This window comes from Candidatus Mycalebacterium sp., assembly GCF_977828045.1.
In genome coordinates, this window is record NZ_CDWCUL010000006.1 from 55,938 (window position 1) to 113,608 (window position 57,671).

The 57,671-nt window shown below is 56.4% G+C and carries 37 protein-coding genes and 5 pseudogenes (2 of these 42 cut by a window edge); 16 read left to right on the plus strand and 26 right to left on the minus strand.

Annotation, left to right across the window (positions count from 1 at the left end; genetic code table 11):
• Positions 1-1,208, plus strand: the 3' portion of a protein-coding gene (locus tag ACY430_RS01080; RefSeq protein ID WP_462137062.1) for an ArnT family glycosyltransferase. The gene continues 583 nt to the left of window position 1, outside the view; 1,208 of the gene's 1,791 nt are visible here — the last part of the coding sequence; its start codon lies beyond the left edge, outside the window; the stop codon is at positions 1,206-1,208.
• Here ACY430_RS01080 and ACY430_RS01085 read toward each other — a convergent pair.
• Positions 1,205-2,188: a polyprenyl synthetase family protein gene (locus tag ACY430_RS01085; RefSeq protein ID WP_462137063.1), complete on the minus strand. Its 984-nt coding sequence runs from the start codon at positions 2,186-2,188 to the stop codon at positions 1,205-1,207. The two genes, ACY430_RS01080 and ACY430_RS01085, sit on opposite strands and share 4 nt — an antisense overlap.
• Before the next feature lie 107 nt (positions 2,189-2,295).
• On the opposite strand from ACY430_RS01085, the gene ACY430_RS01090 reads away from it, so the two are divergent.
• The 6 genes from ACY430_RS01090 to ACY430_RS01115 are packed head-to-tail and all read left to right on the plus strand — an operon-like array spanning position 2,296 to position 7,948.
• Positions 2,296-2,751 (plus strand): hypothetical protein, encoded by a 456-nt coding sequence (locus tag ACY430_RS01090; RefSeq protein ID WP_462137064.1) that lies wholly within the window; start codon positions 2,296-2,298, stop codon positions 2,749-2,751.
• Positions 2,748-3,764, plus strand: a complete 1,017-nt coding sequence (gene fbp / locus ACY430_RS01095) for a class 1 fructose-bisphosphatase (RefSeq protein WP_462137065.1) — start codon at positions 2,748-2,750, stop codon at positions 3,762-3,764. Before ACY430_RS01090 ends, fbp begins: the two co-directional genes overlap by 4 nt.
• A complete protein-coding gene (locus ACY430_RS01100; protein WP_462137066.1) occupies positions 3,761-6,076 on the plus strand; it encodes a glycosyltransferase in 2,316 nt (771 codons plus the stop codon). Before fbp ends, ACY430_RS01100 begins: the two co-directional genes overlap by 4 nt.
• On the plus strand, positions 6,063-6,962 hold the full coding sequence (locus tag ACY430_RS01105) for a phosphoribosylaminoimidazolesuccinocarboxamide synthase (protein WP_462137067.1): 900 nt from the start codon (positions 6,063-6,065) through the stop codon (positions 6,960-6,962). The genes ACY430_RS01100 and ACY430_RS01105 overlap by 14 nt, the downstream gene beginning before the upstream one ends.
• Positions 6,946-7,149: a DUF1289 domain-containing protein gene (locus tag ACY430_RS01110; RefSeq protein ID WP_462137068.1), complete on the plus strand. Its 204-nt coding sequence runs from the start codon at positions 6,946-6,948 to the stop codon at positions 7,147-7,149. Before ACY430_RS01105 ends, ACY430_RS01110 begins: the two co-directional genes overlap by 17 nt.
• The gene (locus ACY430_RS01115) at positions 7,136-7,948 is read left to right on the plus strand and encodes an NAD(P)H-binding protein (protein ID WP_462137069.1); all 813 of its coding nucleotides are present in this window, start codon (positions 7,136-7,138) and stop codon (positions 7,946-7,948) included. The genes ACY430_RS01110 and ACY430_RS01115 overlap by 14 nt, the downstream gene beginning before the upstream one ends.
• 9 nt (positions 7,949-7,957) lie before the next feature.
• Here ACY430_RS01115 and ACY430_RS01120 read toward each other — a convergent pair whose 3' ends face one another.
• From ACY430_RS01120 to serA, 4 genes are read right to left on the minus strand one after another with little or no spacing between them, the layout of a single operon-like run.
• Positions 7,958-8,923, minus strand: a complete 966-nt coding sequence (locus ACY430_RS01120) for a PhoH family protein (protein WP_462137070.1) — start codon at positions 8,921-8,923, stop codon at positions 7,958-7,960.
• A gap of 9 nt (positions 8,924-8,932) precedes the next feature.
• A complete protein-coding gene (locus ACY430_RS01125; protein WP_462137071.1) occupies positions 8,933-10,237 on the minus strand; it encodes an adenylosuccinate synthase in 1,305 nt (434 codons plus the stop codon).
• The gene (locus ACY430_RS01130) at positions 10,237-11,478 is read right to left on the minus strand and encodes an ATP phosphoribosyltransferase regulatory subunit (RefSeq protein WP_462137072.1); all 1,242 of its coding nucleotides are present in this window, start codon (positions 11,476-11,478) and stop codon (positions 10,237-10,239) included. The genes ACY430_RS01125 and ACY430_RS01130 overlap by 1 nt, the downstream gene beginning before the upstream one ends.
• A complete protein-coding gene (gene serA, locus ACY430_RS01135; RefSeq protein ID WP_462137073.1) occupies positions 11,475-13,061 on the minus strand; it encodes a phosphoglycerate dehydrogenase in 1,587 nt (528 codons plus the stop codon). Before serA ends, ACY430_RS01130 begins: the two co-directional genes overlap by 4 nt.
• Positions 13,062-13,193: 132 nt before the next feature.
• Between serA and tatC the strand changes: the two genes are divergently transcribed.
• On the plus strand, positions 13,194-13,922 hold the full coding sequence (tatC, locus tag ACY430_RS01140) for a twin-arginine translocase subunit TatC (RefSeq protein WP_462137074.1): 729 nt from the start codon (positions 13,194-13,196) through the stop codon (positions 13,920-13,922).
• Positions 13,923-13,987: 65 nt separating this feature from the next.
• Here tatC and ACY430_RS01145 read toward each other — a convergent pair whose 3' ends face one another.
• From ACY430_RS01145 to ACY430_RS01185, 9 genes and pseudogenes are all read right to left on the minus strand, one after another.
• Entirely contained in the window at positions 13,988-24,022 is a 10,035-nt protein-coding gene (locus ACY430_RS01145) for a hypothetical protein (protein WP_462137075.1), read from the minus strand.
• A gap of 34 nt (positions 24,023-24,056) precedes the next feature.
• The gene (locus ACY430_RS01150; RefSeq protein WP_462137076.1) at positions 24,057-24,164 is read right to left on the minus strand and encodes a hypothetical protein; all 108 of its coding nucleotides are present in this window, start codon (positions 24,162-24,164) and stop codon (positions 24,057-24,059) included.
• Between the two features lie 67 nt (positions 24,165-24,231).
• Positions 24,232-24,372 (minus strand): annotated as a pseudogene (locus ACY430_RS01155) (hypothetical protein); the annotation flags it as partial.
• A pseudogene (locus ACY430_RS01160) lies at positions 24,355-24,489 on the minus strand (hypothetical protein); the annotation flags it as partial. The pseudogenes ACY430_RS01160 and ACY430_RS01155, both read right to left, overlap by 18 nt.
• Positions 24,481-24,537, minus strand: a pseudogene (locus tag ACY430_RS01165) (hypothetical protein); the annotation flags it as partial. The pseudogenes ACY430_RS01165 and ACY430_RS01160, both read right to left, overlap by 9 nt.
• Before the next feature lie 27 nt (positions 24,538-24,564).
• A pseudogene (locus ACY430_RS01170) lies at positions 24,565-24,621 on the minus strand (hypothetical protein); the annotation flags it as partial.
• 72 nt (positions 24,622-24,693) lie between these two features.
• A pseudogene (locus ACY430_RS01175) lies at positions 24,694-24,900 on the minus strand (hypothetical protein); the annotation flags it as partial.
• Positions 24,809-25,723 carry a hypothetical protein gene (locus tag ACY430_RS01180; protein WP_462137077.1) on the minus strand — a complete coding sequence of 305 codons (915 nt, stop codon included), beginning with the start codon at positions 25,721-25,723 and terminating at the stop codon, positions 24,809-24,811. The pseudogene ACY430_RS01175 and the gene ACY430_RS01180, both read right to left, overlap by 92 nt.
• Positions 25,671-38,246 carry a hypothetical protein gene (locus ACY430_RS01185; protein WP_462137143.1) on the minus strand — a complete coding sequence of 4,192 codons (12,576 nt, stop codon included), beginning with the start codon at positions 38,244-38,246 and terminating at the stop codon, positions 25,671-25,673. The genes ACY430_RS01180 and ACY430_RS01185 overlap by 53 nt, the downstream gene beginning before the upstream one ends.
• A gap of 256 nt (positions 38,247-38,502) precedes the next feature.
• Between ACY430_RS01185 and ACY430_RS01190 the strand changes: the two genes are divergently transcribed.
• Entirely contained in the window at positions 38,503-40,215 is a 1,713-nt protein-coding gene (locus tag ACY430_RS01190) for an AMP-binding protein (RefSeq protein WP_462137078.1), read from the plus strand.
• Positions 40,216-40,228: 13 nt separating this feature from the next.
• On the opposite strand, the gene ACY430_RS01195 is transcribed toward ACY430_RS01190, so the two are convergent.
• From ACY430_RS01195 to ACY430_RS01205, 3 genes are read right to left on the minus strand one after another with little or no spacing between them, the layout of a single operon-like run.
• On the minus strand, positions 40,229-41,698 hold the full coding sequence (locus tag ACY430_RS01195) for an FAD-dependent thymidylate synthase (RefSeq protein ID WP_462137079.1): 1,470 nt from the start codon (positions 41,696-41,698) through the stop codon (positions 40,229-40,231).
• On the minus strand, positions 41,695-42,843 hold the full coding sequence (locus ACY430_RS01200) for a hotdog family protein (RefSeq protein ID WP_462137080.1): 1,149 nt from the start codon (positions 42,841-42,843) through the stop codon (positions 41,695-41,697). The genes ACY430_RS01195 and ACY430_RS01200 overlap by 4 nt, the downstream gene beginning before the upstream one ends.
• Positions 42,844-42,860: 17 nt before the next feature.
• Positions 42,861-43,208, minus strand: coding sequence for a gamma-butyrobetaine hydroxylase-like domain-containing protein (locus ACY430_RS01205; RefSeq protein WP_462137081.1), 348 nt, complete (start codon positions 43,206-43,208; stop codon positions 42,861-42,863).
• A gap of 58 nt (positions 43,209-43,266) precedes the next feature.
• On the opposite strand from ACY430_RS01205, the gene ACY430_RS01210 reads away from it, so the two are divergent.
• Positions 43,267-43,749, plus strand: a complete 483-nt coding sequence (locus ACY430_RS01210) for a Sir2 family NAD-dependent protein deacetylase (RefSeq protein ID WP_462137082.1) — start codon at positions 43,267-43,269, stop codon at positions 43,747-43,749.
• Positions 43,739-44,503 carry an SIR2 family NAD-dependent protein deacylase gene (locus ACY430_RS01215; RefSeq protein ID WP_462137083.1) on the plus strand — a complete coding sequence of 255 codons (765 nt, stop codon included), beginning with the start codon at positions 43,739-43,741 and terminating at the stop codon, positions 44,501-44,503. Before ACY430_RS01210 ends, ACY430_RS01215 begins: the two co-directional genes overlap by 11 nt.
• 171 nt (positions 44,504-44,674) lie before the next feature.
• Here ACY430_RS01215 and xseA read toward each other — a convergent pair whose 3' ends face one another.
• From xseA to ACY430_RS01235, 4 genes are all read right to left on the minus strand, one after another.
• A complete protein-coding gene (gene xseA, locus ACY430_RS01220) occupies positions 44,675-45,841 on the minus strand; it encodes an exodeoxyribonuclease VII large subunit (protein ID WP_462137084.1) in 1,167 nt (388 codons plus the stop codon).
• The gene (locus ACY430_RS01225) at positions 45,838-46,203 is read right to left on the minus strand and encodes a pentapeptide repeat-containing protein (protein ID WP_462137085.1); all 366 of its coding nucleotides are present in this window, start codon (positions 46,201-46,203) and stop codon (positions 45,838-45,840) included. The genes xseA and ACY430_RS01225 overlap by 4 nt, the downstream gene beginning before the upstream one ends.
• A gap of 7 nt (positions 46,204-46,210) precedes the next feature.
• The gene (locus tag ACY430_RS01230) at positions 46,211-46,663 is read right to left on the minus strand and encodes a peptidylprolyl isomerase (RefSeq protein WP_462137144.1); all 453 of its coding nucleotides are present in this window, start codon (positions 46,661-46,663) and stop codon (positions 46,211-46,213) included.
• Between the two features lie 167 nt (positions 46,664-46,830).
• Positions 46,831-47,760 (minus strand): acyl-CoA synthetase family protein, encoded by a 930-nt coding sequence (locus ACY430_RS01235; RefSeq protein ID WP_462137086.1) that lies wholly within the window; start codon positions 47,758-47,760, stop codon positions 46,831-46,833.
• Between the two features lie 90 nt (positions 47,761-47,850).
• Between ACY430_RS01235 and ACY430_RS01240 the strand changes: the two genes are divergently transcribed.
• On the plus strand, positions 47,851-49,215 hold the full coding sequence (locus tag ACY430_RS01240) for a CCA tRNA nucleotidyltransferase (RefSeq protein ID WP_462137087.1): 1,365 nt from the start codon (positions 47,851-47,853) through the stop codon (positions 49,213-49,215).
• A 105-nt stretch (positions 49,216-49,320) separates the two neighbouring features.
• Here ACY430_RS01240 and ACY430_RS01245 read toward each other — a convergent pair whose 3' ends face one another.
• The 5 genes from ACY430_RS01245 to hemL are packed head-to-tail and all read right to left on the minus strand — an operon-like array spanning position 49,321 to position 52,237.
• A complete protein-coding gene (locus tag ACY430_RS01245) occupies positions 49,321-49,644 on the minus strand; it encodes an ATP synthase F0 subunit C (protein ID WP_462137088.1) in 324 nt (107 codons plus the stop codon).
• Positions 49,645-49,680: 36 nt separating this feature from the next.
• On the minus strand, positions 49,681-50,367 hold the full coding sequence (gene atpB / locus ACY430_RS01250) for a F0F1 ATP synthase subunit A (protein ID WP_462137089.1): 687 nt from the start codon (positions 50,365-50,367) through the stop codon (positions 49,681-49,683).
• Positions 50,354-50,710, minus strand: a complete 357-nt coding sequence (locus ACY430_RS01255; RefSeq protein WP_462137090.1) for a hypothetical protein — start codon at positions 50,708-50,710, stop codon at positions 50,354-50,356. Before ACY430_RS01255 ends, atpB begins: the two co-directional genes overlap by 14 nt.
• Positions 50,707-50,901, minus strand: a complete 195-nt coding sequence (locus ACY430_RS01260) for an AtpZ/AtpI family protein (protein WP_462137091.1) — start codon at positions 50,899-50,901, stop codon at positions 50,707-50,709. The genes ACY430_RS01255 and ACY430_RS01260 overlap by 4 nt, the downstream gene beginning before the upstream one ends.
• Before the next feature lie 10 nt (positions 50,902-50,911).
• Complete coding sequence (gene hemL / locus ACY430_RS01265; RefSeq protein WP_462137092.1) at positions 50,912-52,237, minus strand: glutamate-1-semialdehyde 2,1-aminomutase; 1,326 nt, start codon at positions 52,235-52,237, stop codon at positions 50,912-50,914.
• Between the two features lie 106 nt (positions 52,238-52,343).
• On the opposite strand from hemL, the gene cbiE reads away from it, so the two are divergent.
• The 4 genes in view from cbiE to ACY430_RS01285 are tightly spaced (each overlapping or abutting the next) and all read left to right on the plus strand, a layout consistent with a single transcriptional unit that may run on beyond the window.
• A complete protein-coding gene (gene cbiE, locus ACY430_RS01270) occupies positions 52,344-53,546 on the plus strand; it encodes a precorrin-6y C5,15-methyltransferase (decarboxylating) subunit CbiE (protein WP_462137093.1) in 1,203 nt (400 codons plus the stop codon).
• Positions 53,543-55,870 (plus strand): precorrin-4 C(11)-methyltransferase, encoded by a 2,328-nt coding sequence (cobM, locus tag ACY430_RS01275; protein ID WP_462137094.1) that lies wholly within the window; start codon positions 53,543-53,545, stop codon positions 55,868-55,870. Before cbiE ends, cobM begins: the two co-directional genes overlap by 4 nt.
• A complete protein-coding gene (locus tag ACY430_RS01280) occupies positions 55,860-56,966 on the plus strand; it encodes a cobalt-precorrin-5B (C(1))-methyltransferase (protein WP_462137095.1) in 1,107 nt (368 codons plus the stop codon). The genes cobM and ACY430_RS01280 overlap by 11 nt, the downstream gene beginning before the upstream one ends.
• On the plus strand, positions 56,959-57,671 hold the 5' portion of the coding sequence (locus tag ACY430_RS01285) for an ATP-binding protein (protein WP_462137096.1). It continues 211 nt past the right edge of the window; only the first 713 of its 924 coding nucleotides appear in the window; it begins with the start codon at positions 56,959-56,961; the stop codon falls past the right edge of the window. The genes ACY430_RS01280 and ACY430_RS01285 overlap by 8 nt, the downstream gene beginning before the upstream one ends.

A 57,671-nucleotide genomic window follows, 5' to 3' on the forward strand; every position in this document is an offset into this window, starting at 1 on the left:
CGCACTTTGTGGCCGCGCTGTCTTTGATCATCGGACTTGGAATATGCCACCTGATTTTCCACGCAACTTTTAGAAAACCCGAATGGAACCTGTGGCTCGCATTGGGGTCTCTCGCGGCGGTGTGCGCGTGGTATCTTTTCTCTCTGGGCTACATAACGCCCGATTTTGAAATCAGAACAAATGTTTTCTCCATCTTCTATCAGGAACAGAACCGCCTCGTAAGGATCTCATCACTTCTGCCCCTGTATTTGCGCTTCATCAACATCGGCGGAATTGCGCCGTGGTTTGTGGTTGTGTGGGTTGGATGGCTGGCGGCAAAACGGCTCGCGCGTAAAGGCGCGAAAAACGATAGAGTTCCGCTTTTCTACGGAGCGGTGGGACTTTTGATAACCGTATCTTGCGCGGTTATCTCCCCTCAGCAGGAATACGACCAATACGCGGCGACAAGGTTTTTCTTTATCGCGTTTCCGTTTTTTGCGGTCGCAACCGCGTATTTCTGTCTCAAAATCCATTCCAAATCCCGAATCGCGGGAGTCGCGCTGATTCTTCTCATTCTGAACACAACGCTGTTCACATGGCCCTTCGGAATACAGAACTCCCCGCCTCTGGAGCGAAGCTACCGCTTCACAGACCTGCCCGCGCCTGTGTTGCAAAGCGTGAACATCTTCTCCTTTGAAAGCACATATGCGCAGTTTCCGCTACCGGCGATGGTGCGCGAGTTTCACCGCGACTACCCCACTTTTATGGACGGGCTCACGGAGTTTTTTGAAACCAACGGAAAACAGGACGAAACAATCGCCATATATCCCACCTGGACTTACTACAACACGCTCTGGTATCTGGATAAAAAGTTTCTTTTCTGCTGTGTTCACTCAAGGGCTCACGCCCTGCCGCCCGAAGTTTTGAATAAATACGGCGTGGAGATTAGAGCCGGAAACACTCCGGACTGGCTGGTGCTTTCAGGTCCCGCCCGCTTGCAAACGCCGGGGCGCATACTTGCCTACCGGATGGACGGCGACCCTGCGGTAGGAACCCGCTTCAACTTCCATTTCGGCGGCGGAACGCAATATGTTCTTGTGAAAAAACTGAACTCTCTTTTCTTTCCCGTGTGGAGACCGGAGCTTTTCTGGCACTCTTTCAGCCCCGTCAAGGTGTCCGAAGACCCGCGCAGGGGCGGTGTTTTCATCTTCCGGCGCGCCGGGAATTAGTGGCTCCGCTCCGCCACAAAATCCGCAAGCGTAAGCAGGGACTGTTTGTAATCGTCATTGGAAAAGAACGAAATTGCCTTCTTCGCCTTGGCCACATGTTCTTTTGCCGCCTCAAAGGTGTCTTCCACTCCCCTGTAATCGGCGACAAACCGTTTTACCGGCGCAGTGTTGCCGTCTTCGGGAACAAAGTCACGCATACGTTTTTCAAAATCCGCGCGGACTTTCACCGGAGCGTTTGAGATGGCTTTGAGAAGAGGCAGAGTCATTTTAGCGCCCTGGATGTCCAGCCCGGAGTCCTTGCCGAGCTGCTCCGAAGACGCGCAGTAATCAAGAGCGTCATCGGTGAGTTGAAACGCAATGCCGAGATTGAGCCCGTAGCCGCCAAGCGCTTCGGTTCTGCCGTTTGCCGACCCCGCAAGCATCGCGCCCATAACCGCACAGCATTCAATCAGCGAAGCGGTTTTCTCCTCCACTATGTGCATACAGGCGTTTTCGTCCATGTTCATTATCTTCTTTTCGCTCATAATCTCTATCATCACGCCGTCAATCACCCTTTTGGCGGCGGCGCAGTAGATTTGCGCCAGACGCAGGTCTTCGCATGAAAGTATGATGTTGAGCGCGTTGATTAAAAGCGAGTCTCCAGCGATAACCGAGCAACTGTTTCCCCAAACGCTGTTGGACGAACGCCGCCCGCGCCGCATTGAAGCGTTGTCAATAACATCGTCATGCAAAAGCGAGGCGATATGGGTCAGTTCCAGCGCGGCGGCGCAAACGATTCTCTCCCGACCCTCTTTGAGCCCGCATAATCCGCTTGAAAGCAGCAGAACGGACGGACGCAGACGCTTGCCTCCGCTGCGCAGTATGTAAGACGATATGCTTCGCGACAACTCAATCGGGGAATCGCAGTTTTTCTCAAGCTCTTCCTCAACCAGGCGCAAATCTTCGGAGATTATAAGAGAGTCCGCCGTTCCATTTTGCATAGGGTTTTATTATCTTCACAAAAAACTTTCAAGTCAAAACACTATAAAAGTGCTATGATATGATACGCCTTTGAGGGAATCGCCCCACGGGGAAAACGGACGGACTTTTGCACTGGGTTGACATCTTAATCGGGGGTTGTTGTCTTGCCGGATTCGGTCTCGGAATAACGGGACGCGGGCTTATTCATCTCTCTTTTTGGTTCGCCGCGGCGGTGGCGGCAATGGGAGTCGGTTATATTTCAGCGGACGAAGTTGTTACTGCGGGGCTCGCGGAGAATCTGTGGGTTGCATTCGCGGCGGTGTCCGTAGCGGTTTTTGCTCTGCTTGCCGTTTTGTGGAAACTTATCAGGGCGTTGCCCTTCGCCGGCGGGGCTCTCAAAATCACGGACGCGCTCGCAACGGCGTTTGTTTTGTCTGCGGGAGCGTTTTTGGCGGTCTCCGTCCTGAATGGAAAAATTGACGAGGTAAACACTCAAAACTCCGTTCTGTATCCCGAAGCGGAGGCTTTATGGCGGAAAGGAGTGGGAAAAACGGCGCTTATCAGGGGATCTGAAAGCAAATGAAACACATCACAACCCTTAACAAACACGTAATCTCCACCTTCGGAATAGAAAGTTTCCATGGCGGCGTTTTTACCATTTTGAGGGAAATTGTCTTTGTTGCCAAACTGATGCACAGGGAGATAAACAAAGCCGGAATTGTGCAGGGGCTTCTCGGCGGAACCGGAGAGAGAAACTTCCACGGAGACGCAACCCAGAAACTTGATATCTTCGCCAATGAGCGGCTCATCTCAACCCTTGAAATGGGCGGGGAGTGTTGCGGAATAGTGTCCGAGGAAAATGACGAATTTATCAGGCTACAGGGGAAAAACTCCGAAAACGCGGAGTATGTGCTCGCCATAGACCCTCTTGACGGCTCGTCAAACATAGATGTAAACGTTACGGTGGGCATCATTTTTTCAATATACAAACGCAAATCGCCCACCCCGGGACCGTGCGTGGAAGAGGATTTTCTCAGAGCGGGAAGCGAGCAGGAAGCGGCGGGCTACATAATTTTCGGTTCGTCAACGATGCTCGTTTTCACGGCGGGCAAAGGTGTGGACGGCTTCACGCTTGACCCCTCAATCGGCGAATTCTGCCTTTCCCATAATAAAGTCAAAATGCCGGATTCAGTCGCCTTTTATTCCGTCAATCAGGGATTGCAGTCCGAGTTTCCCGCGTGGGTGAAAAGATTTATTGAATACTGCGGCACTCCCGATTCTAAAACCAAAAGGCCCTACTCGTGCAGATACACGGGCTCAATGGTTGCGGACATTCACAGAAATATGCTTAAAGGCGGCATCTTTATGTATCCGCCGACCCGCAAACGTCCCGGCGGCAAACTTCGCCTGCTGTATGAATGCAACCCGCTGTCTTTCATAATTGAGCAGGCGGGCGGGAAATCAACCTCCGGACAGGGGCGCATACTTGACATTGAGGCATCTTCAATACACCAGACGACTCCGATTTTCGCGGGCTCAAAGAGGCTGGTCAACATTGTGGAAAAATACTTCCGTGAGGAAAAATCCGGAAAATGAGCGGCGTTTCCCTGGTAATCCCCTGCCATAACGAGCAGGACCGGCTTTCTGAACAAAAAACGTTACAAGCCCTGAAAGAACTCGGAGACGGTGCGGAAATCCTGCTTGTTGATGACGGCTCAACGGACTCCACCGCGCGCGTTATAAAAAAGATAGCGTCCCTTTCACCGTCCATTCAAACTCTCATTCTTGAGCGCAACGGGGGAAAAGCCGAAGCCGTGCGCGCGGGAATGCTTAACTGCCTGGAGCGGGGAGCGGAAATTGTGGGATTTTGCGACGCCGATTTCGCCACTCCGCCGGAGGAAGTGGCGAGAGTGTTCGCGGGCTTGGAGAAAAACACCGATGCGGGCGCGGCGATAGGTTCGCGCAATTTGCCCCAATCTGAAAACATCTCCCGAACCGGCGCGCGGCGTTTTTTAAGCGGCGTGTTCTCGGTTATCGCGTCTTTTGCTCTGAAAAAGCGCGTATCCGATTCGCAGTGCGGGGCGAAGTTTTTCAGAAAAACACCCGCTCTCACAAAAGCGCTTGAAGAGCCGTTTCTGTCGCGATGGGGTTTTGATGTTGAGATAATCGGCAGGATTGAAACCGAAAAAGACGCTTCCGGTGTGGTTGAGGTTCCGCTCAAAAGCTGGAGTGAAAAAGCGGGGTCGCGCCTGAGTCCGCTCTCAATGCTGGCAACCCTTGTCGAGATGTATGAAATAAACGGCGATTTGAAAGAGCGGCGCGGGAAGGCGAACAACCGCAGGGGTTTTCTGCTTGAAGCGCTTTTTACGGTCTTCGTGAGAATGGCGCCCCTTTATATCCTCACCTTTATCCTCGCAAAAATCCTGTTCTGGGAAGAATACTGGGTCAACCCCGATGCCTACTATCATCTCGGAGTCGGAATCGCCTATATGGAAAATGGCTGGCTGTGGGATTTCCCGTGGCTTAAATACACCGTTCTCGGAGAAAACTTCCCGAACGTCTATTTTTTGCAACATTTGCTGCTGGGCATAACCAACTCTCTGATTCCGTCCCAGGACCCGATCATTGCGCTCAAAACAACCATAATGACGATGGCGTTCCTGCAAATACTCTCCTTCTATCTGTTCCTGAGAAAATGGAAAGTCAGCGGCGCGGTAATGTGGACTATTATCGGAATAACCGTCTCGTCAAATATGATTTGGCACACAATCGCGCTAAAAGGAATCACTCTTTTCTCAATAATGCTTCCGTGGATTGTGGATGCGCTGTGGTCAAACAGCAACCGCAGGGCTTTCTTCGTCGGCTGGCTTGCGTCCTATGTCTATGTGGGTTTCATAATAATGGTTCCGCTCGCCGCATGCAGAGTTCTCGGGCAACTGATTTTTGACGGCAAACTGAAAATCAAAATCCCCCTTCTGCTTTTCGCGGGAGTGGCTCTGGGAATGGTGTTGTCGCCGTTTTTCCCCAATCACCTTTTTCACATAGTAAGGGAGATAAAAACGGTTTTTGAACGTCCGGATTTTGTTAAACCCGGCGACTTCTTCGGCTCGGAATGGCAGAGTCTCCACCGCTTGCAACTCCAACATTTTCTGGGCGGATTTTTGCTGCCCGCCATAGCGGCGACCGCTTTTTATATGCGCCGCAAATCAGGACCGGGCGGCATCATCGGCTCGGCTTTCCTGGCGGTTTTCATTTTCGCCCTCCTCCCCTTCAAAGGCGGGGCGAAATTCGCTCAAATCTTCGTTGTGGTGTCGGCAACAATGGTGCCGCTTATCTACGAACCCATATTGCGGGCGGGCGTTAAAATTCGCGGAACGGGGATAAAAATCAAGCCGTTTCTGCCAATCGTGTTCGTGCTCATTTTCCTTGTTTATTCACTGCCTTTCATAAAGGGGCGGCAACGGAAAGAAGCGCCGAAGGCTCCCGTGCCGAGCTCTTACTCAAAAATGGCGGAGATGGTAAAAACGCTGACGGACAAAAACAAAGTCGTCATCGCCCCGTGGGACGACTTTCCGGGTCTGTTCTTTTTCAACAAAAACAACTACTACGTTTCGGGAATGAACAACCTTTTTCTCTACCACAATGACCCTCAACGCTTCACCGCATACTACAAACTATTCAAAGGCGGGATTCAAAATCCGGCGAAAACCGTCCCTCTGCTGTTTGACGGCGCGGATTTGATTCTCGTCAGAGACACGCCCCGAACGGACGGAGAGGTAAAAATGAACAAAATTCTTGAAAACGCGCAAGGGCTCAAGCGCATAACGGAGCCGGACGGCAACGGTCTGGTGGCGGGCTACTGGAGAGTTTATAAAATAATCGGAGAACCGGTAAATGCCATCCGCTGACCGAGATGTTGTAACGGAAACAAACTTCACCGAAACAGGCGCGCCGCCTTTACGGGGCAAAGTGAGAGACATCTACGACCTCGGCAAAACATTGCTTGTGGTTTCAACGGACAGAATTTCCGCTTACGACTCAATCCTTCCCACCGCCATACGCGGCAAAGGCGAAGCGCTCAACAAAATCTCCGAATTCTGGTTCAGAAAAATGGCGGACGACTTTCCCAATCACTTTATTTCAAGCGATGAAGCGGACTTCCCTCCCGAACTTTCGCCGCATTTCAGCACACTGCGGTCAAGAAGCATGCTCACGCACAAAGCCCTCCCCCTGCCGGTTGAGTGCATCGTGCGGGGCCATATCTGCGGCTCGGCGTGGAAGGAATACGGGCGCGGCGGAACGGTCTGCGGAATCAAAATGCCGGAAGGGTTGAAACTGTCGCAGAAATTGCCCGAACCCATTTTTACGCCCTCAACAAAAGCCCCTCAAGGCGGACGCGACATGAACATAACCTTTGAGCGGGCTTGTGAAATCGCGGGCGCGGAGAACATGAAAGCCGCGCGCGCGGCGAGTTTGAAAATCTACAAAAAGGCGGCGCTCCACGCGCTTGAGACGGGCATCATCATAGCGGACACAAAGTTTGAGTTCGGGGTTGGCAAAGACGGGCGTCTTATGTTCATTGACGAAATGCTCACGCCTGATTCCTCGCGCTTTTGGAGCGCGGCGGATTACAAACCCGGCGCTGTGCAGGACAGTTTTGACAAGCAGTTCGTACGGGACTACCTTGACTCAATCAAATGGGACAGAAACCCGCCCGCCCCGGCGTTGCCGCCGGAAGTGGCGGAAAAAACAAGTGAAAAATACGCGGAGATGGCACGTGCCTTCACTCTCTAACGGCAAACCCGCCTCGCCGTGCGTCAATATCTGCAAGGTTGAAAACGGCCTGTGCATCGGTTGCATGAGAACGGTGGCTGAAATACGGGCGTGGAAAACATCAAGTAACAATAAAAAACTCGCCATCATAAAAAGCGTCGAAAAACGAAAAAAGCGCAAACTGAAAAAGCAAAATGGGAGCGTCTGAAAAAAAGAGCGTGTCAATCCTCGGGTGCGGCTGGTTCGGCCTGCCCCTCGCGGAGCATCTGGCGCGGAAAGGATACGCGGTCAGGGGCTCAACCACGGATGCCGCAAAAACAGGCGCGATTGAGGCGGCGGGAGCCGAGCCGTTTGTCATCTCCGTTGAGCCGGATTCCGAACCCCGCGCGGAGCGGTTTTTCCAATCCTCCGTTGCGGTGGTGAACTTCCCGCCGAAAAAACGCGAAGACATTGCGGACTACCTTGCGGGGCAGACAAAAACCCTCATGCGCGCGCTTGAAAAAGGCGGCGCGGAATTTGTCATTTTTATCAGTTCCACCTCGGTCTATGCCAACCTTGGCGGAGTGGTAACGGAGGACGATTTTGAGAAGGGGGTGCCTGAAAAGGCGTCGGGACCGGCGCTCAGGGAGATGGAAAAAACTCTTGCGGGCGGCGATTTTGATTTGACGGTTTTGAGATTCGGCGGACTTATCGGATATGACAGAGACCCGCGCCGATTCCTGAAAAAACGCGCCGCCGCCGACCGACCCGACCTGCCCGTCAATCTCATACACCGGGACGACTGCGTGAAAATCACCGCCGAAATAATTGAGCGCGACATAAGGCGCGAAACCTTTAATGCGGTCGCGGACTCGCACCCCTTGAGAAGCAACTTCTACCGTGCCGAAGCCGCAAAAGCGGGAGTCTCCGCGCCGGAGTTCAAAAAAGGCGGGAAAGGCAAAATCGTGTCGTCTGAAAAACTGAAAAAAGCGCTGAACTACGAGTTTATTCAGCCGCTTGGGGAATAGAAATATCCCCTAACGCGGTTTTTCCTCTTTGTCATAAACATCCAGAATCTTCTTCACAAGCGGATGCCTTACAACGTCCCTTCTTGAAAAGCGCGTAATCTCTATGCCCTCCATTCCGCCGAAAAGCCGCTCGGCTTCGGCAAGGCCGGAAGATTTTCCGGCGGGTAAATCGGTCTGGGTGGTGTCGCCCGTAACAACGGCTTTTGAATTAAACCCCATACGTGTCAAAAACATCTTCATTTGAGCCGAAGTGGTATTCTGCGCCTCGTCAAGAATCACAAACGCGCCGTTGAGAGTGCGCCCTCTCATATACGCAAGCGGCACGACCTCAATAATTTTCTTTTCAATCATTCGGCGCGCGGCGGACATTCCCACTATTTCATAAATGGCGTCAAAAAACGGGCGCAAAAACGGGTCGGATTTCTGTTCAAGGTCGCCGGGGAGAAAACCGAGACTTTCACCCGCCTCAAGCATGGGTCTTGTGATAATCATTCTGCTGACATTGCCTTCGGACAGTTCGGACAACGCGACCGCGACCGCAAGATAGGTTTTCCCCGTGCCCGCGGGACCCGTGCCGAAAACTATCGTGTTGTGTCTAATCGCCGCAATATACTCGCGCTGGCACGGAGTTTTCGGCGATATTTTTTTGTCCCCTATCTCTATCGGGCGCGAGGCGAGAAAAACATCTTTGATTTTCCCGTCTTTTGACGAAACAATTTCCGCCCCGCTTTCAAAGTCTTCGGGGGCGAGTTTGTAGCCCTCGGTTATCAGTTCGTAAAGCTGGGTCGCCAAATCCTTCGCGCCTTCCACATTGTCTGCGGGGCCGCTTATAAGAAGGTTTGAACCGCGCGAATTGACGGTTACACCGCACAATTTTTCAATTCTGTTGAGATTTCCGTTGAGACTTCCGAACAGGTGCCGGGCGGCATCGCTGTTCTCAAAAATGAGTTCGTCTGTTATCCGCTCCATATTCATTCAAAAAACCTAACCCGCAACTCCGTCAAAAAGGTTGTTCTCAATAATTATCGCCTCCTCGCGCGAGGGGCCCACCGAAATCAAACTTATGTCTATTCCCGAAAGCGTCTTTATCCGCTCTATAAAATCGCCCGCCTCACCGGGCAGGTCTGAAACGGCTTGCGCCCCGAAAATATCCCGTTCCCATCCGGGCATCTCCTCGTAAATGGGAACGCAGTTTTCAAGATCTTCGGAGTCCTGGGGGAAAACCGATGTTCGCGCGCCGTTTATTTCATAGGCAACGCATATTTTCACCTTCTTAAAACCGCTGAGGACATCAAGTTTTGTCAGCGCGAGAGACGATATGCCGTTCACGCAAATGGAGTGTTTGAGCGCTACCATATCCAGCCAGCCGCATCTTCTTTTGCGCCCGGTGGTTGAACCGAATTCGCCGCCCCGCTCGCCCATCGCTTTGCCGTCCGCGCCATAGTCTTCGGTCGGAAACGGACCCTCGCCCACCCTTGTCGCATACGCTTTGACAATTCCGACCGTGAAATGGATTGAGTTCGGGCTCATTCCGCAACCCGCGCTCACTCCGGCGACGGTCGTGCTTGACGAGGTTACATACGGATAGGTGCCGAAATCTATGTCAAGCAGGGTTCCCTGCGCGCCCTCAAAAAGTATGCTGCCGCCCGAAGCCTCGATTTCGTTCAGAAAAAGCGCGGTGTCTTCCACAAACGGCGCAAGCCGCTCCCCGAAAGCGCGGTATGAATCAAATGTCCGGTCGCGGTCAATCGGCTCACCGCCGAGAACCTTTGTTATGTAGAGGTTTCTTTCGGGCAAAATGGTGTCAAGGCGCGCGGCGAAGTTTTTTTCATCCAGAAGGTCGGACACCCTTATGCCTCTGCGCGCGAATTTGTCTTCATAGACGGGCCCGATGCCCCGTTTGGTGGTTCCGATTTTTTTCGCGGCGGAGCCCTCGCGCAGAGAGTCTATCGCCGTGTGATACGGCATAATCACATGCGCGCGCCCGCTCAGTTTCAGGTTTTCGGGCGAAACGGCGCAACCCGAAGAGTTCAGCGAATCTATCTCGCCAAGCAAAATTTCGGGGTCAACGGCAACCCCGTTCGCAATAACCGAAACCTTGCCTTCGCGCAAAATCCCGGACGGAATATGATGCAGAATAAACTTTCCCTTGTCAGTGATAATCGTGTGTCCGGCGTTGTTGCCGCCCTGAAAACGGACAACAACGTCCGCCTTTTCCGCGATAAGGTCAACAACCCTGCCCTTGCCCTCATCGCCCCACTGGGTTCCCACCACGGCAAAATTGGGCATCACAGACCCCCTTCTATCAACTCCTCAAGATTTGAAAAACGCCTCACGGTTTTGCTTTTGGACTCAAGAAGCCGCAGTTTGGTCGGGCTGTCAATTGAGATAACCCCGTAGGTGGGCGGCGTTTTGCCGCGAGGAGAAACCGGGCGCGGGCTGGTTTCCGTTATCACCTGAAATCCGTTTGACCTCAGCCACTTGCTCAGCCGTATGGCTTCTTTGCGCAGAGACGGCTTTGCCGGTATGACCACAAAATGAACCGTCTGTTCGCCCTTTTCCCTGGATGTTACTTTCACGATGCCCTCAACGTCGGCGGCAAAACCGGTCGCCGGAGTGTCGTATCCGTAACGTTTTACAAGGTTGTCATATCTGCCGCCCACAATCAGAGGGGTCGGCGAACTCTCATGCAATATCTGAAAAGTCGCGTCAGTGTAGTAATTCAAATCGCGCACATCGCACGCATAAACCCATATATCGCAGCCGATTTCATGCTCCTCAAGAACTTCCATAATTTTGCGGATCTTGGAAGTGAGTCTTTTCAAAGCCGGAAGTTTTTCCATAACGAGCAAAACTTTGTCCGCCTCGCGCGTCTCGCTCAATTCCATAATCACCTTTCTTTCCGAGGCGGATATGCGCGCCGCGCCGAGCGCATCGGAAAGGGCGTGTTTGGATTTCATTTCAAGCGCGGCGCGAACGCGTTTGCTTTCGCTTCCACACATCTTTTCAATCGCGCGCAAAACCCCCGAATGCCCTATGTCAAGAACAAGCCCGGAACCGAGTCCCAAACGGCGCAAAGCGCTCACGGAAAGCGCCATAATCTCCGCGTCCGCCGTAAGGTTTTTCGCGCCGACAAGTTCGCATCCGGCTTGAAAAACCTCTCTCCCCCTGCCGCTTGATTCCCGCTCAAACCTCACCACTCTGCCCGAATAACACAATCTCTGCGGCTCTTTCAGGGGGCTCATCCGCGTGGCGACAATCCGGCTTATCTGGGGAGTTATGTCTGGGCGCAGGGCAACCACATCGCCCGTTGAAGGGTCAACAAACTTCAAAACCCGCGATTTCAGGTCCTCGCTGAGCCCGGTGTTTATGGTTTCAAGATTTTCAAAAAGCGGCGTTATAACGTGCTTGTAGCCCCACTTGACAAACTCATCAAGCAGTTCGCTCTCCACATTTTGAACGCCACCCGCCTCGCTCGGCACAAAATCCTTTACCCCCTGCGGGAGAACAATGGGGTTTTTGCCGCTCAAAGTGTTACCTGCATAATTGAGATTATTCCTTTGAGAGAGGAGATTTTTTCCATATCCGCGTCCGACACATGGGAGTCAACACTTGTGAAAACAATCGCCCTTCCCCCCACTTTCTCGCGCCCCAGATGCATACGCGCGATATTGACCCCCGCCACGCTGATAATTCCGCACATCGCGGCGATGATGCCCGGCTCGTCGTGGTTTTCGCTTATAAGCAAAATTCCCTCCGGCTCAACATCAAGTGAAACTCCGTCCACGGAAACAAAGCGCGGTTTCTCTCTGCCGAAAATCACGCCCGAAACGGTTTTTTTCCCGCCTTCAATCGTTTCCACCGAAACCGTCAGAAGATTTTTGTATTCGCCCGATTCGGTGCTTGTGGACTCAACTATCTCAATGCCGCGCTCGCTCGCGATAACCGGCGCGTTCACATGGGTTAGAACCGTGTCCATAACGGGCGACAAAATGCCTTTGAGAACGGAAAGCATCAAAACGCGCGTTTTCAATTCCGCAATTTCGCCGCCGTATTCCACTTTCACCTTTCTCGCGCCGCCGCAGGTCTGCCCCAGAAAAGAGCCCATTTTTTCGGCAAGTTTGATGTAGGGAGCCATCGCTTCGGCTTCAAGCGCGTCAAGCGAGGGCATATTCACCGCGTTTTTCACAACGCCGTTTGAAAAATCTATAATCTGCCGCGCTATTGCGGCGCCAACTTTCTCCTGCGCCTCCTGTGTGGAAGCGCCGAGGTGCGGCGTAAAAACCATTTTGTCCGCGTTTTCAAGCGCCGCGCTTCCGGGCTCCGGCGGCTCGGTCGCAAAAACATCAAGAGCCGCGCCCGCCAATTTGCCGCCCGCCACCGCGTCCCTCATCGCCTCCTCGTCCACAATGCCGCCGCGCGCGCAGTTAATCAAAATCGCGCCGTCCCTCATCTTCGTTATCGCTTCGGAATTTATAAGGTTTTTCGTCTGCTGAGTCAGCGGCGCGTGAATTGTGAGAACATCGGCGGATGCGAGCGTCTCGTCAAAGTCTGTGAGTTTAACTCCCATTTTTTCCGCCGCTTCGGGAGAGAGAAACGGATCGTAGGCGACCGCGTTCATTTTGAGCCCGACAGCCCGTTCGGCAACAAGTTTGCCGATTGTGCCGAGCCCGATAAGCCCCAGCGTTTTGCCGAACAGTTCCATACCTTTGAATTTTCCGCGCTCCCACTTTCCCGCCGCTGTGGAGCTGTGCGCCTGCGGGATTTTCCGCGCGAGCGCAAACATAAGCGCGATTGCGTGTTCGGCGGTCGTTATGGCGTTGGCTTCGGGCGTGTTCATAACAACAATTCCGCTTCGGGTCGCCGCGTCAATATCAACATTGTCAATGCCGATGCCCGCCCTGCCAATCACTTTGAGCGAACCGTCCGCGGCTTCAATCAACTCCGCCGTAAGCGTGGTCGCGCTGCGAATGACAATTCCGTCATAGTTTTTGATGATTTTTTTAAGTTCGTCCGCCTCAACGCCCGAACGAATGTCCGCTTCAATTCCGGGAGCATTTTCAAGCATTTTTCCGCCCTCCGGGGCGATGCCGTCTGTAACAAGTATTTTCACCTTAATCCTTAAAAAACATCGCTGAAAACGGTTTTATAAACGCGCGGATTCAAAGGAGTGAGTGGCGGAACGGTCAAAACGGGGTATAGTATGCGGTCTGCCGCTTCCTTTGTCAATCGGCGTGAAGCTCTAATGAGTGATGACACAAAAGCGCCTTTTCTAAAACATCTTTCCGAGCTGAGAAGCGTTGTTTTACAGTCCGCGCTCGTGGTCGCCGCGCTGTTTATTCCGTGTTATACGTTCTTCCGTTTCCCCCTGTTGAGGATAATTGTCTCTCCGGCGGTGGACGCGCTTGCGGGGGAGCAGACGCTCATTTTTACAAAACCCTCCGAGGGATTTTCCGCTCTGGTCGCGTCCTGTCTGTTCACCGCTTTTGTGCTCGCCTCGCCGTTCATTCTCTACAAAACCTGGCGGTTTATCGCGCCGGGTTTGAAGACGGCTGAAAAAAAGGGGCTGACCGTTTTTGTGCTGTTCGGAACCGCGCTTTTTCTTTCGGGCGTTCTGTTCTGCCACAGTGTTGTCGCGCCGCGCGCGCTCGTTTTTCTGCTCACGGAGCATTCTTCGGACTTCGTTGTCGCGATGCCGTCTCTGGGGCAAACCCTTTCATTCCTTCTAACAATGTGTCTGGGCTTCGGAATTGTTTTTGAGTTCCCGCTTGTGTCATTTTTCCTCTCGCGCTGGGGAATTGTGAGCGCACGGACAATGTCCGCCTCGCGGAAATACGCTTATGTCATTGGCGCGCTTGCGTCCGCCGTTATTACGCCGACAACAGACCCGACCTCAATGATGTTCCTGTTTTTGCCGATTGTGATTTTCTACGAAGCGGGAATTTTTGTAGCGCGGCTTGCGGAACGCAAGTAACCCCTATTTCCCTTTTCTGACAGTTTGACCCTTTGAACCTTCGCGGGAAACCCGCTAACAGTTCCCTACCACTGGAAGTTCAAGCCGGTTCTAAGCAGTCTTTCATCAAACTCGCTTGTCGTGGCTCCCGCGAAGTGGAACTGCATCTTGTCGTTCAGCCGCATCGCCACACTTCCGGATATACCGTAATTTCCCCTGTATTCGGAGAAGTTCAAATCCATTCCAAGCCGTTTGCCGGGTTCAACGTGGGTTGACCTGATTGCCGCCGCCATCGCGACTCCTCTGCCCAGGCGCTCCACTTCTTCTTCAAGATAGTCAATTTTGTCTTGCGTCCAGGCGTTCCGCTCATACAGGTCGCCATATCTTTTCGGATCACTTCCGAGCGGTGTTTTGCCCAGAGCGGCAAGCGTTTCATCGGAGAGCAATGACTGCCCTTCCTCGGTCAGGAACTCATCAACGTTCCTTATGCGCCTTTCGTCCGTGTCTTCGGTGCCGGCGGCGATGTAGTCATTAATTATCTGCAACTCTCTAACGTTGGTGCCTTCATCAATATCCTGCGATGTAAGGGTCTGAACATCGGGCGCGTTACTGGTCAAGTATCTGTAAATGGCGATTTTCTCGTTCACCGTGCTGTCCGCGACTCCAACCGTGATTTCGTTTCTGCTAACCCAGCCGTCTCCGTTGAAGTCGTAAGACCTCACAGTATCCCTCAACTGCGTGGCGGTCTGAGTAAGCGCGCTCTCGTCTCCAAGAACTCCGCGCACATCAAAGCCGTTTATCTCCTGCGAGAGGTAGAATCTCCGCTGGTCATAAAGCGCGCCCGTCCGGTCTATCGCCCTTCCGCTTGTCAGACTGCCGTCAACCCCAAGCGCCTTATTGGCAACCGAACTTATCGCCTCCTGATAACTTTCACGGGCTCTTTTGTAGAGCAACTGGTCGTTCAGAGAGAAGTAACGGTCGCCAAGCGGGTGATCGGTGCCGCCGGTGTCCGCCCAACGCTGGCGCTGGAAGTCAGACGCTCCGACCGCTTCGTATGAATACGCCGTCCGTCCGAGCAATGAGCCGGTCGGGGTCGGGTCGGGACGCAATGAAAGCAAATTCTCAATCTGCGTCTGCGAATATGGCGTGCCTCTGGTAACAATGGCGAACGCGTTTTGCAGGTCCTTCAAATTGTCCCTGTCCGCGTTAATCTCATCGTGTTTCCTGATTGCCTGATCTCTTATGTAACTGTCCAAAGCCGCGAGATATTCCGTTTTGGCGTCCGTGGTGGCGTCCGTGGTGGTATCGGTGGCGGCAACTGTCGCCCTTTCGGTTTTAACCCTCTGCAAGAAAGTTTCACTTCCTTCGGTGTTTCCAATCACATCGTCAATTCCGTCAAACCCGAAGTCCGCCGTCTGAACCGTTCCGTCCGGCAGAACCGTGGTTATCCTCGTGGCGCCGCCCGTCTCAACGCCTCTGTCTTTCCTCTGGGAGAAAGCGCCCAAAGTGGAATCGTGCGTTGTCCGGCTGGTGTATTCCGGCAATCCGGGCTGTGTAACGGTGGTAGGGGCACGATCCGCCGTGCCAATTGGCGTTTGAGCGCTTGCCGTGTCCGTTGAGTTCGCCGTGTAAAACGCTTTTTCCTCGTAGAGTCCCAAACCTGTGTATTTGTAGGTCAAGTCCGCCTCTTCGGGCGTTCCCGTTCCAAATTCTTCACCGCGCGCATACTCGCGGCTTCCGTCCGCGTCATCTCCGAATGATTGCGTGCCGTCCCGCGCGATTTTTGTGTCCGCGCCGATTGCGCTTGTTCTTGTGCCGATTGAACTGGAGTCTCTGCCGAGCGCCGTTGAGTTATACCCGGCGGAGTATGCGTTTTGACCTATCGCCGTGGCGTTGTGGCTGTTCGCGAATGATTGCGCGCCGTATGCCGTGCTTCTGTCCCAGGCGGCTTCGGAAAAATAACCTGTCGCCGTTGAAAGGTCTCCGGTCGCCTGTGTGTTCACACCCGAAGAGTGCGCTCCCAAACCCTCTGATTTTGAATCTATACCCGCCACAAATGAGCCGTTGCCCTCTGCGCGTATGTTTCTACCAATCGCCACACTGTTGTCCGCAATCGCTTCGGCGTTTCTACCAATCGCAATGGACGCCTCGCCTTTCGCTTCCGCGTTCACACCAATCGCGATGGAGTCTTTGCCCGTTGCGCGCGCTTCATGTCCAACCGCCAATGAGTCCGTGCCGCTTGCCTCCGCGTTCTGACCGAGAGCCGTTGAATTCGCTCCGCTCGCTTCCGAGTGTCTGCCGAGAGCCGTTGCGTTAACTGCGGTCGCGTTTGCCTGCTGACCGACAGCCGTTGCGTTCACCTGATCCGCCAGCGAGCGCTGACCGACAGCCGTTGCGTCCGTTGCGGTCGCGTTTGCCTTCTGACCGACAGCCGTTGCGTTCACCTGATCCGCCAGCGAAATCTGACCGAGAGCCGTTGTGTTCAGCGCGGTCGCGTTTGCCTTCTGACCAAGAGCCGTTGCGTTCACCGCGGTCGCCTCCGAGAACTGACCAACCGCCGTTGAGTTTTCTGCGGTTGCCCGCGAGATTTGACCGAGAGCCGTTGCACGATCCGCGGTCGCGCGTGCGTCCTGACCGAGAGCCGTTGTAAATATTGCGGACGCCAGCGCGCGCTGACCGACAGCCGTTGCGTCTCTCTGACCGTTCGCTGTCGCGCTCTGACCGATAGCCGTTGCCTGCAATGTGGACGCGTTTGCTTCCTGACCGAGAGCCGTTGAGTGAGATCCGGTCGCCCGCGAAACGTGACCGAGAGCCGTTGTTTTCGTTCCGCTCGCCAGAGCGTTCTGTCCGACAGCCGTTGCGAAAAATCCGCTCGCGGTTGAGTCCTGACCGACAGCCGTTGTGAGAAGATGTATTGCCTGCGCGTTCTCACCGATGGCGGTTGTGTTATCAAACTCCGCGAATGCGTGTGCGCCGTATGCCGATGAGTCGTTTCCCTTTGCCTCGGCAAAATAACCTGTTGCCGTTGAGAAGTTTCCGGTAGCCGATGTGTTCACACCCGAAGAGTGCGAACCCGCGCCGTCCGATTTTGCGTCTATACCCGCCACAAATGAGCCGATGCCCGTTGCGCGTATGTTTCTACCAATCGCCACACTGTTGTCCGCAATCGCTTCCGCGTTTCTACCAATCGCAATGGACGCTTCGCCTTCCGCGAGCGCGTTCACACCAATCGCGATGGAATCTCTGCCCGTTGCTTTGGCTTCATGTCCAACCGCCAATGAGTCCGTCCCGCTTGCCGTGGAATTCTGACCCACAGCCGTTGAATTCGCTCCGCTCGCGTCCGCGCTTCTGCCGAGCGAAGTTGAATTAACCGCGCTCGCCCGCGCCCTCTCACCAACCGCCGTTGCATTCACTGCGAGCGCGCGGGAAGCCCGCCCAATCGCCGTTGTGTCCGTTTCAGACGCAAATGATGCCTGTCCGAGAGCCGATGAATTTATTCCCGCCGCGCTCGCGCCCTGACCAACCGCCGTTGAATTTCCTTTGAGCGCGTTGGCGGCCTGACCCAGAGATGTCGCGGCTTCTCCCGCCGCGCGCGATCTCTGACCAATCGATGTTGTGTAATCCCCGTTCGCGGTGGAGAACTGACCCACCGCCGTTGCCGCTGTTCTGGTCGCAACCGCGTCCTGACCAAGCGCCGTTGAATCCAGTCCGGTCGCGTTCGCGGTTTGACCGAGCGCCGTTGACCGAACTCCGGTTGCGCGTGAGAACTGACCAACCGCCGTTGTGCCAAATTCGGTTGCGCGTGAGAACTGACCGAGAGCCGTGGATCTCAATCCGCTCGCTTCGGACAACTGTCCCACAACCGTTGATTCCTGTCCGCTCGACCGTGTGTTCTGACCAATCGCCGTTGATCTGGATCCGCTCGCGTTGGCGTTTTGACCGAGCGCCGTTGACTCAAATCCGGTCGCGCGCGCTAACTGTCCCACCGCCGTTGTGTTGCCGGCGCTCGCGTTCGCGCGCTGTCCGACAGCCGTTGATCTGTGTCCGGTCGCGAACGAGGTCTGTCCGAGAGCCGTTGTCTGGAATTCGCTTGCGTTGGCGTCCGCACCGAAAGCCGATGAGAACCTTCCGGTCGCGTGCGCGTTCCGACCGACAGCCGTTGTGGAGGTTGCGCTCGCGTTCGCTTCCTGTCCGAGAGCCGTTGCGAAAAATCCGGTCGCGCTCGCGTCCTGACCGAGCGCCGTTGCGTGAAAGCCCGTTGCCTGCGCGTTCTGACCGATGGCGGTTGTGTTCGTGAGCGCCGCGTATGCATACGCGCCGAAAGCCGTTGAATTATCTCCGACGGCTTCGGCTCTGTAACCGATTGCCGTTGAGAAGTTTCCGGTAGCCGATGTGTTCACACCCGAAGAGTGCGAACCCTGACCGTTTGATTTTGAATCTATGCCCGCCACAAATGAGCCGTTGCCCTCTGCGCGTATGTTTCTGCCAATCGCCACACTGTTCGCCGCAATCGCTTCGGCGTTTCTACCAATCGCGATGGACGCTTCACCTTCCGCGAGCGCGTTCACGCCAATCGCGATGGAATCTTTGCCCGTTGCTTTCGCTTCATGACCAATCGCCAATGAGTCATCGCCGGTCGCCTGAGCGTTCTGACCCAGAGCCGTTGAATTCGCTCCGGTCGCGTCCGCGAGGCGACCGAAAGAACTTGCATTCGCCGCGCTCGCTCGCGCGCCCTGACCTATCGCCGTTGTATTTGCCTCACTTGCCTCAGCGCCCTGACCGTAAGCCGATGAATTTCCTCCGTCCGCGTTGGCTAACTCACCCACCGATGTCGCGCCCTCGCCGCCCGCGCGCGCTCTCTGACCAACCGCAACCGTATAATCCCCGTTCGCGGTGGAATACTGACCAAGCGCCGTTGACGCTATGCCGGTCGCAACCGAATCCTGACCAAGAGCCGTTGAATCTATTCCGCTCGCGTTCGCCGTTTGACCAACCGCCGTTGACCGGACTCCGGTTGCGCGTGAGAACTGTCCCACCGCAGTCGCGCCGAATTCGGTTGCGCGTGAGAACTGACCGAGAGCCGTTGATCTCAATCCGCTCGCTTCGGACAACTGTCCCAGCGCCGCTGATTCCCCTCCGGTCGCCCGCGCGTTCTGACCAATCGCCGTTGATCTGGATCCGCCCGCGTTGGCGTTCTGACCGAGCGCCGTTGACTCAAATCCGGTCGCGGTTGCGCTCTCTCCCACCGCCGTTGCGCTGATAGCGGTCGCGCTCGCGTTTGCGCCCAAAGCCGATGAATTGTCTGAGGTCGCCTTCGCTTCCGTGCCGAGAGCCGTTGCGGACATATTTCCGGTCGCCTGAGCGTTCTGACCAACAGCCGTTGAATTCAGTCCCGTTGCATTCGCGATATGACCAACCACCGTTGTATTTTCTCCCGTTGCACGCGCAAGCACACCGAGAGCCGTTGAGAAAATTCCGACCGCATTCGCTCTTGCGCCGAAAGCCGCTGTGGACGTCCCGGTCGCGTATGCGGTCTGACCGACAGCCGTTGAGAAACCTCCGGTCGCGGTCGCGCCCTGACCAATCGCCGTTGAAGACGTTCCTGTCGCATTCGCAAAATCACCGACAGCCGTTGCGGTGCCAAAATCCAGCGGAGTTGAGCTTCCGCTCGCAAACGCGCCCTGACCAATCGCCGTTGATGCTATTGCCGTTGCCCGCGCGTCTCTACCGATAGCCGTTGATCTTACTGAGGAAGACTCCGCGTTCGCGCCAACCGCCGTTGATCTGGATCCGGTCGCCCGTGCGCGCTGACCGAGAGCCGTTGTATCTTCCTGGCTCGCCTGCGCGTTCTGACCGAGAGCCGTTGCTCTTAATGCGGTCGCCTCCGCGCCCCGACCGAGAGCCGTTGAATCTTCCTGAGTCGCATTCGCTAAATAACCGAGCGCCGTTGAATTTCTTCCCGTTGCATGCGCAAGCGTACCAACAGCCGTTGATAAAGCTCCGACGGCGTTCGCTTGATAACCGATAGCTATTGCTCTCTCTCCGGTCGCAAACGCGGCCTGACCAACAGCCGTTGTTCTGGTAGCGGTCGCCGCCGAGCCCTGACCGATAGCCACTGAAAACTGTCCGGTCGCATTCGAAAAATCACCGATAGCCACTGAGGCGCCAAAATCCAGCGGGTCGCCGCCGTCTCCTGCCGCAAACGCGCCCTGACCAATAGCCACTGATGCCAGCGCAACCGCTCTCGCGCCGCGACCAAGAGCCGTTGCTCTGTCTCCGGTCGCAAGCGCGCCCTTACCGACAGCCGTTGCTCTAAATCCGGCGCGCGATTCCTGACCAAGCGCGGTTGCTCCGCCGGTTCCCGATGCAATCGCGTTCTGACCGAGAGCCGTTGAATCTTCTGAGGTCGCATTTGCCGCCTGACCGACAGCCGTTGATCTTGCCGCGTGCGCAAACGCGAACCCACCAAGAGCCGTTGAATTAACTCCAATCGCATTCGCCAGCGAGCCGAGAGCCGTTGAATTATGTCCGGTCGCAACCGCGTCATAACCAACAGCCGTTGCTCCGATGCCCCGCGCTTCCGAGAACGAGCCAAGAGCCGTTGAAAAATCTGCGTCCGCAATAGCGCCCTGACCAAACGCCGATGTTCTTATTGCGCTTGCCTCAGCAAAATCACCGACAGCCGTTGAGCTGCCCCGTCCGGTTACCGTACTTCCGCCGGTGGCACGCGCGCGCCAACCAATAGCCACTGCTCTGTCTCCTCCGGTCGTCTGCGCGCCCTCACCAATAGCTATTCCTCTTGCTACGCTCGACACCGCGTCCTTGCCGATAGCCATTGACGCAAAGCTTCCGCTCGCCTGCGCGTTGTCACCGATAGCAATTGCGCCCGGTCCGGTTGCATTTGCGCGCGTACCGAGAGCCGTTGAAGTGGCTGCTCCCGCGTATGCGCTATAACCGAGAGCCACCGAATTCACTGCGATGGCGTTCGCGTCCTGACCGATAGCCGTTGAGCTCTCTCCGGTCGCAAACGCGGCCTGACCAACAGCCACTGTTCTGTTAGCGGTCGCAACCGAGCCCTGACCAATCGCCGTTGAAGAGCCTCCTGTCGCATTCGCAAAATCACCGACAGCCACTGAGGCGCCAAAAGCCAGCGAGACTCCTCTGTCTCCGGCCGCAAACGCGCTGTGACCAATCGCCGTTGATGCCAGCGCAGTCGCTCGCGCGTTGCGACCAATAGCCGTTGCTCTGTCTCCGCTCGCCTCCGCGCTCTGACCGAGAGCCGTTGTTCTAAATCCTGTCGCCCGCGCGAACTGACCGACAGCCGTTGCTCCGCCCGCTCCCGATGCAACCGCGTTTTGACCAAGCGCCGTTGCTCCGCCCGCTCCCGATGCGAGCGAGTTCTGACCGAGCGCGGTTGACCTGTCCGTGATTGCGTTCGCGGTGTGGCCTATGGCGGTTGAATCCACCCCGCCCGCGTGTGAATCCGCGCCGTATGCCGTTGAATTGTCTCCGGCGCCCAGTGAATTAAAGCCAACCGCCGTTGAAAAATCTCCCAGTGAAGTTGAGTCCACGCCCATTGATTGCGAGCCGTTGCCAACCGCCGATACATTAAGCCCCGCGACAAATGTGTTATGTCCCGTTGCGCGCAGATTTCTGCCAATCGCCACACTGTTCCTGCCGCGCGCCTCCGCGTTTCTGCCAATCGCTATTGCCGCCTCGCCGCTCGCGGTGGCTCCCACGCCAATCGCGATGGAATCTCTGCCCGTTGCGCGCGACCCGGAACCAAGCGCCAATGAGTCAATGCCGGTCGCCTGCGCGTCCTGACCGAGCGCCGTAGAGTTTATTCCGGTCGCCTGCGAAAGCTGACCAATCGCCGTTGAGTTCACTCTGGACGCAAGCGAGGAATGACCGAGTGCCGATGACCTTGTATCTATCGCGTTTGAAAACATACCGACAGCCACTGTGGAATGTGAAGTCGCCCGTGAAGACCGACCCGTCGCCACCGCGCCAAATCCGGTCGCTTCCGCGCCCCGCCCCAGAGCCGTTGAAAAATCTCCAGTCGCCAGCGCGCGCTGACCAATAGCCGTTGATTCCGATTTTGTTGCCCGCGCGAAATGCCCGACAGCCGTTGCGTCCAGTAGAACCGCCCGCGCGTCCTGACCGACAGCCGTTGTACTGCCTCCGGTCGCCTGCGCGTTCTGACCGAGCGCCGTTGAAGTTCTTCCCGTGGCAATCGCGAGCTGACCGAGCGCCGTTGAGTCCAATCCGGCCGCCCGTGCGCTCGAACCGATAGCCGTTGTATTAGACTGGGTCGCGTTTGCCTCACGACCGAAAGCCGATGTCTGCGAGCCGCCCGCGTGCGCAATCGCGCCGACAGCCGTTGAAGTAAATCCTGCCGCAAACGCGTCCTGACCAACCGCCGTTGTGAAAGCCAGAGACGCCCTCGCGTTCCGACCAACCGCCGTTGAACTGATTCCGGTCGCCATTGCGAGCGTACCGATAGCCGTTGAGTTCACTCCGGTCGCATTCGCGAACGGACCGACAGCCACCGCACCCGTTGTCGTTGCATTCGCCTCAACACCGATAGCTAGTGAGGATATTCCGGACGCGTGCGCGAGATAACCGACAGCCGTTGTAAACTCTTCGGTCGCACGCGAGAAATAACCGACAGCCGTTGAAAGCTCTCCGGTCGCGTGCGCGCTATCACCGAGAGCCGTTGCGCCGCCAATACCTCCCGCCGATTGTTCTCCGTCCGCAATCGCGTTATAACCGAGAGCCGTTGATGCTATTGCTAACGCTCGCGCGCGCTGACCAACAGCCGTTGATCTTCCGGGCGAGGCGCCCGTCCCGCCCAATGCCATCGCGCCCTGACCAATAGCCGTTGTGCTCCACCCGCGCGCCAGCGCACCCTGACCGACAGCCGTTGAATTCGGTCCCGCCGTTGCATTCGCGAGATGACCAAGCGCCGTTGACCGCTCTTCCGTTGCCTGCGCAAGCGTACCAACAGCCGTTGCGAAAAGTTCGGTCGCATTCGCGCTTGAACCGACAGCCGTTGTGCCTGTTTCGGTTGCGCGCGCGCCCTGTCCGAGAGCCGTTGAAAAACCTGCGAGCGCCTGCGAGCTCTGACCAAGAGCCGTTGAAGACTGTCCGACCGCATTCGCAAAATCACCGACAGCCGTTGCGCCGCCAAAAGCGAGCGGATCTCCGCCGCCGCCTTCCGCAAACGCGCCCTGACCAATCGCCGTTGATGCTGTTGATACCGCCCTCGCGTTCCGACCGAGAGCCGTTGTTCTATCATCGCTCGCCTGCGAGTTTTGACCAATCGCCGTTGAGCTTTCTCCGGTCGCCCGTGCGATTCTGCCGAGAGCCGTTGACTGGTCTCCGGACGCCAGCGAGTTCTGACCAACAGCCGTGGACTCCACTCTGGTCGCCCGCGCTCTTTGACCAAGAGCCGTTGCCCCCGATCCTGTCGCCTGCGAATCCGCGCCGAGCGCCGTTGTTCCAAATTCATCCGCTATCGCGTCCGCGCCGACAGCCGTTGATTTATCCCCGGTCGCGTCCGCAAACCGGCCAACCGCCGTTGCGTCCACTCCGCTCGCCCGCGCCGCCTGACCCAAAGCCGATGCATTTATTCCGGTCGCAACCGCGCCCTGACCAAAAGCCGATGAATTTCCTCCGCTCGCGTTGGCTAACTCACCCACCGATGTCGCGCCCTCGCCCCCCGCGCTCGCTCTCTGACCAACCGCCACAGTGTAATCCCCGTTCGCGGTGGAGAACTGACCAAGCGCCGTTGATGCTATTCCGGTCGCAACCGCGTCCTGACCAAAAGCCGCTGAATCTATTCCGCTCGCGTTCGCCGCCTGACCAACCGCCGTTGAGCGGACTCCGGTCGCCCGTGAGAACTGACCCACCGCCGTTGCGCCAAATTCGGTCGCTCGCGAGAACTGACCGAGAGCCGTGGATCTCAATCCGCTCGCCTCGGATAACTGTCCCAGCGCCGCTGATTCCTGTCCGGTCGCCCGCGCGTTCTGACCAATCGCCGTTGATCTGGAGCCGCCCGCGTTGGCGTTTTGACCGAGCGCCGTTGACTCAAATCCTATCGCGGTCGCGCTCTGTCCCACCGCAGTCGCGCTGATAGCGACCGCGCTCGCGTTTTCACCGAGTGCCGATGCATTTTGCGCGGGACGCGTTAGCGCTATGACCGAGCGCCGTTGAACTGTTTGCCGTTGCCAGCGCGGTGTGGCCTATGGCGGTTGAATCCACCCCGCCCGCTTGTGAATGCGCGCCGGTATGCCGTTGAGTTGTCTCCGGCGCCCAGCGAATTAAAGCCAACCGCCGTTGAAAATTCTCCCGTTGAAGTTGAGTCCACGCCCATTGATTGCGAACCGTTGCCGCTTGCCGATGAATTAAGACCCAACACAAATGCGTCCTCGCTTGCGCTTACATCTCTGCCAATCGCAATACTGTTCACGCCGCTCGCTGTTGCGTTTCTGCCAATCGCTATTGCTCCCACTTCGCTCGCGGTGGCTCCCACGCCAATCGCGATGGAATCCCTGCCCGTTGCGCGCGACCCGGAACCAAGCGCCAATGAGTCCACGCCGCTCGCCTCCGCGTCCTGACCGAGAGCCGTTGAATTTGTTCCGGTCGCCTGTGAGTCCTGACCGGTAGCCGTTGAGTTAGTCTGTGTCGCATTCGCGTCCTGACCGAGCGCCGTAGAATTTGTTCCGGCCGCCCGTGAGTCCTGACCGGTAGCCGTTGCTCCAAATCCTAATGCAAACGTGCTCTGACCGAGAGCCGTTGAATTTACTCCGGTCGCCCGCGCGAACTGACCAACAGCCGTTGCCTCATGTCCGATAGCGTTCGCGGTCTGACCGATAGCCGTTGATCTCTCTCCCGCCCGTGAGCGCTCACCAACCGCCGTTGCTCCCAATGCGGTCGCGGTTCGCGGTATGACCGACAGCCGTTGTTCCAAACTGGGTCGCCCGCGCGCCCTGACCAATCGCCGTTGCCCTTCTTCCGCTCGCAACCGAGCGCTGACCGAGAGCCGTTGCGTCCTCTCCGCCCGCCTGCGCGTTCTGACCAATTGCCGTTGAATTTATTGCGGTCGCCTTCGCGTCCGCGCCGTATGCCGTTGAGTTGTCTCCCGCCGCTGTGGAGTTTGTTCCCGCCGCAGTCGCGGATGCGCCCGATGCCGATGTGTTCATTCCCAGAGATTGCGAACCGCCGCCGCTTGCCGATGAATTCAGACCCAACACAAACGCATCTGAGGTTGCGCTCACATCTCTGCCAATCGCCACACTGTTCACTCCGCTCGCTGTCGCGTTTCTGCCAATCGCTATTGCTCCCGTTTCGCTCGCGAGAGAGTTCACGCCAATCGCGATGGAATCCCTGCCCATTGCGCGCGAGTCCTGACCAAGCGCCAATGAGTCAATACCGGTCGCCTCCGCGTCCTGACCGAGCGCGGTTGAATTTTCTCCGGTCGCCCGCGCGTCCTGACCGAGAGCGGTTGAATTCTCCTGAGACGCCTCCGCGTTATGACCGAGAGCCGTTGAAAATATTTCGGCGGCGTATGAGTTCCGACCGACAGCCGTTGAGAATGTTCCGCCGGCAATAGATGCCTGACCGAGAGCCGTTGAAAATGTTGCGCTCGCCACCGCGAACTGACCGAGAGCCGTTGAACCGGTTCCGCTCGCCCGCGCGCTCCGACCGACAGCCGTTGAACTGGTTCCGGTCGCCCGCGCTATCTGACCGAGAGCCGTTGTTCCGGTTTCAGTCGCGGTCCGCGCCCTGACCGACAGCCGTTGCTCCCGTTTCGGTCGCATTCGCGCCCTGACCGACAGCCGTTGAAACCAATCCTATCGCCCGCGAGGTCTGACCAACAGCCGTTGAACTGTCTCCGGTCGCATTCGCGTTATGACCGAGAGCCGTTGATAAGGCTCCGATCGCAGACGCGCGCTGACCGAGAGCCGTTGAATTTGCTCCGCTCGCACCCGCGCCCTGACCAATAGCCGTTGAATTTGTTTCGCCCGCCCGCGCGTCCTGACCGAGAGCCGTTGTAAAATTCCCCGTCGCACTCGCGTCCTGACCAATAGCAGTTGCTCTCAATCCGCTCGCATTCGTGCTCTGACCAACAGCCGTTGATGCCGATCCGATCGCCCTCGCGCTCACACCGACAGCCGTTGTTCCTAACTGGGTCGCCCATGTGCCGCGACCAACAGCCGTTGAACTGCCTCCGCTCGCGGTCGCGCCCTGACCGACAGCCGTTGATGACGCTCCGATCGCATTCGCGCTCTGACCGAGAGCCGTTGCTTGAAGTCCGGTCGCGTTCGCGCCCTGACCGAGAGCCGTTGAGAACCCTTCGGTCGCCCGCGCGCGCTGACCAACAGCCGTTGTGCCCGTTGTGGTCGCGTTCGCGCTCTGACCCAGAGCCGTTGCAGACGGTCCGGTGGCGGACGCGCCCTGACCGACAGCCGTTGAAGTGAATTGTGTCGCCCGTGCGCCCTGACCAACAGCCGTTGCTCCCAATCCGGTCGCATTCGCGCCCTGACCAATAGCCGTTGAAATATCTCCGCTCGCCCGCGCGTTTTGACCGAGAACCGTTGAATCCTCCGCGCTCGCCTGCGCGTTCTGACCAATCGCCGTTGAGTTTAATGCGGTCGCCTTCGCGTCCGCGCCGTATGCCGTTGAGTTGTCTCCCGCCGCTGTGGAGTTTGTTCCCGCCGCAGTCGCGCCCGCGCCCGATGCCGATGTGTTCATTCCCAGAGATTGCGAACCGCCGCCGCTTGCCGATGAATTCAGACCCAACACAAATGCGTCCTCGCTTGCGCTCACATCTCTGCCAATCGCAATACTGTCCACGCCGCTCGCCGTTGCGTTTCTGCCAATCGCTATTGCTCCCGCGTCGCTCGCGAGAGAGTTCACGCCAATCGCGATGGAATCCCTGCCCGTTGCGCGCGACCCGGAACCAAGCGCCAATGAGTCAATACCGCTCGCCTCCGCGTCCTGACCGAGCGCCGTTGAATTTGCTCCGGTCGCCTGTGAGTCCTGACCGGTAGCCGTTGAATTTGTTTCGGTCGCACCCGCGCCCCGTCCGGTAGCCGTTGCTCTGTCTCCGGTTGACAGCGCGCCCTGACCGAGAGCCGTTGATGCCCCTCCGGTCGCAATCGCGCCCTGACCAACCGCCGTTGCTCCCAATCCGCCCGCGTTCGCGAGTTGACCAACGGATGTTGATACCTGTCCGGTCGCGGTCGCGCTATGACCGAGAGCCGTTGCTCCAAACTGAGTCGCCCGCGCGTCCTGACCGAGAGCCGTTGTTCTAAACTGAGTCGCCTCCGCGCCCTGACCAAAAGCCGTTGCTCCCGTTCCGGTCGCATTCGCGCCCTGACCGACAGCCGTTGTTCCGGATCCGCTCGCCCTCGCGTTCTGACCGAGAACCGTTGAATCCTCCGCGCTCGCCTGAGCGTTCTGACCAATCGCCGTTGAGTTTAATGCGGTCGCCTTCGCGTCCGCGCCGTATGCCGTTGAGTTGTCTCCCGCCGCTGTGGAGTTTGTTCCCGCCGCCGTTGCGGATTGTCCGGTCGCCGATGTGTTCATTCCCAGAGATTGCGAACCGCCGCCTTCCGCCGATGCGTTCAGACCCAGCACAAACGCGTCCTCGCTTGCGCTCACATCTCTGCCAATCGCAATACTGTTCACGCCGCTCGCCACCGCGTTTCTGCCAATCGCTATGGCTCCCACGTTGTTTGCTATGGCTCCCACGCCAATCGCGATGGAATCCCTGCCCGTTGCGCGCGCGAAATGACCGACAGCCAATGAATCCAAACCGTTCGCTATCGCGCGCTGACCGAGCGCCGTTGAATTTATTCCGCTCGCGTTTGAGTCCCCACCCAGAGATGTTGAATTCTTTGCGGACGCGCGCGCGAACTGACCGACAGCCGTTGAATTTTCTCCGAACGCCACAGCGAGCTGACCGACAGCCGTTGAACTCTCCTGGGTCGCCTGCGCGTCCGCGCCGAGAGCCGTTGATCCGCTTCTTCTCGCCACCGCGTCCTGACCGATAGCCGTTGTGAACGAACTTGTCGCCTCCGCGCTCTGACCAACAGCCGTTGATCCGAAACGGCCACTCGCACTTGCGCGCTGACCAAGAGCCGTTGATCTGGTTCCGAACGCGTTCGCGCCCTGACCCAGAGCCGTTGAGAATAATTTTGCCGCCCGCGCGTTCTGACCGACAGCCGTTGATGATTCTCCGGCCGCCCTCGCGAACTGACCGACCGCCGTTGACTTGAATTCGGTCGCAAGCGCGCCCTGACCCAGAGCCGTTGCTCCATCATCGCCCGCCCGTGAGTTCTGACCGAGCGCCGTTGAATCTATTCCGCTCGCCTGAGCGTTCTGACCAATCGCCGTTGAGTTTCTTGCGGTCGCCTTCGCGTCCGCGCCGTATGCCGTTGAATTGTCTCCCGCCGCTGTGGAGTTTGTTCCCGCCGCCGTTGAGGAGTCTCCGGTCGCCGATGTGTTCATTCCCAGAGATTGCGAACCGCCGCCGCTCGCCGATGAATTCAGACCCAGCACAAACGCGTCCGCAGTTGCTGTCACATCTTTGCCAATCGCAATACTGTCCTCGCCGCTCGCGGTCGCGTTTCTGCCTATCGCTATTGCTCCCGTTTCGCTCGCGCGAGAGTTCACGCCAATCGCGATGGAATCTCTGCCCGATGCGCGCGCTCCCTGACCGAGAGCCAATGAGTCAATACCGGTCGCCCGCGCGTCCTGACCGAGTGCCGTTGAATTTGTTTCGGTTGCCTGCGTGCCCTGACCGACAGCCGTTGAGAACCCTCCGGTCGCATTCGCGCCCTGACCAAGAGCCGTTGCTCTCGTTCCGGTCGCATTCGCGCTCTGACCGAGAGCCGTTGTTCTGGAATGAGTCGCATTCGCGCTCTGACCAACAGCCGTTGCGTAAAGTTCGGTCGCATTCGCGCTCTGACCGAGAGCCGTTGCGTAAAGTCCGGTCGCCTCCGCGCTCTGACCGACAGCCGTTGCTTGAAGTCCGGTCGCATTCGCGCTCTGACCGAGAGCCGTTGAAAACCCTCCGGCGCGGGAAAACTGACCAACAGCCGTTGCTCCGCCTCCCGCCTCCGCGCTCTGACCAACAGCCGTTCCTCCGCTTCCCGCCTCCGCGCTCTGACCAAGAGCCGTTGCGCCCAATCCGGTCGCATTCGCGCCCTGACCAAGAGCCGTTGCTCTATCCGCGCCCGCCCGTGAGGACTGACCGACAGCCGTTGAATCCACTCCGCTCGCCTGAGCGTTCTGACCGAGAGCCGTTGAATTTAATGCGGTCGCAGTCGCGTCCTGACCCACGGCGGTTGAGTTATCGCCCTGCGCTGATGAATTCGCGCCGTATGCCGATGAGTTGTCTCCCGTGGCTGATGCGTTATGCCCTCCGGCTGTTGCGGCTTGCCCCGATGCTACTGTGTTCATGCCGAAGGATTGCGAACCGCCGCCGCTCGCCGATGAATTCAGACCCAACACAAATGCGTCCTCGCTTGCGCTCACATCTCTGCCAATCGCCACACTGTTCACACCGCTCGCCACCGCGTTTTTTCCAATCGCTATGGCTCCCGCTTCGCTCGCAAGAGAGTTCACGCCAATCGCGATGGAATCTCTGCCCGTTGCGCGCGACCCGGAACCAAGCGCCAATGAGTCAATACCGCTCGCCCGCGAGCCCTGACCGAGAGCGGTTGAATTTGCTCCGGTCGCCTGTGAGTCCTGACCGGTAGCCGTTGAATTTGTTTCGCCCGCCTGCGCGCCCCGTCCGGTAGCCGTTGCTCTGTCTCCGGTTGACAGCGAGCCCTGACCAAGAGCCGTTGATGCCCCTCCGGTCGCAATCGCGCCCTGACCAAGAGCCGTTGCTCCCAATCCGCCCGCGTTCGCGAGTTGACCAACGGATGTTGATACTTGTCCGGTCGCGGTCGCGCTATGACCAAGAGCCGTTGCTCCAAACTGGGTCGCGCTCGCGTCCTGACCGAGAGCCGTTGTTCTAAACTGAGTCGCCTCCGCGCCCTGTCCGAGAGCCGTTGCTCCCGTTCCGGTCGCATTCGCGTCCTGACCAAAAGCCGTTGTTCCTACTCCGGTCGCCTCCGAGCCCTGACCAACCGCCGTTGCTCCGGACTGAGTCGCGGTCGCGTCCTGACCAAAAGCCGCTGAAAATTCTCCGCTCGCCACCGCGTCCCGACCAACAGCCGTTGAGAACCGTCCGAGCGCCTCCGCGCCCTGTCCGACAGCCGTTGCTCCAATCTGAGTCGCGGTCGCGGCCTGACCAAAAGCCACTGCTCCTACTCCGCTCGCCTCCGCGTCCTGACCGACAGCCGTTGAATCCGCCGCGCTCGCATTCGCGCTCTCACCGAGAGCCGTTGACCTGGTTCCGGCCGCATTCGCGCTATGACCGAGAGCCGTTGCTCCGCTTGTCGCACGCGCTCTCTGACCGACAGCCGTTGATCTACTTCCGGTCGCACGCGCGAGATGACCGAGAGCCGTTGATCTACTTCCGGTCGCGGCCGCGTTATGACCGACAGCCGTTGAATCAGTACCATCCGTCTGCGCGTGCGAGCCGACAGCCGTTGTTCCCCGTCCGACCGCCCACGCGTCATGACCGACAGCCGTTGCTCCCATCTGGACCGCGACCGCGTTATGACCGACAGCCGTTGATTCCCGTCCGGCCGCATGCGCGAGATGACCGACAGCCGTTGACCGAATTTCGCGCGCATTCGCGCCCTGACCAAGAGCCGTTGCTCCGGACCGAGCCGCCCGCGCGTTCTGACCGAGCGCCGTTGCGTCCACTCCGCCCGCCTGCGCGTTCTGACCAATCGCCGTTGAGTTTAATGCGGTCGCCTTCGCGTCCGCGCCGTATGCCGTTGAATTGTCTCCCGCCGCTGTGGAGTTTGTTCCCGCCGCAGTCGCGCCCGCGCCCGATGCCGATGTGTTCATTCCCAGAGATTGCGAACCGCCGCCGCTTGCCGATGAATTCAGACCCAACACAAATGCGTCCGAGGTTGCTGTCACATCTTTGCCAATCGCAATACTGTCCTCGCCGCTCGCCACCGCGTTTCTGCCAATCGCTATTGCTCCCACGTCGCTCGCGAGAGAGTTCACGCCAATCGCAATGGAATCCCTGCCCGTTGCGCGCGCTCCGGCTCCCAGCGCCAATGAGTCAATGCCGTCCGCCAGCGCGCCATGACCGAGCGCGGTTGAGTGAAATCTGGTTGCCCTCGCGCCCTGACCGACAGCCGTTGCTCCGACTCCGGACGCAATTGTGTCCTGACCGAGAGCCGTTGTATCAAGTGCGGACGCAAGCGAGTTCTGACCGAGAGCCGTTGCTCTGGCTTCGGTCGTCTGCGCGTTCTGACCGACAGCCGTTGTATCCATTGCGGTCGCGTTCGCGTCCTGTCCGAGAGCCGTTGCTCTAAATCCTATCGCCCGCGCGCCCTGTCCGACAGCCGTTGTGGACGTCTGACCCGCCTGCGCGCCCTGTCCGACAGCCGTTGAGCGCGTTCTGTCCGCGTTCGCGTCCTGTCCGAGAGCCGTTGCCCTGTCCCCGTCCGCAAGGGCTGAACGACCGAGAGAAGTTGCTCTCTCTCCGCCCGCCTGCGCGGCTTTACCCACTGCCGTTGAAAATGTTCCGGCGGCATTCGCGAACTGACCGACAGCCGTTGAATCAACCGCGAGCGCGTTCGCGCCCTGACCGACAGCCGTTGCGCCGGACTGAAACGCAAAAGCGCTCTGTCCGAGAGCCGTTGCGAACCTTCCGCTCGCCACCGCGCCCTGACCGACAGCCGTTGCGTCAGTCACGGCAATCGCGCCATGACCCAGAGCCGTTGCTCTTGCTTTATCCGCAGTCGCGAACTGACCGACAGCCGTTGACGAAGTTCCGCTCGCGTTCGCGCGCCGACCGACAGCCGTTGCCCCCGCCCTGTTCGCAAAAGCAAACTGACCGAGCGCCGTTGAAAACTGTCCGCTCGCCCTCGCGCTCTGACCGAGAGCCGTTGCTCCGCTGGCTCCGGTGGCTTGGGCGTTCTGACCGACAGCCGTTGCTCCGGACCCGCTCGCCCGCGCGCTCTGACCGAAAGCCGATGCGTTTAGATTATTCGCCTGTGATGCCTGACCGACAGCCGTTGAAGACACCCCGGTTGCGCGGGAAAAATGACCGACAGCCGTTGCTCCAATTTGAGTCGCCTGTGTGCCCTGACCGAGCGCCGCCGTATTCGGCTGAGTCGCCAATGCGCCCTGACCAAGAGCCGTTGCTCTAATTTCGGTCGCCTGCGAATCCGCGCCGACCGCCGTTGAATCCTGTCCGTCCGCTGTCGCACTCTGACCGAGCGCCGTTGATGATGCCTGAGTCGCGGAGGATAATTGACCAAGAACCGTTGTGCGCTCTCCGCTCGCAGTCGCAAACTGACCGACAGCCGTTGTGCCTTCTCTGGTCGCAAGCGAGCCCTGACCGACAGCCGTTGCGCCGTCATTTGCCGCGAACGCGCTCTGACCAATAGCCGTTGCTCCGGACTGAGTCGCCCGCGCGTTATGACCAAAAGCCGATGTATTTATTTCGGTCGCCTTCGCGCCCGTGCCGTATGCCGTTGAATTGTCTCCCGCCGCTGTGGAGTTTGTTCCCGCCGCCGTTGAGGAGTCTCCGGTCGCCGATGTGTTCATTCCCAGAGATTGCGAACCGCCGCCGCTTGCCGATGAATTCAGACCCAGCACAAATGCGTCCGCAGTTGCTGTCACATCTTTGCCAATCGCAATACTGTCCTCGCCGCTCGCCACCGCGTTTCTGCCAATCGCTATTGCTCCCGTTTCGCTCGCAAGAGAGCCCACGCCAATCGCGATGGAATCCCTTCCCGTTGCGCGCGACCCGGAACCAAGCGCCAATGAGTCCACGCCGCTCGCCCGCGAGCCCTGACCGAGCGCCGTTGAATTTGCTCCGATCGCCTGTGAGTCCTGACCGGTAGCCGTTGAATTTGTTTCGGTCGCCATCGCGCCCCGTCCGGTAGCCGTTGTTCTTTTCGCGGTCGCAAACGCGCCCTGACCGAGAGCCGTTGCGAACTCTCCGGTCGCACTTGAGCCCTGTCCCAAAGCCGTTGACTTTGTTCCGGTCGCATTCGCAAAATCACCGACAGCCACTGCGGCGCCAAAAGCACTCGGATCTCCTCCGGACCCGTCCGCAAACGCTCTGCGGCCAATAGCCGTTGATGCAAGTCCCGCTACTCTCGCGCCCTGACCGAGAGCCGTTGCTCTGGCTCCGCTCGCGAGAGCGCCCTCACCGAGAGCCGTTGAATCCACTCCGCTCGCCGTTGCGTTTCTGCCAATCGCTATGGCTCCCACGTTGTTTGCTATGGCTCCCACGCCAATCGCGATGGAATCCCTGCCCGTTGCGCGCGCGAAATGACCGACAGCCAATGAATCCAAACCGTTCGCTATCGCGCGCTGACCGAGCGCCGTTGAATTTATTCCGCTCGCGTTTGAGTCCCCACCCAGAGATGTTGAATTCTTTGCGGACGCGCGCGCGAACTGACCGACAGCCGTTGAATTTTCTCCGAACGCCACAGCGAGCTGACCGACAGCCGTTGAACTCTCCTGGGTCGCCTGCGCGTCCGCGCCGAGAGCCGTTGATCCGCTTCTTCTCGCCACCGCGTCCTGACCGATAGCCGTTGTGAACGAACTTGTCGCCTCCGCGCTCTGACCAACAGCCGTTGATCCGAAACGGCCACTCGCACTTGCGCGCTGACCAAGAGCCGTTGATCTGGTTCCGAACGCGTTCGCGCCCTGACCCAGAGCCGTTGAGAATAATTTTGCCGCCCGCGCGTTCTGACCGACAGCCGTTGATGATTCTCCGGCCGCCCTCGCGAACTGACCGACCGCCGTTGACTTGAATTCGGTCGCAAGCGCGCCCTGACCCAGAGCCGTTGCTCCATCATCGCCCGCCCGTGAGTTCTGACCGAGCGCCGTTGAATCCACTCCGCTCGCAATCGCGTTCTGACCAATCGCCGTTGAATTTAATGCGCTCGCGTTTGCGTCCGCGCCGTATGCCGTTGCGTTGTCCGCCACGGCTGATGTATTATGCCCGGTCGCCGTTGTGGCCACTCCCTCCGCCACTGTGTTCACACCCATTGATTGTGCGGCGGGGCCTCTCGCAAATGAATCTATGCCCACCACAAACGCGTCAGTTTCCGATGCGGACAGATTTTTACCAATCGCCACACTGTTCACGCCGGTCGCCACCGCGTTTCTGCCTATCGCTATTGCTCCTGTGGTTCCCGCAAAAGAGCCCACGCCAATCGCAATGGAGTCTCTGCCCAACGCACTCGCGTCCTGACCGAGCGCCAATGAGTCCGAGCCGCCCGCGGACGCCCTATGACCCAGAGCCGTTGAATTAGCCCCGCTCGCGCGAGAGCCCCTGCCGAGAGAAGTTGCATTCGGTCCGGCCGCATTTGCCGCCTGACCGACAGCCGTTGCATTCACTGATGTTGCCCGCGCGAACTGACCGACAGCCGTTGACTGAAATCCGCTCGCAAGCGCGCCCTGACCCAGAGCCGTTGAATTCATTCCGGTCGCCTGCGAGTCCTGACCAAAAGCCGATGAATCCTCTCCGTTCGCAGTCGAGTCCTGACCCACGGCGGTTGAGTTATCGCCCTCCGCCAATGAATTCGCGCCGTATGCCGATGCGTTGTCTCCCGTGGCTGTGGAGTTTGTTCCCCCGGCAGTCGCGGATTCTCCCGATGCCGTTGTGTTCACGCCCAGAGATTGCGAACCGCCGCCGCTTGCCGATGAATTCAGACCCAACACAAATGCGTCCTCGGCTGCGCTCACATCTCTGCCAATCGCTATACTGTTCACTCCGCTCGCCGTTGCGTTTCTGCCAATCGCTATTGCTCCCGCGTCGCTCGCGAGAGAGTTCACGCCAATCGCGATGGAATCCCTGCCCGTTGCGCGCGCTTTATGCCCAAGCGCCAATGAGTCAATACCGCTCGCCACCGAGTTCTGACCAAGAGCCGTTGAATTAAAGTTGGTCGCCTGCGCGACCTGACCGAGAGCCGTTGATGATGTTCCGAACGCACGCGCGAACTGACCGACAGCCGTTGAATCAAATCCGAGCGCATTTGATGCCTGACCGAGAGATGTTGTGTTTGCTCTGGCGGCACGCGAGAACTGACCGACAGCCGTTGTTGCTGATGCCGCTGCCCGCGAGCTCCGACCGACAGCCGTTGACGCGCCTCCCTCCGCACGCGCGCCCTGACCGAGAGCCGTTGCTCCAGTCTGAGTCGCCACCGCGCCATGACCGACAGCCGTTGAACTAAATCCGGTCGCTTGCGCTCTATAACCAACAGCCGTTGTAAGAGACGAGTCCGTCAGCGAGAAAGCACCGAGAGATACTGAGAAGTTTCCAAGCGCGCTTGATGCCTGACCGAGAGATGTTGCCACCGCTCCGAACGCATTCGCGCCATGACCAATAGCCGTTGCTCCCTCTTGGGTCGCATTCGCGGCCTGACCGAAAACCGTTGCTCCGATTCCGGTCGCATGCGCTCTATAACCAACAGCCGTTGTTCCCGTTCCGGTCGCATTCGCGCTCTGACCAACAGCCGTTGCTCCTAATTCGGACGCACTCGCGCCCTGACCGAGAGCCGTTGATGATGCCCCCGTGGCGGACGCGGCCTGACCAAGAGCCGTTGCTGTAAATTCGGTCGCATGCGCGTTCTGACCGACAGCCGTTGTGAACTCTCCGGTCGCATTCGCGCCCTGACCCAGAGCTGTTGATGCCGCTTCGGTCGCATACGCGTCATGACCAAGAGATGTTGATGCCTCTCCGGTCGCGTTCGCGCCCTGACCGATAGCCGTTGATGACCCTGAGGACGCATTCGCGCCCTGACCGACAGCCGTTGAAAATCTTCCGGTCGCATTCGCGTCCTGACCGATAGCCGTTGAATCCACTGCGGACGCATTCGCGCCTTGACCGAGAGCCGTTGCTCTTCTTCCGGTCGCATTCGCGCTATGACCGACAGCCGTTGAATCCGCTCCGAACGCCAGCGCGTTCTGACCAACAGCCGTTGATGATCCTCCGGTCGCATTCGCGTCCTGTCCGAGAGCCGTTGATGACTCTCCTCTCGCAAACGCGTCCTGACCGAGAGCCGTTGCTCTTCTTCCGGTCGCGTTTGCGCTCTGACCGACAGCCGTTGCTCTGAGTTGGGTCGCCGCCGCGCCCTGACCGAGAACCGTTGATAACCTTCCGGTCGCTTGCGCGTCCTGACCGACAGCCGTTGAACTCTCTTCTAACGCATTCGCGCTTTGACCGAGAGCCGTTGATAACCTTCCGGTCGCTCGCGCAAATTGACCGAGAGCCGTTGCCTGAGGTCCGGACGCGTGCGCAAATTGACCAACAGCCGTTGCCACCCTTCCGAACGCATTCGCGCTATGACCAACAGCCGTTGCTCCCCCTCCGGTCGCATTCGCGCCCTGACCGACAGCCGTTGCTCCAAATTCGCTCGCACGCGCGCCCTGACCGAGAGCCGTTGTTGCTATTTCGGTCGCGCGCGCGCTTCTACCAAGAGCCGTTGCCGAAACTGCGGACGCATCCGCGTTCTGACCGACAGCCGTTGAATCCGATCCGGTCGCCTGCGCGCCCTGACCGAGAGATGTTGAGTTCACTGCGGTCGCATTCGCGCTTTCACCAACAGCCGTTGAATTCACTGCGGTCGCATTCGCGGCCAAGCCGACAGCCGTTGTAAAATCTCCGCTCGCATTCGCTTTATGACCGACAGCCGTTGAGAACTTTCCGGCGGCACTCGCGTTCTGACCGACAGCCGTTGCCGCGATACCCGTTGCCCGCGAGCGATAACCGAAAGCCGATGCAAAAAATCCCGCCGCATTCGCGCCCTGACCGACAGCCGTTCCTCCCGCTCCGCCCGCCTGCGCGTTATGACCAAGAGCCGTTGAATCCCGTGTCGCCGCACTTGCGTTCTGACCGACAGCCGTTGAATTAGCTTCGGGCGCCCGCGCGTTCTGACCGAGAGCCGTTGTTCCCTCTCTTCTCGCAAACGCGGCCCGACCGAAAGCCGTTGAGTTCACTCCAATTGCCCGCGCGCCGTGACCGATAGATGTTGCTCCTGCTTCGGTCGCAATCGCGTTCTGACCAATGGCTGTTGTGCCAAATTTGGTCGCAAACGCTTGATGACCGACAGCCGTTGAACCGCCCTCCAACGCAATAGAGCCCTGACCGACAGCCGTTGTTCCCACTCCGCTCGCGGTCGCGGTATGACCGACAGCCGTTGAACTAACTGCGGTCGCCTGCGCGCTCTGACCGACAGCCGTTGAATTACTTCCTGTCGCACTCGCGTTTTGACCGACAGCCGTTGTTCTAAATTGGGTCGCGTTCGCGCCCTGACCAATAGCCGTTGCATCAGTTCTGGACGCGGTCGCGTTCTGACCCACAACCGTTGATCTAAATCCCTGCGACACCGCATTCTGACCAATACCCGTTGATTGTGCTCCGGTGGACCGAGAGCTCTGACCAACAGCCGTTGAGTGACCTCCGGACGCACGCGCGGTCTGACCGACAGCCGTTGCTCTATTTCCGGCCGCGCGTGCGAACTGACCGACAGCCGTTGTAGCAATATGGGTCGCCACCGCGCCCTGACCGACAGCCGTTGAATCCACTCTGTTCGCGATGGAGTCATCGCCGACAGCCGTTGCTTGAAACTGCGCCGCAGCCGCGTTATGACCCACCGCCGTTGACCGTGATGCGGTCGCGCGCGCAGACTTACCGAGAGCTGTTGTACCATCTTGGGTCGCGGTCGCGCTATGACCGAAAGCCGTTGAGTTCAGTGCGACCGCACGCGCTTTATAACCGACAGCCGTTGAAAAATCTCCGCGCGACTCCGTGCCAAGACCAAGAGCCGTTGATTCCGTTCCGACCGCAAGCGCGAAATGACCGAGAGCCGTTGATCCCACCCTGCTCGCAAGAGCAAGCTGACCGACAGCCGTTGCGTTGTGTGCGAGCGCACGCGCGCCCTGACCGAGAGCCGTTGATTGATGTCCGAGCGCGTTCGCGCCCTGACCGACAGCCGTTGAGGATGTTCCCCCCGCACGCGCGGCCGCGCCGACAGCCGTTGTGTTGTGTGAGGGCGCACGCGCCTCGTCACCGATAGCCACTGTGCGGCTTGCGGTCGCCTGCGCGTTTGTGCCAATAGCCGTTGAGTTTTGTCCCGACGCCAACGAACCGGGACCCTGAATAACCTGCGCACGCGCTTCAACAGCCAGAAGGACTGAAAAAACGCAGAAAGAAAACGCAACTATAAAGCGGGACATTCTTGCCACTAAAAAATCCTCCGCCCAACTTCAAAAATCATCATAAAAATATACAACTCCGCAACGCCCTATTACAAGCGCCACTAATAAAGAATTTCATTCATATTAAGCAAATCCTAAAAAATTGTCAAGACATACAAAGCAGTTTCTTGTGAATAAAAAAGTTTGTAAAAGATGTTTTTATCGGGTTGACATACGGACGGCTTTTTTTCACACTTCACACTTTCCGCCGCAAGCGGAGAAAAAGGAGGCAATAATGGCGACAGGAAAACGCGGAAAAATACGCAATTTGAACCATACCGTAACTATGAAACGCAAACGGAAGTTTGACTTGGAGTGGTATCTCAAAGAGGACAGAAAAAACTGGGTTCTGCCCGAAGTGCTGAAAAAACAGGCAAAAAAACTCGGAAACAAACCGTTTTTGCAGTTCGGCGCGGCGGAGCCGCTGAGCTTTCGGCGAACAAACGAGATGGCGAACAAGGTTGCCAACGCGCTTATAAAAGCGGGTGTGAAAAAGGGCGAAAAAGTTACCGTGTTGATGCCAAATTCGGACGACTATGTGATTGTGTGGTTCGGAATCCTCAAAGCCGGAGCCGTGATGGTTCCCGCGAACACGGCATATAAGGCGGATTTTCTGCAATATGTAATTGACTCTTCCGACTCAAAACTGCTTTTCATCGCCGAGGAGTATCTTGACAGAATGTCGCCCATCGCGAAGCGGATAAAAAAACTTGAAAGGGTTGTTGTGTGGACGCGCGCGGGGAAAACCAAATTTGACCGGCACGGGTTTAAGTTCGCGAAAATGAAGTCATACTCCGAATTTTTGCGCGGCGCGCGCACGGCGGAGCCGAAGGTTGAAGTGTTGTTCACCGACTACTCGCGACTGATGTTCACTTCCGGCACGACCGGGCTTTCAAAAGGGGTTATGCGCCCCTGCGCGGCGGATTACAGCAGTGCGAGAAACTGCGCCGAAATTATGGATGTGGGACCGGACGATGTTTATTTCACCTGCCTGCCGCTTTTTCACTCAAACGCGATGGTGATGACCGTTTATCCGGCGCTGATAAAAGGCGCGAAAACCGTTGTTGAGGAAAAATACAGCGCGAGCCGCTTCTGGAAGTGGATGAACGAATACAAGGTTACGAGATTTAACACGGTGGGAACGGTTTCTTATTTTATGTGGAACACACCGCCCGTGCCGGAAGAAAAGACGCACGGAGTGGGGCTGGTGCTCGGCTCTCCCGCCCCTCACGACATAATTGAAAAGTTTATGAAACGGTTCAACATAAAATTTATGGAGGGCTACGGATTGACCGAAACGGGGCAATGCACCTGGATGCGCCCGGGCGAGCCGTTCAGAGTCGGTTCCTGCGGAAAAGAGGCGCCCGGTTATGAAATCAAAATTGCCGATCCGGAATCGGACGAAGAATTGCCGCGCGGCGAGGTGGGGCAGATTATTGTGCGTCCGCGCGTGCCGAACATAATGCTTCACTACTACAACAAAATGCCGGAGAAAACGGTTGAGGATTTCCGCAATCTGTGGTTTCACACCGGAGACGCGGGCTGGATGGACAAAGACGGTTACATCTATTTTATGGACAGGGTGAAGGACTACATTCGCAGAAGGGGCGAGAACATAAGTTCATTTGAAGTGGAGAAGGTTGTGTCGTCTCATCCGGCGGTGAAGGAGTGCGCGGCGGTGGGCGTGAAAGCGGCTGAGGGCAAACACGCCGAGGACGAGGTTATGATTGTGATTGTTCCCGAAAAAGGCGCAAAACCGGATCCCGAAAAAATCGTCAAATTCCTTGAGCCGAAAATGCCGAATTTTATGATTCCGCGCTTTATGCGGTTTGTGAAATCACTGCCGAAAACGGGCACGGAGAGAGTTCAGAAAAACAAACTCAGGGAAAAGGGAATTACCGGAGACACTTGGGGAATTACCAAAGGCACCTGGAAAAAAGGAAACTGACGGTTTCCCGCTTTCAAATCCGTTTCAACGCCGGTTTAACCAAAAGCGGGTGAACCTTTCCAACCTCATCGGCAAGGAGTTTTGTCATTTCCCTTATATCCCACTGCGCCCCTTCGGACATTCGCAGATTTATCAGGTGATATAACTCCCACAGGGAGAAAACTCCGAGAACCTTTCTGTTGTGCGCGTTTGTAACGGCATAGGCGGCGGCTTGCGGCTCGCCCGCGTCATTTAGTTTTTCGTAAATACTTTCGCCCAATTCCGCCGCTTCAATCAAAAGCCCTTCGGCGCGCGCTTTTTTTACATTCGGCGGAATTGTGAGACCAAACGCGGTGGACGGCGCGGCGGCAAACCATTGCGCTTTTCTGTGGCGCAAAAGTTGATGCCAGCACGCCTCGCTGATGACAAACTCCGCGGAATACTCCACAAGTTTGAGCGCATCGTGCGGGTTGTCATATTTGCCGAGTCCTGAAACCGCCGCAGTGAAAAGCGCCGTTGCCTGTTTCAAAGTCAGGCGGTTTATGCCCGAACTTTGCGGCAGTCCGCTTCCATACGCCAGCCCCGCCGAAATGGCGCGAAGCGCGGGCGTCTGCGGGTTGCGCGCGCCTTTGCCCGTCCAGTCAACAAGACGGACAAACGGCGCATCGCCTGTTTTTGTCCGCTTTTTTGGCGCCACTGCGGAGCAAAAACGCTCAAGTTTCGCCCGCGTTTCTTTCAAGCGCGGATTCGGAGACGCATATTTCACAAGAGTCGGCACGCCGAAACGCACCTCGCGCTTCATCTCCTCCGCTCTCATTCGCGCTTCCGCATATTCGGACGACAGCAGTTTCATCAAACATTCCTCAACCGCGCGCGCGTTCGCCGTCATTCCGAGGTTGGTCATCGCCGAAAGGTTGAGCGCGTAACGCGCGTCTTCAAACGCGATTTTTTCAAGAACTTTTTCGCTTGTTTCCGGATTGGTTTTTATGAGATGAGAGAGGATTTGCGCGTTCAGTTTTTCGTAGATGTCATACTGCCGTGCGCAGACGTTCAGGAACTCGCGCGCGAGCGTTTTTTTTCCGGCGATTTCCGGCGGCACAACAAAATCGCGCGCGCGCGGTTTCTGGTATCTCTGCGAATATTCGGTGAAAGACAGATGCTCTCCGCACAGTTCAAGAAGCGATGAAAAAAGGCGCGAAACCTTTTCAACGCCAAGGTGAACCGAAGCGTGTTCGGCGACCGAGGCGTGCCCGTAATTCAAAACCCATTTTTCGTGAAACTTTTCCGCGCGTTGCCGTCCGCGCCCTTCCTCTTTTAGAACTGCCGCGATGTTTTCCTTGAAGCTTTTGGGACTGCGGCTTACATAGGCGAAAATCACCGCGATAACCTCTTCGGGCAAATCCGAAACGGCATAGATGTCGCCTTCGGGGTTGGAGATATATTTCGCCAGAATGGACTTCGCCGGAGTGGATTTCGCCGGAGTGGATTTTTTTGTCTTGCTCATTTCTTCCGCTTCGGCGCCGCAAGAACCAACTCAAGCGTCAGAACCCGCAACAACCGTTTTCCGCCGTCCTCAAAAATGGCGTCCATGCCGCCGAATTTCGCCGCTTCAAGCGCTTTCATTCCGCCGTCCGTAACGGTCTTTTCTCCAATCAGGCGGATTGTAACCGCGCCGATGTCATCTCTGCCGGCAATCTCCGATTTCTCCGCCACCTCCGCGCGCGCCCTTATGCTTTCATGCTCTCCGTCCGCGCCGGCGGCGTAAATCTCCCGCACAATATCAGACGGATATGTCGGCGCGTTGTGCGCTCCCGAATTCATTCCCAACTGAACCGCGAATGGAAAATGCCCGCTTACCGCGCCTTCGCACCGCGCCTTTACCGCGCCGCCGTAGCCGATAAAAACCGATGACGGCGTGTGATGAACCGCCGCGTCATTAAGGGTGGCGATTTGAAGCCAACTGAAATCCGCGAGCGGAATTCCCCGTTCAAATGAGCCGGAAAGCGCGTCTCCCTCGTTCAATTCCTCAAAAGTTTTTCCGGTGCCGCCCGGTGCCGCGTCCGGATTAAACACGGGCGGCAGGCACGCTTTTGAAATGTCAATTTTTTCGGGCTGAGGTTTGATTGTGCTTGATTTGTCGTATGCCGCGCCTTTTTCCGCGCGCACAAGAACCTGCCGCGTATAACTCAAAACCTCGGCGCCGCGCTGATTTAAAACAACCGTTTCCACCTGAACCGAGCCGTTTGTCGCGCCGTTTTTCCTGAACTCAACTCCCAGAACCGTTGACCGCGCCGAAACCGTATCACCCTCAAAAACCGGCTCGCCGAACACAAGGTTTGAGTATGAAAGATTTGCTATGGCGTTGAACGAAACATCGTGAACGCTGAGTCCGAACCCCGTGTTAAACACAAACCCCCTGCTCACAAGCGCGGGGTTTTTTATGCCGAATTCCTTTTCCTTGCGGCTCGCGTCCGGGTCAATGTAGCCGAGCGGGGCGGAAATACCGGTGTTCGCGGCGGGCGCTTCGCCGCCGAATTTTTTAACATACTGGCGGTTTCTCACCGGTGTTATCCGCACCGCGCCGTGATGGTAAATATCGCCCTCGCGAAAATCGCCGATATATCTTTCAGACGGAGGAAGTTTTGTCATTGTAAAACCTTGCGCACCTACTTTTCGCACCGCTCGCACGGGCAGTTTTCGCGCAGGAATTCAAAAGTGTAAATACCCGTGTCGTGCCCGTCATTCCATTTGAACTGCAATGCGTAAAGTCCCACTTTGTCAATCTTTTCGGCTTTTATCCGCGTGTCCCCGGAGCCCGGCACAATACGCGTTTTGAACGGCAGTTTTCCCGTTCTGCTTGTGGCTCTGAGACGGCGGCAGGTCGCGCACGGGCAGATAAGCCGCAAATCCTCGTATGCATAAACGCTGCTGTGTCCGTCGCTCCACTCTATTTGAAGCGCGGAATCGCTGAACTCGCTTATTTCTTCAGGTGTCGGCTTCATGGCGGATTTCATTCTACAACAACTGCGCGCGGTTTGACACGCGCCCGCCCCGAACTTACACTTTTCCCTTATGGGGCATGAAGTGGAAATAACCGCTCTTGAAGCGGTTGCCCACTGGTTTTCAGAGGCGAAACAGGCGGTAATTCTCGCGGGTCCCGAACTCACCTTTGAGGCGGGCATTCCGGATGCGGGCGAATTACAGTTCAATCCCGATATCAACAGTTTCAGGGAAGATGACTCCGTAAAGGAGGAGTATTGGGCGAAAATCGCCGGAATTTATCCGAAAATATCCGCCGCCGAGCCAACCGCCGCGCACGGGGCGATTTACGAACTGTCAATTCTGGGCGAGGTGGACTGCGTTATCACTCAGGCGGTTGACGGTCTGCTGATTAAGGCGGGTTGCGAAAAGGTGCTTCAAATTTATTCCTCAATCCACTGGGCGCAATGCCTCAACTGTTGGTGTCGGCTTCATGGCGGATTTCATTCTACAACAACTGCGCGCGGTTTGACACGCGCCCGCCCCGAACTTACACTTTTCCCTTATGGGGCATGAAGTGGAAATAACCGCTCTTGAAGCGGTTGCCCACTGGTTTTCAGAGGCGAAACAGGCGGTAATTCTCGCGGGTCCCGAACTCACCTTTGAGGCGGGCATTCCGGATGCGGGCGAATTACAGTTCAATCCCGATATCAACAGTTTCAGGGAAGATGACTCCGTAAAGGAGGAGTATTGGGCGAAAATCGCCGGAATTTATCCGAAAATATCCGCCGCCGAGCCAACCGCCGCGCACGGGGCGATTTACGAACTGTCAATTCTGGGCGAGGTGGACTGCGTTATCACTCAGGCGGTTGACGGTCTGCTGATTAAGGCGGGTTGCGAAAAGGTGCTTCAAATTTATTCCTCAATCCACTGGGCGCAATGCCTCAACTGCGGAAAGGATTACAGAATGATGGAGACACTTACCTTAATGTCCCGCAACAACCAAAAAATCCCCTCGTGCGCCGTCTGCCGAACCGGCATTATCAAACCGCCGCTTTCGTTTCCGGGGCAGCCGCTTCCGCATTGGGAGGTGCGCGAGGCGTGGATAAAGATTCAAAACTGCGACTTTCTGCTTTGCGCGGGCGCGGCTCTGGAAAATGAGCCGGTCGCGTCTTTTCCCGCTCAAGCGCGCGGCGGCGGAGCGAAAACAGCCGTGATAAGCGTGGCTCAGGGTGCGGCTGATGATTATGTTGACGCCGTGCTTTACGGAAGTTTGTCCGTTGTTCTGCCGGCGCTCGTTGAGGAAATCAAACGGATAAGCAGTGTTTGAAACCGCGCAGATTTAACCGGCGCGCAGCCTGAATTGTTAGAAACTCTTTATAGAACCGCGCGGTTCAAAGCGACAAAATTCATAACTTTTGCGCCGCGCGGAAGATTTTTTGAATTGTGTCCTCGCTTTGCACGGACACATTCAGTTTTTCACGGGACGGGGCGGTTCTATTCACTTTTCTGAAAGTTTTTTCACTTCGGCAAGAGCCGCGCCTTTGGCAAATCTGATTTTAAGTTCATCGCCTTTGCGGAGCGAAGACGCGTCCGTAACGGGCTTGTCCGACCCCGTTGTGCGGGCAACCGAATATCCGCGCTCCAGAGTCGCAAGCGGACTCAAACCGTCAAAACGCATGGCAAGCGCGGACAGTTCGTATTGCGTTTCCGCAAGATGCGACCGCGCGGCGCGGACAAGGGAATCGGAAACCGCGTCCAAATCCATCGCCGCGTAGGAAAGCGCGTTTTCAAGAGCGGCGCCGAGCCGCCGCCGAATCTCCGTGAGACCCCCGACCATATCCGCCTTGACCGCAACCGCCATTTCCGCCGCCGCGGACGGCGTTGCCGCGCGGGCATCAGCCGCAAGATCTGACGCGGTTATATCGGTCTCATGACCGACCGCCGAGACAACCGGCTTTGAACAGCCCGCCATGGCGCGGGCGACAATCTCCGTGTTGAAAGCCGAAAGGTCTTCGCCCCCGCCCCCGCCGCGCGCGACAATGACGATGTCAACACCGGTTTTTTCCAGACGGCTCAGGGCGAGCGCAATTTCCGCAGGCGCGGATTCGCCCTGAACAGACGCGGGCGAAACGGTTATTTCAAGGTTTGGAAACCTGCCGTGCGCGACCTTGATGATGTCCGCCAGAGCCGCGCTTGAGGGCGCGGTTACAACCCCGATTTTGCGGCAGAGAAACGGCAGCGGCTTTTTCCTTTCGGGCGCGAAAAGCCCTTCTTTTTCAAGTTTGGCGAGAAGTTGTTTGAGCGCAAGCGCTTCGGCTCCGGCTCCGCGCGGCTCAAGTGTGAGGATTGAAAGATTGACCGTGCCGCGCCGTTCGTAAAAATCGGTTTGACAACGGCACAGAACCTTCATTCCGTTTTCAGGAATGAAGCCGATATTAAAAGTGTTCCGCTTCCAGCACGCGGCGCGAATTTCGCTGTTTTCGTCCCGAAGGGAGAAATACCAATGCCCGCTCCGGTGCGCGGTGAAATCCGTTATTTCGCCCTCAACCCAGACAAAACCGCCGCCCGCCCCCCTGACCGCCGAGCCGATGAGCGCGTTCAGTTCGCTGACGCCGTAGATTTTGTCGCCCGTGAAGTCGTCAAACGAGGGAAGTTTTTCGGTCAATATTGATGCCCCTCGGTTTTGGCAAAACGCATATTCGCGCCTTCGGTGTCCGCTTCGTCAATGTTCGCGCCGATGAGGTGCGCGCCTTCAAGGTCGGCGTTTTTCATGTTCGCGCCCGCAAGATTTGCGCCTTCAAGGTTGGCTCCGTAAAGGTTGGCTCCGGTGAAATCGGCTCCGGTGAAATCACACCCTTTGCAGAACGCGAGTTTCATGTTCGCGCCCGCAAGATTCGCGCCCGCAAGGTCTGTTTCTGAAATGTCCGCCCACGAGAGGTCGGGCGTAGAGTCCGGATTTTCACCGCGCCAGAGGTTCCATTCGCCCGCGCCTTTTTTTACCGCTTCAATGTGTTCGGGGTTCGCCATTTGCGCGCTACCGCCCGGCGGCGGTAACTTTTTCCATTTTGTCGCCCTGTTGTATGGCGTCCACAACGTCCATTCCGTCAATAACTTTGCCGAAAACCGTGTGGCGTCCGTTCAGGTGCGGCTGGGGCGAATGGGTTATGAAAAACTGGCTTCCGTTCGTGTCGGGACCGGAGTTCGCCATTGAAATTACGCCGCGTGAGTGGACAAGCGGACTGCCCGCCGTTTCGTCCTCAAACCTGTATCCGGGACCGCCGCTGCCGGTTGCCGAGGGGTCGCCGCCCTGAACCATAAAATCCGCTATGACGCGGTGAAAAACAACGCCGTTGTAAAACCCCTCACCGGAGAGAAACACGAAGTTGTTGACCGTTTTCGGCGCGTGTTCGGGATACAGCTCAAGCGTGATCTTGCCTCTGTTTGTCTCAATCTCCACGACATAGATTTTTGAAGTGTCTATGCTCATTTCGGGCGGGGTGTCCCACTGTTTTGTTTCCGGCATTTTCTTTCCTCCGTATGGTTTCGCGGCCGAGCCGTTCGCAATAAAAAGCGCGGACGCGAGAAAAATCGCGGCAAGAACTTGTTTTCCCATTATTTTTGTTTTCACTCGCGGAAAAACCATTCTAACCGAATTCAAACGGCGCGGAAAAAGATTTCCGACACCTCCACTTTTTTTTGCGAATAGAACTCCGCGATTTCGCCGTTTGGCGCGGCATCTGTAAAGATGCGCTCAAGCCGTCCGCCGAAAGCGGATCTTCCTTCCGCGAGCCGGGCGGCGTTTTTAATGCCGTCCGAATCAAGAAACACCGCGGTCGGCATAATTTCAAGAATGTCCGCAAAGAAGTCCGCCTCGCTTTCCGCCGCCGCCAGACGCGCTGACGCGCAGAGAGGGAGAAACCTCACCGCGCGCGAAAACATATCGGCTCGCGGAAGGTGGCAGAACACCTGAGAGTCCCCGCTTAAAGCCGCGCCGGTGAGCGCGGAATCAAGAGCGCGCATAAAACCGCTTTGGGAAAATGTTTGCGGCTCGCTTTCCCGCCCCCGAACTTCAATGGCGGGCGCATCCGCACCGACGGACGAGAACATCGCGCTCAGTTCATCGGTCAATTTTTTGCTTTTAAGAAAACCGAATTTGAGCGCGGCTCTGAAATCAACAACTGCGCCGCCCGGTTTGGAGCCGCCGGATTTGGAAAGAAAAATCGCTTTTTTGGCTCCGCCCGAGGCAAATTCCGCGGCGGATTCGGGAGTCGCGGCAAACGCCGCCTTCGCGCCCGCCGTATCGCGCGAGCCCGGAGCAAACCCGCTTACCGCGACCCCGCCGAGCATAAGAACGGCGGTTTCGGAGACAAGCCCTTCATACGCGCCGCCGCACTCAAAAAACGCCCGGTCTCCGGACTTGAAACCGTCTCCCGCGAGAAAGGCAGCGATGCTGCGCACGTCCGTCTCAAAATCCTTCCAGGTTATCTGTTTCCAACTCCAGCCGTCCCGCTTCTGGACGAGAAGGGACGGGCCGTTTTCGGACACTCTGGCTTTTATCATTTCGGGCAATGTGTCGGGAAGCATTAAAACTCCGGCGCGGATGAACAAAAAGTTTTCCGCTTTTGAGCGGTATAATATACAAGCGCGCCCGCTCTTAAAACAAGGAAACCCCAAATGCCGCAAAACCATGCAGAAATAGACACCGGATATTTTTCCGAGCCGCTTTTCAAAAAAGCGGGGGGCGTTGTGCGCTCGCTCAAAGATGCGGGGCATTCCGCGTTTATGGTGGGCGGGTGCGTGAGGAATATGCTGTGCGGGCTCGCGGCGGGTGATTTTGACCTCACCACGAGCGCGACCCCGCAAGAGGTGCGGAAGATTTTTCCACGCACCGTTGCGGTGGGCGAAAGCTTCGGTGTGATTATAGTCTCAAAGGGGTCTGACAGTTTTGAAGTGGCGACTTTCCGTAAGGATTTTGATTACAAAGACGGCAGGCACCCCGAAACGGTGTCTTACGGAACGAGCGAAAAAGATGATGTGGAGAGAAGGGATTTTACGATAAACGGGCTTCTGCTTGACCCTGAAAACGGGGAGATTTTTGACTACGTCGGCGGGCGGAAAGATCTGGAGGCGAAGATTGTGAGAACCATCGGCGAGCCGGAGCGGCGGTTCGCTGAAGACCGCCTGAGAATGCTGCGGGCGGCGCGTTTCGCGGCGGATTTGGGTTTTGAGATTGAGCCGCGCACTTTCAGGGCGATTGTGAAAAATTCGCGTTTCATAGAGGAAGTGAGTGCGGAAAGGGCGCGCGATGAAATTGTGAAAATTCTAACGCACAGAAACAGCGGGCGCGGGCTGGGGCTTTTGCGCAAAATGGGGCTTCTCGCTCATGTTCTGCCCGAAGCGGACGCAATGGCAGGCGTTGAACAGCCGCCCGAATTCCACCCCGAAGGCGATGTGTTTGTTCACACACAGATTGTTCTGGACAAGTTGGCGGAAGACTCACCGGAGCGTTCGGGAGAGCTCGCGGTCGCGGCGTTGCTTCACGATGTCGGCAAACCGCCGACTTTTGAGAACAGCGACAGAATACGTTTCAACGGCCATGACAGGGTCGGGGCGGCAATGGCGAAAAAAATCTGCCGCCGCCTGAGGTTTTCAAACAAGCAGGTTGAGAGAATATCGGAACTTGTGCGCCATCATTTGAAATTCAAGGATATTTTCAAAATGAGGCAGAGCACGCTCAAGCGGTTTCTCGGAATGCCGTATTTTGAGGAGCATCTTGCGCTCCACCTTGCGGACTGCCTCGCGAGCCACGGAATGACCGATGCGTATGAGTTCGCCAAAACGAAATTGGAAGAAATGGGCGAAGAGGAAATCAAGCCAAAACCGATTTTGACGGGAAAGGATTTAATCAAAATGGGCTTTGAACCCGGACCGGAGTTTTCAAAAATCCTCGCCGAAATTGAAGAAGCGCAACTTGAAAACCGCCTCAAAACCAAAAAGCAGGCGGCTGAATTCGTGAAAGAGAAATACGGAAATAAATGAGGAGTTAGTCCTCAAATACAACTTTTCTGAAAGTAAAAACCGCGCGGAGCCGGAAAAAAATCCGGCTCCTTCAATAGCGGAGTTTATGCGTCTGTCCCGACGAAATCAGATCTTGCTCTGAAGCAGAAACGCAATGAGAAGCGCGTAAATAACGAGCGACTCAATAAGGGCGAGACCGATAATCATCGGCGTCTGAATCTTTGACGCCGCGCCGGGGTTTCTCGCTATTCCTTCAAGAGCCGCCGCCGTGGCGCGCCCCTGACCGAGTCCGGCAATCGCCGCCGCGATGCCTATCCCGAGCCCCGCTCCGAGCCCGATGCCGAGTTTGGCAAGATCACCCGTTTCTCCGGATGCCGCGGCCGCTTCCGGCGCGAAAGAAAAAACACCGGTAACTAAAAGACCGGTAACAATAAAAACAAACCTTTTCATCTTACTTCCTCCTTGAAGGTTATCTCCAAAATAAAATCAGTGGTGCGACTCCGCAAGCCCGATATAGATTGCGGAAAGCACGGTAAATATAAACGCCTGAAGAAAACTGACAAATATGCCGAGCCCGATAAAAATCACGGGCACGATGAAATGCGTCAAATTCATAAAAACACCCATAACCATGTGGTCGCCCGTGATGTTCATAAACAGCCGCAGAGAGAGCGAAAGGGGGCGCACAACGTGGCTCACAAGCTCAATTATGAGCATCAGCGGAGCAAGAAACGCGACCGGACCTAAAAACTGCCGCACGTAGCCTGCGCCATGCGCGCGAAAGCCGTAGAAGTTATACATTATGAAAATCAGAATCCCGAACGCGAGCGTTGTGTTGAGCGTACCGGTCGGCGGAAGAAAGCCCGGCACAACTCCGAGCAAATTGCAAAAAAGTATGAAGAAAAATGAGCCCGCAAGCAGAGGGAAATAGTGTTTTGCCTTCTCACGCGAGCCGAGAATGTTTGTGAGCATTGAGAGCAGAAAATCTATGCCTATTAACTCAACGAAATTCCTGAAAGACACCCTGTCCGAGGGCAAATCCGAGGTGTCGGCGGACACGCTTTTTTTGAAAAGCAACCCCGTTACAACAAGAAAAGAAACCACCACTCCGAGCCCGATTATATGGTCAAAGCGACCCAGCCCCAGCAAATAAAACCAACTAAAATGTTCCACTGTTCTTAGTAAGACCCGCCGTTATAACTCCCGCAACCCCGGCGGTCAGACCCGTAGTAAAACCTATAATATCCAAACTTGCAACCTTAACCAGAAAAACCACAATTCCCGCAAAAACCGCGATTTTCATAAAGAACAAAACTCCCGCCCGCACGCTTGAAATTTTGCCCTTTTCACCCCGTCCCGTGAACGCTGAAACTATGAGCCGCAGAACCAACACATCAGCCGCGAACAGCGCGCCTGAACACGCGGCGGCAAACGCGAAACCGCCTCCGAAAAACACCCATCCTATGAGCGCGGAGAGCGCGGCAAACACGAAAGCGAACCCTTCGAGCGCTCTCATCCGAACCTCCCGAGCGTTCTAAAGAGCAAAATCATTCCGCAAACCGTACCAAGAATAAGCCCCGCAACCGTCATATACGGCGTCTGGTTTGCCATTTTCGCGTCAATCCAGTCGCCCGCGAGAAGCCCTGTGGAAACCGCGACTGCGAACTCAATCCCCACAACCGCGAAAACCATCCACCTATTTTTCATCGTTCGCCCCTCATCGCCCGCCCCCCGCGCAAACACGCCCGAAAGCGTATTCAATCGCTTTGATTGTTTTTTGAATATCCCTTTCGGTGTGCGCCGTTGAAACAAAAGCCGCCTCAAACTGAGAGGGCGGAAAAAGAACACCTTTTGAGCGCAGGGCGGAGTGAAAAACGCTGAATTTCCCGGTGTCGCAACGCAGAGCGGAGACGTAGTCCGTAACGGGGTCGGGCGAAAAAAAGACCGTCAGCATTGAGCCAACCCGATTGACCGTAACGCAAACGCCGTTTTTTCGCGCCGCGTCCGCCGTGCCTTGCGCGAGGGAGGACGCGAGGCGGTCAATCTTTTCATATCCGCGTGCGCCGATGCCCGTGATTGTGGCTATCCCCGCCGCGACCGCGAGCGGATTACCCGAAAGCGTTCCCGCCTGATACACGGGACCCAGAGGCGACACCATGTCCATAATCTCTTTTCGCGCCCCGAAGGCGCCAACCGGAAGCCCTCCCCCGATGATTTTGCCGAGGCAGGTTATGTCCGGCGTTACGCCGTAAAGCCCCTGCGCGCCCAGGCCCCCTTTGCCGCGCAAGCGGAAGCCCGTTATGACTTCGTCAAAAATCAAAAGCGCGCCGCGCTCACGCGAGATTTTTCGCAGGAACCTCAAGAAACCCCGTGCGGGAGGAACAACTCCCATGTTTCCCGCGACCGGCTCAACCACAATTGCGGCGATTTTTCCGCCGCGCCACGCGAAAAGTTTTTTCACTGAATCCGTGTCGTTGTATTTTGCCGTGAGCGTTTGCGCGGTAAACGCATTGGGCACGCCGGACGAACCCGGACGGGCGAAGGTTGCCGCTCCCGAACCGGCTTTTACAAGCAGATGATCGGCATGGCCGTGATAGCAACCGTCAAACTTCACAATCAGGTCGCGCCGTGTGAACGCTCTGGCAAGACGCACGGCGCTCATAAGGGCTTCGGTTCCGGAATTGGTCATTCTGACTTTTTCCACCGATTTGAAAGATTTTGTAACAATTTTCGCGAGCTCAATCTCCGGCTCGCACGAAACACCGTAACTTGTTCCCGCGCGGGCGGCGGACGTTACGGCGCGAATAACCGAGGGGTGGGCGTGCCCGATTATGAGCGGACCCCATGACGCGATGTAGTCCGTGTAGCGGTTGCCGTCCGGATCGTAAACCGTTGCGCCTTTTGCTTTTGAGACGAAAAGCGGCGAGCCGCCGACCGCGCTGAAAGAGCGCACGGGGCTGTTCACTCCACCCACAAGAACATTTTTGGCGCGGTTGAAGAGCACGGACGATTTGGCATTTTTAAGTTTGGTTTTTTTCACCATCGGGCGTTCCCGCCACCGAAGGCGCGGGTGGGGGATAGCGGGAGTGAGATAGTATAGGGGGCAAGCGCGTTTTTTCAATCGCGGGCGCGTATGTATATTTTGAGTTATGAGGAAATCTCCGCCAGCAGCCACAGAGCCGGAATTGACCGCCATAGGAATAACGTGCGAGGGCGGAAGATTCACTTTGCCCGAAAAAGCCGCCGAAGCCGTGCGGAGTGCACGCGTTTTTTCCGGCGGAAAAAGGCATTTTGAAAAAGTCCGCGATTTGCTTCCCGAAGGCGCGCGGTGGATAGATATGGACGGCGACATTGAAAAAACCCTGCGCGCTTACGACCGCCATCTGGACACCCGGGGCGGAACGATTGTTATTTTCGCATCCGGCGACCCGCTTTTTTACGGAATCGGTTCCACAATAAAAAAACTGCGCCCCAAGCGCAAGTTAAAGGTTTTTCGCGCTCCGAGCAGCATAGAGACTCTCTTGCGCAAAGCGGACATCATTTGTGAAAACATCGCTTTTGCTTCGGTTCACGGGCGGGACTGGCACGAACTTGACGCGGCTTTGATAGCGGGAGAGAAACTCACGGGACTTCTTACCGATGCCGTGAACTCGCCGGATTCCGCGGCGCGGCGAATGATTGAATACGGATTTGAGAACTACAAATGCGTAACGGGGGAAAACCTCGGGGAAAAAGACGAAAAAATCCGCGCACTCACGCTCAAAGAGACCGCGCGAAGCGATTTCCGCCAGCCGTGCGCCGTAATACTTGAAAAAACTGCGGCGCCGGAGCGGGAGGAAAAACAGTTTGAAACGCTTCCGGGCAGACCCGGAATGATAACAAAACCGCCCGCCCGCGCACGGGCAATTGAGCGCCTTGAACTTGGAAAGTTTGAGCATTTTTGGGACATCGGATTTTGCACGGGGTCGGTTTCAATTGAGGCGCGCCGCCGTTTTCCGCGCGTGCGTGTTACGGCTTTTGAAAAAAATCCGCTTTGTGAAAAACTGATTGAAAAAAACGCGAAAAATTTTTCCGCGCCCGGAATAAAAGTTGTGATGGGCGATTTTTTTAAATCCTCGCCGGAAAAACTGCCCGCGCCGGATGCGGTTTTTATAGGCGGGCACGGCGGGCGACTCGGAGAGATGATGGAAATTCTCGGAAAAATCATGCGGGCGGGCGGAAAAATTGTTCTCAACAGCGTTACGGAAAAAAGCGGAAAAACATTCCGTGCGCGCGCGGAGGAAGCGGGGTTTGAATTTGAAGCGTGCGTGACCACGGGAAATATTGAGATTTTAAGCGCGGTGAAAAGATGAAAAAAATCGCAATAATAGCAGTCTCGGTGGCGGGAACAAAAATTGCCCGCGAAATCGCGAAAGAAATCCCGGACGGAAAAACTCTTGCCGACATTGTTTCAACCCGAAAAGGCGCGGGGATTAAAACCGTAAAATCAATCGGCGTTTTTACGGCGGAAAACTTCGGGAAATATGACGGGTTTATTTTCATAGGCGCGCTTGGAATTTGCGTCCGCTGTATTGCGCCGAACATAAAAAATAAAAAAACCGACCCGGCGGTCGTAAATGTTTCCGAAGACAAACTTTTCGCACAGTCAGTTCTGTCGGGACACGAGGGCGGAGCCAACAAACTCGCGGAAAAAACGGCAAAAATTATCGGAGCCGAGCCCGTTATCACAACGGCGACCGAAACCCGGCCGAAATCCCTTTTCGTGGGACTTGGAAGCCAAAAAGGCGTGGAGCCGGACGATTTTATAAAATCGTTTGAAAAAGAAATGAAAGCGCGCGGGTTTTCGCTTTTTGAGGTCGCCGTGATTGCTTCGGCGAAAATAAAAGAATCCGAGCCCGCTTTTGCCGCGCTTGCGGAAAAACTTAAAATTCCCTTTCGCGTTTACGATGAAAAACATCTGGCAAAAATCCCCAAGCCAAACCCGTCTGCGATAGTGAAGAAAAAAACCGGAACGGACGGCGTTTGCGAGCCCGCCGCACTCGCGGTTTCGGGAGCGAAAAAACTCATCGTTGAAAAAACAAAAACAACCCTGCCGTCCGGCAAAAAATACACGTTTGCGGTTGCGGAAAATCCGCGCCCGTCTCTCGTGGCGATAGTTGGCGCGGGACCCGGAGACCCGCGCCTTATAACGGTTGAGGGACGGGATTTAATACGGCGGGCGGATTTGATTCTTTACGCGGGAAGTCTCGTGCCGGAAAATCTGATAAAAAATGTAAAACCCTCCGCCACAGTGAAAAACTCCGCCGTTATGACGCTTGAAACGCAAACAAAACTTATGGAAAAGTTTTACAAAAAAGGCGCGTTGATTGTCCGCCTTCATTCCGGAGACCCGTCAATTTACGGAGCGACCCGTGAGCAGATGGAAATTCTGGACAAGAAAAAGATGGAATATGTGATTGTGCCGGGAGTTTCATCTTTTCAGGCGGCGGCCGCGCGGCTTGAGACGGAGTTTACCGCGCCCGAAATTTCACAGTCAATAATTCTCACCAGAGGCGAAGGAAAAACTCCCATGCCAAAAGGTGAAAAACTTTCTGAAATGGCAAAGCACCGCGCGACTATGTGCATTTTTCTTAGCGCTAAAATGGGGCGGAAAGTGCAAAATCAACTGCTTGAACATTACAGCCCCGAAACTCCCGTTGCCATTCTTTACCGCGCGACATGGGAGGACGAAAGAATTTGGCGCGGTGAATTAAAGGATTTGGCGGACATAATCCGCGAAAATAAACTCACCCGAACCGTTCTTATTGTTGTCGGAGACGCGCTCGCGAAAAGCGGCACGCGCTCGCGGCTTTACCATCCGCAGTGGCGGCATCTGTTTCGGGCGGAGAAAAAAAAGGAATTGCGAACGCCGGACATTATGGTATTTGGCGGAACAACGGAGGGGAAAAAGGCGGCGGCGGCGTTGGACAAACAAAAAACGCGCTATTTTTATTCCACTAAAACAAAAACGGATTTTCAGCCGTCTGAGTTCTGCGAATACATACACGGGGATTTGAACGGCAAATCGTTGCCGCAATTTGCCAAAAAAAATAAAATCAAACTCATCATAAATGCCGCGCATCCGTTCGCACGCCATTTGCACGCGACTGTTTCGGAAATGTCGCGAAAAATGGAAATTCCCGTAATAAGATTTGAAAGAAAATATCCGCAAAGAATAAATCACCGGCTTGTTTGCTATTGCGAAAGCTACGCGGACGCGGTCAAAAAATTAAAAAACCGCAAAGGCGCGCGTCTGATTTTAAGCGGTGTTCAAACGCTTGAAGAGTTAAAACCGCTCTGGGAAAACGGATGCGTGTGCTACGCCCGCATTCTGCCGCGTGAAACTTCGGTCGCGGTTGCGGAAAAAGCGGGTTTTCCAAAAAACCGTCTTGTAATGGAAATGCCGCATCGGGACATTAAAAAAGAAAAAATGTTTTTCGAAAAACTGAAAATAAAATCAGTCGTAACAAAAGAAAGCGGGAACAGCGGGGGACAGAACGCCAAAATAAAAGCCGCCATTGAAACGGGCGTAAAAATCGCCGTTATAAAACGCCCCGTAAAACCGCTTTTCAACCGTGCGGTTTCTTCGGAAAAAGATTTAATCCGCGCCGTGAGGGAAATTAAAAATGTGTCTTAGTCCGCCCCCTGAAAACCTGAAAAAAATGAAAACGGGACTAACCACGGGAGCGTGCGCGACCGCATGTGCAAAAGCGGCGGTTATGAGCATATTTGAGAGAAAAAAAATAAAAGAGGTGAAAATTGAACTGCCCGGCGGAAAAACGGCTGATTTCAAAATTAACGATTGCAAATACGGAAAAAACAGCGCATCCGCCACAACCGTTAAGGATTCGGGAGATGACCCTGATGTTACGCACGGCGCGGTAATCGGCAGCAAGGTTTCTCTCAACAGCACGGGGAAAATCCGTTTTCTCACGGGCAAGGGAGTGGGAACCGTAACTCTTTCGGGTCTTGGAATAAAAGTGGGTGAGCCGGCAATAAACAGAGTTCCGAGAAAAATGATTGCCGAAGCGGTTGGCGGACTGCTTAAAAAAAACGGACGCGAAAATGCGGGCGCGGAAATAACGGTTTTTGTGCCGGAAGGTGAAAAACTCGCTAAAAAAACCCTCAATTCGCGGCTCGGCATTGAAGGCGGAATATCCATAATCGGCACAACGGGAATAGTGCGGCCATTCTCAAGCGCGTCCTATGTGGCAAGCATAATTCAGGCGGTCAAAATAGCGTCTGAAAACGGATGCGCCCATCTGGCCGCCTCATCGGGCGGAAGAAGCGAAAAGATCCTCCGCAAACAGTTTCCCGCCTTGCCTGACTACGCTTTTGTCCAATACGGCAACTGGATTGGCAGACTGCTTGATGCGACTCAAAAGAGCGGAATACAAGACCTGACCCTTGTTACAATGATTGGAAAGGCGGTGAAACTCGCAAGTGGGGATATGGACACTCACAGTGGAAAAAGTGAATGGAACAAGGAGCTTATGGCGAAAACGGCGAAAAAAGCGGGCGCGGATAAAAATGCGGTGGAAAGAATTCAAAAACTGAACATAGCGCGGCGTCTTGAAGAGATTTTCCCCGTCCGGGCGGGTGAGCCGTTCTATTCCGAACTTCTTAAACAGTGCCAGAAACACTGCCGGAAAAGGTTCAACGGCGCTCTCACGCTCGCTCTTGTGTCGGCGGACGGGCAAATTGTGTGGTATCCTGAAAAACCGGATGTCTGAAAAAACGGCAAAAATCTTCCCTTTCGCGGCGATATGCGGGCAGGACGACCTGAAACTCGCACTTATGCTCTGCGCTGTTGACGCGCAAATAGGCGGAGTTCTCGCGTGCGGCGAAAAGGGGACCGGAAAAACAACGGCGGTCCGCGCCATTGGAGACATGCTTTCGGATGCGGATTTGAATTTCCCCGTAATTAACCTGCCCATCGGCGCCACCGAAGACAGGGTTCTCGGAGCCGTTGATTTGGAAAAACTGATAAATGAAAAGCGGCAAATCGTCCGCTCCGGGCTTCTTGAACAGGCGGACGGCGGAATCCTTTACATAGACGAAGTCAACCTGCTTGACGACTATCTGACGGACATTCTGCTTGATGCCGCGGCGGCGGGCGAATACATGCTTGAGCGAGACGGAATTTCCCGGAAAGTGAAGTCGCGCTTTCGCCTCGTGGGAACAATGAACAGCGAGGAAGGCGAACTCAGGCCTCAACTTCTGGACAGATTCGGGCTTTGCGTTGAAATAAAATCCCCGGATGACCCGCAAACGCGCAAAACCGTGGCGCGCAGAAGAATGGAGTTTGACTCCGACCCGGAGGTTTTTTGCGCGGGTTTTGAAAAAGAACAGAAAAAACTGCGAAACAAAATAATTAAAGCGGTGGAAAATCTGGACGATGTGGCTGTCGGAGAGGAAATTTTTGACAGAGCATCGGA

Bases quoted from the DNA above. Each gene is read 5' to 3' on its own strand.
- ACY430_RS01085 (WP_462137063.1), bottom strand. From the start codon at position 2,188: ATGCAAAATGGAACGGCGGACTCTCTTATAATCTCCGAAGATTTGCGC.
- fbp (WP_462137065.1), top strand. From the start codon at position 2,748: ATGAAACACATCACAACCCTTAACAAACACGTAATCTCCACCTTCGGA.
- ACY430_RS01100 (WP_462137066.1), top strand. From the start codon at position 3,761: ATGAGCGGCGTTTCCCTGGTAATCCCCTGCCATAACGAGCAGGACCGG.
- ACY430_RS01105 (WP_462137067.1), top strand. From the start codon at position 6,063: ATGCCATCCGCTGACCGAGATGTTGTAACGGAAACAAACTTCACCGAA.
- ACY430_RS01115 (WP_462137069.1), top strand. From the start codon at position 7,136: ATGGGAGCGTCTGAAAAAAAGAGCGTGTCAATCCTCGGGTGCGGCTGG.
- ACY430_RS01120 (WP_462137070.1), bottom strand. From the start codon at position 8,923: ATGAATATGGAGCGGATAACAGACGAACTCATTTTTGAGAACAGCGAT.
- ACY430_RS01125 (WP_462137071.1), bottom strand. From the start codon at position 10,237: ATGCCCAATTTTGCCGTGGTGGGAACCCAGTGGGGCGATGAGGGCAAG.
- tatC (WP_462137074.1), top strand. From the start codon at position 13,194: ATGAGTGATGACACAAAAGCGCCTTTTCTAAAACATCTTTCCGAGCTG.
- ACY430_RS01180 (WP_462137077.1), bottom strand. From the start codon at position 25,723: ATGCGACCGAAACGGGAGCAACGGCTGTCGGTCAGGGCGCGGACCGCG.
- ACY430_RS01185 (WP_462137143.1), bottom strand. From the start codon at position 38,246: ATGTCCCGCTTTATAGTTGCGTTTTCTTTCTGCGTTTTTTCAGTCCTT.
- ACY430_RS01190 (WP_462137078.1), top strand. From the start codon at position 38,503: ATGGCGACAGGAAAACGCGGAAAAATACGCAATTTGAACCATACCGTA.
- ACY430_RS01195 (WP_462137079.1), bottom strand. From the start codon at position 41,698: ATGAGCAAGACAAAAAAATCCACTCCGGCGAAATCCACTCCGGCGAAG.
- ACY430_RS01200 (WP_462137080.1), bottom strand. From the start codon at position 42,843: ATGACAAAACTTCCTCCGTCTGAAAGATATATCGGCGATTTTCGCGAG.
- ACY430_RS01205 (WP_462137081.1), bottom strand. From the start codon at position 43,208: ATGAAATCCGCCATGAAGCCGACACCTGAAGAAATAAGCGAGTTCAGC.
- ACY430_RS01210 (WP_462137082.1), top strand. From the start codon at position 43,267: ATGGGGCATGAAGTGGAAATAACCGCTCTTGAAGCGGTTGCCCACTGG.
- ACY430_RS01215 (WP_462137083.1), top strand. From the start codon at position 43,739: ATGGGGCATGAAGTGGAAATAACCGCTCTTGAAGCGGTTGCCCACTGG.
- ACY430_RS01225 (WP_462137085.1), bottom strand. From the start codon at position 46,203: ATGGCGAACCCCGAACACATTGAAGCGGTAAAAAAAGGCGCGGGCGAA.
- ACY430_RS01230 (WP_462137144.1), bottom strand. From the start codon at position 46,663: ATGAGCATAGACACTTCAAAAATCTATGTCGTGGAGATTGAGACAAAC.
- ACY430_RS01235 (WP_462137086.1), bottom strand. From the start codon at position 47,760: ATGCTTCCCGACACATTGCCCGAAATGATAAAAGCCAGAGTGTCCGAA.
- ACY430_RS01240 (WP_462137087.1), top strand. From the start codon at position 47,851: ATGCCGCAAAACCATGCAGAAATAGACACCGGATATTTTTCCGAGCCG.
- ACY430_RS01245 (WP_462137088.1), bottom strand. From the start codon at position 49,644: ATGAAAAGGTTTGTTTTTATTGTTACCGGTCTTTTAGTTACCGGTGTT.
- ACY430_RS01255 (WP_462137090.1), bottom strand. From the start codon at position 50,710: ATGAGAGCGCTCGAAGGGTTCGCTTTCGTGTTTGCCGCGCTCTCCGCG.
- ACY430_RS01260 (WP_462137091.1), bottom strand. From the start codon at position 50,901: ATGAAAAATAGGTGGATGGTTTTCGCGGTTGTGGGGATTGAGTTCGCA.
- hemL (WP_462137092.1), bottom strand. From the start codon at position 52,237: ATGGTGAAAAAAACCAAACTTAAAAATGCCAAATCGTCCGTGCTCTTC.
- cbiE (WP_462137093.1), top strand. From the start codon at position 52,344: ATGAGGAAATCTCCGCCAGCAGCCACAGAGCCGGAATTGACCGCCATA.
- cobM (WP_462137094.1), top strand. From the start codon at position 53,543: ATGAAAAAAATCGCAATAATAGCAGTCTCGGTGGCGGGAACAAAAATT.
- ACY430_RS01280 (WP_462137095.1), top strand. From the start codon at position 55,860: ATGTGTCTTAGTCCGCCCCCTGAAAACCTGAAAAAAATGAAAACGGGA.